Below are 55285 nucleotides of genomic sequence, written 5' to 3'. Positions count from 1 at the left end.
TTACCACCAAACTCGACGATATTCTGTGGCTGCTTATCGCCCGACACCCGTGTACTGGTTCGATTGACAAAGCGCACAAATAGCCTTGTATAAGGGTGCAGATCTGCAATTTTTAGGCAGGGGATTGTGAGCATTTTAGCGTTGTCATTCCATCCACCGGCGGTGTAAACAGTCGTGCCCAGACGCTCCAATTCTGCATTGATCTGCTCGCTGGATGCATTCTCATTGGTCAGTACAAACTGCATAACTGAGTGACTCCAGTCAGAAGCATACTGTGTAGGACTTTCAGAATAGCCTGGTTCATAACTATAACCGTGCTTCAGGTGTGCCTTGGTAAGCGCACCTATAACCGGATATTGGTGATAGCCAACACCCGTAACAGGAACAAGTTTCCATTTAGACATATGCGGCTGATCCGGGTCAGCCTCAATCTCCAGAGATGCTTTGGAGTGTGCAACCCCATCATAATAATTGATCCGCATGTCTGAATGGCTTGCTGCCAGGTTAGCGATGGCCTGATCCATACGTGCTTCAGCGCTGGCGACTGTGGCGTTTATCGCAGACATTTTTCCGGTGACGGTTTGAGTCAGCGTATTGTTTGAGGCCACCAGCTCTCCATTGGTTTGCTGCAACGCTGCGATACGCTGATCCAGCGACATTGTTTGTGAATTACTCATAGTTACACTCCTAGTTCGAGTAAACGGTCGTTAAATTGAATTTGTCTGTGGTTTGACTGCAACTGGGCAATGGCCATACTGGTTTGCGCTTCTGCCATGGCCACAAATTCGGGGGTGTGAAACAGCTTCAGATCCCCGCTGGTATTCACGGTCAAATGCTCATACGGCACGGCCGTTAATGTCAGGTCAAAGCCTTGCACGACGCGGGCAACCGGAGTCTGATAAAACAGTACATGCTCCGGGTGCGACCAGATGGCAAACAGGGTTTTCTGGGCATCATCGGAATGATCATTCAGATAAAAGCCCACTTCGCGGACGGCATATTGTGTGTCGTCGGTAAATATACCGGACAAATGAAACTGGCCATCGCCCACCACCCGGCCATCACTAACCGGGACATTGTTGCGTTCATTTTGCAGCCGCGTCTGGGTGCGATTGGGCACATAGCCTTTGTCACCGACGCCGATGCGCCCGATCTCTAATTGAATGCCATGGGTCTGTGCATTCACGGCGGCGTTGATCCCCGCCTGGGTAATAATTGGTGTATAGATACTCATAACTTGCCTAAACGGTTGTCATCGCGACCTGTTGCAGCTGCGTAATTACCATGCCGCCAGCCGCCCACACCCCACTATTCAGTTGCATGTGTGCGGACTGACGTAAACAGGGCGTAGACACCGACAAAGATTGTGCAGCCCCTGACAGGTATGTTGATGAAGGTGAAAAAGTAAAATCGTAGTGTTGGTGCCATCGACCAGTCTGAGCACTGATAGCATCCGAGCCCGCGGCCATAGCCAGATTGCTCTGCAGCATCACCCCGACACTAAATTGGATCTGGCTGCGGCATGGCTTAGTTGCTGCCACGCTTTGCCACAGCTGTGCCTGAAGTTTTGGGGTCAGTAATGTGCTGCCTTGTGGATCCAGGTTTTCATGGGCCAGTGCCAGTAACTCAGCGCTATGAGGTACACCACCGGTTTGCCACCACTCGGTCAGTTCCACACTGGCATTCAGACTGTGCAGAGACTGCTTGATTGCCCCGACGGTGCCTTTAATTCTGTGATTCGGCACACTGTCGGCAATCACCTGACGCTGAACCTGCTCGGGCCAGAGACTGTCCCAGCTGTCCACGCTTAATCCATCAGCCAGCCAGGGGAGAAAATGTGCCGGACAGCGCTACGGATCCCACAATTGCGAAAGTGATACAGGCAGCTGTGCGATGCGACTGGATGCGTTATCCAGCGCACGCTCAAACTGACTAGCCTGACAGGGCAACAGTGACTCAGACATGCTCGCCTCCAATGTCGACAGCTATCGAAGTACAGTATGCGGCTTCATCCTGCCCCACCGTAATGTCCCACTGTGGTTCGAGTAGCTCAACCCGCTGAACGCCTTCACGATGCAATACCGCATACAGGGCTGACAGAGAAATGTCATGGCCGAGCTTACGGTGTTCACTGAGCCAGTCTGAGGTGGTGTCAATCGCCAGCTGTTTTATCGCATTGCTGTCCATCCCTGGATACACATACAAGCGCGCGTTGATGGTAAAACTGCGGATCAAAGCGGGTTTCACCCTGACTCTGTCCGTCAGCGGACGGATCTCATCCTGGTTGAGGTACGTCTGGACTGTATTCAGTAAAGCGTCTGATGCCAGGCCCGAGCCCTCATCACTGAGGATGGTCACTGCCACATCACCCGGCATCGGCTCGCTCAATCCCGCATCTGATGTACAGTTAAGTACAAACGCGCTTGTCGCAGTGCCATCAGCCACAGTTGCACGCTCGAATTCAGGTGCGGATACATACACATCCCGCACCTTCGGTGAGGCTTTCATAGCATGAAACACATAGGCGCCCGCGGGTCCCGCGGTACTGAATCCTTCCAGTGCCAGGCGAATGCGTTCACGATAGCGCTCATCACTTTCATACTGCGCTGGCACAGGGGGGATCACTGTGTCACTACCCGGTGCGATCACGGCACGTTCAACACCAAAACGTGCCCCCAGATAATCCAGCTCACTGCTGCTGGCTTTGGCCAGTAATACAGCTTCAGCCGACTCATTAATGCGTTGCCGCAACAGCATTTCACGATAGGCAAAGGCCTCGTCAGTAATGTGCTGCCTTGTGGATCCAGGTTTTCATGGGCCAGTGCCAGTAACTCAGCGCTATGAGGTACACCACCGGTTTGCCACCACTCGGTCAGTTCCACACTGGCATTCAGACTGTGCAGAGACTGCTTGATTGCCCCGACGGTGCCTTTAATTCTGTGATTCGGCACACTGTCGGCAATCACCTGACGCTGAACCTGCTCGGGCCAGAGACTGTCCCAGCTGTCCACGCTTAATCCATCAGCCAGCCAGGGGAGAAAATGTGCCGGACAGCGCTACGGATCCCACAATTGCGAAAGTGATACAGGCAGCTGTGCGATGCGACTGGATGCGTTATCCAGCGCACGCTCAAACTGACTAGCCTGACAGGGCAACAGTGACTCAGACATGCTCGCCTCCAATGTCGACAGCTATCGAAGTACAGTATGCGGCTTCATCCTGCCCCACCGTAATGTCCCACTGTGGTTCGAGTAGCTCAACCCGCTGAACGCCTTCACGATGCAATACCGCATACAGGGCTGACAGAGAAATGTCATGGCCGAGCTTACGGTGTTCACTGAGCCAGTCTGAGGTGGTGTCAATCGCCAGCTGTTTTATCGCATTGCTGTCCATCCCTGGATACACATACAAGCGCGCGTTGATGGTAAAACTGCGGATCAAAGCGGGTTTCACCCTGACTCTGTCCGTCAGCGGACGGATCTCATCCTGGTTGAGGTACGTCTGGACTGTATTCAGTAAAGCGTCTGATGCCAGGCCCGAGCCCTCATCACTGAGGATGGTCACTGCCACATCACCCGGCATCGGCTCGCTCAATCCCGCATCTGATGTACAGTTAAGTACAAACGCGCTTGTCGCAGTGCCATCAGCCACAGTTGCACGCTCGAATTCAGGTGCGGATACATACACATCCCGCACCTTCGGTGAGGCTTTCATAGCATGAAACACATAGGCGCCCGCGGGTCCCGCGGTACTGAATCCTTCCAGTGCCAGGCGAATGCGTTCACGATAGCGCTCATCACTTTCATACTGCGCTGGCACAGGGGGGATCACTGTGTCACTACCCGGTGCGATCACGGCACGTTCAACACCAAAACGTGCCCCCAGATAATCCAGCTCACTGCTGCTGGCTTTGGCCAGTAATACAGCTTCAGCCGACTCATTAATGCGTTGCCGCAACAGCATTTCACGATAGGCAAAGGCCTCTATGAGCTTAATGGCGGGATCACTGGCATAATCCAGCCCTTCCCCGTCATAGCGCTGCGAAAACTCCGCCACAATCGCGGTTTTTATCTCATCAAAGCTCAGCGGCTCTATCAGCTTCGGCGTAGGTAAGCGTGCCATATCTATGGCACTAAAATTGGTCAGAGACATAGCAGCTCCTGATATTACAAGTTTGGAAATTAAAGTAGAGGGCAGCGCAAGAATGCCGCGGGCGGGCGAGAATTACAGCAGATTGTTAACGCCATTGGCGCGTTCAATGATCTCCTGTTTTACGGTATCCAGCCCTTTGCTCTGATATGGGAAAGTCAGCTCACCCGTTGCCACCAGGCCTTCGATATCACCAATGGTGGCTTTCAGTGAAATCACTGACGCTTTCACGTCTTCCAGGTTGTCTGCTTCTGACAGTTTGTTGACAAAGCCACTGAGCTCATTGAGTAATAAGTGTGTCGTGTCCGACGTTGTACCAAGCAAGGACTGGCTGTCTGCCACTTGCTTTTCTACGTCACTGCGAACCTGAATACGGTTTATCATCTGTTGTTCTGTATCACTCAGCTCAATAGAGAATTCACAGTCACTCCCATAAAACTCAGCAACATATTGCTCAACAATACTGAGCGGTTTAGTCGGGTCTATGTACTGCTCTACAACTTGATTGTTTACTTTTAATTTGGCCATTTTACTCTCCTATGGAAACATGGGTGTCGGATGATAATCGTATGCAGACTGTTCTTTATGTCCAACATGAGGGAACTGCCCCCAGCCGGAGTCAAGTGGTACTTTACCTGTGACAACTGCGGGAAGTGCAACCTGGACCACGACAGTTTCTGAAATATCCAGTGCCATGCCATGCGCCGTGGGTACACAATGTGAGTATTCGTTACGCCCGTTAACCGCAACCTCGCCCCCACAAATTTTTGCCGGTTCATTGGCTCTTAGCCCTTCACACCAGTAACCTCTAGGCACTATCCCGCGAATATGTTTAACCACTGCGGCTACCGTCATGTGCGTGGGATCACGAAAATACTGATACATTAAGTGGGCATAAGTCTTAGACGTTTGGCCATCAATTGTAACCTCGCGATAGGGGTAGTATTCCAGCTCCCAAATATTGAAATTGCCCGCAAAGTACTTTTTGTCAGAATCTATAGCACGCAAAAACTCACGTGCTAGCTTACTGCGAGAATCCACTTCCTGATTTGTTTCTACCGTTTCAATGAGTGTCGCTTTTTTCAAATTCCCGGTGTCCCAAAACTTCGGAACCTCTCCCTTTTCATCTGGCACCAGCGCTTGGTTTCTTGTTACGCGAAAATGTGACTGTGTATTCAAATACTGGTTTAAGGCAGTGTCTACCTTTGCCAGATGCTGATCCGTTTTGCTCTGTGAAGCACTAATTGCCGCACTCAACACACTATCAATACTCTGAATTTTGTTGTCTACCGTGCTGGTCAGGGCTTCTGAGGCTTCAACCAGGCCGGCAATATCGTGTTCTAATGCCATATATTTCTCCGTTTAAATTTGAGTTAAAAAGTGTCTAAATTGAAGTTCTTGGGAACTGCGCTTTAATGGCGTTACGTGCGCCTAGCCAGCGCTCACGGGCCTTGCCAGCCTGCGGGCTGTGTTCACCATACTCAGCGCACGCCGCCAGAAACTGAAATGCCAGGCCGTCACTGTGCTGTTGATAAGCCTGCACCCGGGCAGCATCAACGTGCGCCTGATGTTGCAGTGCTTTGGCTTGTTTGAGTAATTTAATGGCCTCTTCGGCCAGTTGTTGTGCCCGCTCAGGAGCCGTGCTGTATTGCTTCATCGTGGTGCCTCCTTGATTATTCTGTTCTGGTGCCTAAAGCACGCCGTTGTCCATCAGTGCAAACTTGAGTTTCAAATGTCGATGCATATTGCCAATTTGTGCCTTGCCCATTTTGGCCAGCTCAGGCGCCACCAAAATATTGAACTCAACCCCCTGATCGATCACTGTGATTGAGTCCGAAGGCACACCCGTCAGGGCCAGGTCAAACGCCAGCAACAACTCAACGTCATTGGATTTATATGCAATTGATTCAGTCGGGGAGGAATACACAGCGAATAACACATGCTGTATTTGTCCATCAACCTCTTCTTCGGTGTAAAAACCGATTTCGTTAACGAAAAAACCCTCTCCCGCGATTGGCTCAGCATCACGCACGGTCAGATGCAGTTGTTTGCCATCGGCAAGGGTTTTGGCACTGGCCAGGTCGAGTTTGTACTTTTCATCCTGTAGACGAGTGATCCCCTCATGGGGCTGATAGCTGCCGCTGCCCAGGCCCACTTTACTGATTTTGGCTTTAAAGCCACCCTGTTGCGCTCTGAACAGCGCGGACAAACCCGCCGAAGTGATCACGGGCTGTAGTAAAATACTCATTGTTAGAAACTCCTTTATGCAGGTACGCCAAGCGTGCCGTAGCAACGCACGGCACTCACCCGGCGGCGACTGATATGCATCACCGGGGCGGCGCAACTGACACTGTTAATAAATTCATCGGGAATACGCTGGTCCGACAGACCTCTGAAACGAACAACCTGCACAGGTCGACGTGTCATGCAAAACGCCTGACGTAAACCGCACTGCGAAATCCGGTGGCGCAGTTTATCCACTCCAGCGCGATGTCTGAGTACCTGATAACGCTTGTCAGATAGAGAGGCAGCCACAGACAGACTCACCCGGCTGTCACGCTGTTTGGCTTTGTCGCCAATACAGGGTTCAACCGCACCATATAAGCGCTTATGCGTGATCGGATGGACAATTGCCCCCGCCGCCGCCGCACTCGCCATTTTCATCCCCAACAGGAAATCAAAGTGCGCCTTTTGTGGCTTAGTCTGGTTTGTCACCCGATGGATAGCATCGTAAAGGCTTTGATCCAGCTTGACGGCCCGACTGGTGTAAGGCAGCGCATTAGCCCAGGCGATAAAAACGAAGGTATGTGGCTCCTTGCTTAAGTAAGGTGCCAGATAAACATCATCGGTATCTTCGAACCACTCAAAAAACTCCAGCTCCAGACCCAGTGAAGACAGTGCGCGTTTCACTGAGCCAACGGTTCCCTTGTGTTTGTGGATCGGAACTGAGCGAGCGATCAACGCCCGTTTGGCCTCGCTCGGCCAGTTTTCATCCCATTCGTCCACCGACAGGGCCCAGGCCAGCCAGGGCAACAGAGACTCCGGGCAAGTTTGCGGATCCCAGAGTTTGGCCACATGCTCAGGTGCAATGCCCCGCTCCGCATAATGTGTAATGGTGCTCAGGTTACGTTCTAACTCAGAGGCACCCGGCGGCAGTAAATCAGTACTGACAGTCACGGTGATCTCCTAGAAAAAACTCAGTTGCAGCGACAAACTCACGGCCTGCGTGTCTTCGGGCGCAATGTCATCCGCAGGTGACAACAATTTGATTTTGCGCACCCCGCCCTGATGTAACAGATCGATAATTGCAGAGTGCGGGATCTCTTTACCCAACCGGGTATGCGCCTGGTTAAAAGCATCCAGTGCAGTATCAATCGCCAGTCTGACCTGCAACTCACTCACACCCGGGTTCAGATAAACATGCGCTTCGACGGGCACACGGGTTGGCCTGGTGGCCGATACCTGCACCTGATCCGTCAATGGCCGAACATCCTCATGATTCAGATGGTCTGACACTGCACTTTGTACCGCTGCCAGATCTGCGCCCATGTCGGTGAGTACGGTTACTTCAACCACACCGGGTGTGCTGGATGCAACATGAACATCCCGTACCCGAGCGTCTGCAAGCAGAGACTGAAACTGATAAGCGCCTGTCGTGCCAGCCATACTGTGGCTCTCCAAAGAAAGCGGAATACGCGCCCGATAACGCTCATCGTCCTCTGCCTCCGCCCGGGCAACACCAAACAAGCCACCCAGATGATCAAGGTTACTGCCTGAGGCGAAAGCCAGCATCACCGCCTGTGCAGCGTCGTTCACCCTTTGTCTCAGGAGCAGCTCCCGATAAGCAGCAACCTCCAGCACTTTGATAGCAGGATCGGACGCTAAGAGGCTGTGTTCGGGCAAACGGTCCGATAGCGCCGCTATCAGCTCAGCGCGTATCTCTTCGTAGTTCAGTGTTTCTATCACCGCTGGTGGCGCCAGACGTGACAGATCTATCGCGGTATTCATAGGTCAATTCCTCAGGCAAAAACTGTCCGGCCCGAACAGCGCAGTTCAGGAAAATTCAGTTTCAGTAAGTATTTAGAGATGCGGTGACGGTACTTCACGATACCCGTGTTGGTATCGACCGTCCTGTTGGCTAACCGTTGTTGCGCTTAGCACTCAACAATGCGTCGAGCTTTTTATCGATAGAGTCAAGGCGCTTTTCAATGCGCTTCTGGTCCTCTTTGCGGATCTGCTTAAGATGTGCCAGCTCCTGCGAATTCGTGGTGATCCGCTTGTCCAGATCATTGAGATATAAAATACCTGACACCAACAGTGCAATGGTGGTCAGGATATGAGCCAGATTCAGCTCTTTTTTCATTTGCCATTGGTCGGCTTGCATGGTTTGGCCACCTCCTCATTCATAGTTTCCCCCAATTTAAGATTGCCACTGTCCACTGAGCATTTGTTGCGCCAGCTCCTCTGCGCGCTCAGGAACTTGTCTGGCCCAGCGACTATCCAGCATTTCCAGTGCAGCACGCTCAAAATCACCGTGCTGCACTGCATCAAGCATGTTATTGAACCCCAGCAACCCTCGTACACCGAGATTAAAGGCCATATTCGTCAAAACTGCCTGACGAGCCTCATTGCAGTGAGAGATATCAACACGACGCCTTACACCAGCCTGCGCATTGGCCACATCCTGTGCCAACAACTGCTCGGCTTCTTCTTCAGCTATGCCATTTTGTTCCAAATTTCTGCCATACCCTATGGTGAGTTTGCCTGCTGTGCAGTAATAAGGAAAACGCCGGAATCCCTCATGTTTTTTAATCTGCTCAACGGTATTCATAATTGTCATTGTGCTTCTCCTTATGGCTGACACAAGCTCTGAAGCAGACTGCGCTCAGCTTTAACCAGCCAAAACTCTAACGAGCGTTTTGAGTCGAAACCCAGTGTTTTTGCAACTTGTGCTATGTCTCCCTCAACCAGATATTTGCCGCGCAGTGCACGGATACATTCAGGTCTTAGCTGTGCAATCTGTTGTGTCAGTGCCTCTATTTCTTCCGGCACGCTCATCATATCACTGCTCACATAGCGGGCACTGGAATCACCTATTCGCTCGGTCACTGCCTGGCGGCTGAACCCTTTACCCAGTTCTTTTGCACGCCAGAAGCGACCCCAGCGCTTTAAAGCGGTGCGTAGCTGCTTAATGGTTGGTTGTGTCATCATCATTGATCTTTCCTATTACTTCTAAAATATCGAGTGAATAAACATCCTCGACCAGACCGACAACGTCGTTCCACCTAGGGCTGTATTCTTTATTTTCCCAGCGTCTCAGCGTGCGCTCTTCAACGCCATAGTGTGCTGCTGACTCAGCCTGCGTATAACCTCTTAAGAGACGGGCAAACCTCAGGATATCTGCCCCCATCGGGGTCCTTTTTTGCTGCGTTAACCGCGGCTTTGCGTACATATATTGCTTCATCGTTTTCCTTATACTGTGAAGTCATTCATCAAACAAAACAGCGTCCCTTAAATGGCTAATACTATGCAGCACTCGGTTGTGCCGGACCGCTAAGATCAGCGGGTACAGACAACGGTGGTCACTGTTTATTTCTCTGGTCATTGAATTAAACTGGTGCGTCTGTGAACCTGGTTTACGGGTCACTAGCCCCATGTAACATCCGCTGTTATGAATGTGCTGGCGCAGGGAATGAAGGAAAAGTGCGCTGATGCTAAAACTGCATCACATGTTTACAACTCCATGTCATAGCTTTATCAAGCTTAGGGCTATAATACCTTTTTCATTGGCCTGAAACAGGTCAAAAATGCCCTAACAATTATAAAGTTAAAATTCTCACCTGATTCTTACAAAAGCTAACTTGCGATTCGTGTCAAAAGTAAACTCAATTAACAATTGTAAATTATGAAAGGTTCTCCTAGACAAAATTGCCTGTGTGTCAGACAAACATTGCCCCCGTGCACGGCATTCACTAAAATAACCACATCTAAATAAAGAGAAGCAAAATTCATGGCTCAATATATCTATACAATGTCGCGGGTGAGCAAAGTCGTACCACCCAAACGCACAATCTTAAAAGATATTTCTCTGTGCTTTTTTCCAGGTGCCAAAATTGGTGTGCTTGGTCTAAATGGTGCAGGTAAATCAACCCTGCTACGTATCATGGCTGGGGTAGATACCGAGTTTGAAGGGGAAGCACGTCCGCAACCCGGCACAAAAATTGGTTACCTGCCTCAGGAGCCGGTGCTGGATGAAAGCAAAACGGTGCGCGAAACCATTGAAGAAGCCGTGGGCGAAGTAAAACGCGCACTGAGCCGTCTGGATGAAGTATACGCTGAGTATGCAATGGAAGACGCCGACTTCGACGCCCTTGCTAAAGAGCAAGGCGAGCTGGAAGCCATTATTCAGGCACACGACGGTCATAACCTGGATAACGCGCTGGAGCGTGCTGCTGATGCGCTGCGCTTACCTGAGTGGGATGCTAAAATTGAGCACCTGTCGGGGGGTGAACGTCGCCGGGTTGCAATCTGTCGCCTGTTACTTGAAAAACCAGACATGCTGTTACTGGACGAACCAACCAACCACCTGGATGCCGAATCAGTGGCCTGGTTAGAGCGTTTCTTACATGACTACGAAGGTACTGTCGTGGCCATTACCCACGACCGTTACTTCCTTGATAATGTGGCGGGCTGGATCCTGGAACTAGACCGTGGCCATGGTATTCCGTGGGAAGGTAACTACTCTTCATGGCTGGAGCAAAAAGATGCCCGTCTGAAACAGGAAGAGAAATCTGAAAAAGCACGCCAGAAGTCTATCGAGAAAGAGCTTGAGTGGGTACGTTCAAACCCGAAAGGTCGTCAGGCTAAATCAAAAGCACGTATGGCGCAGTTCAGCGAACTTCAGCAGTCTGATTACCAAAAGCGTAACGAGACCAATGAACTGTTCATCCCACCTGGGCCTCGCCTGGGCGATCAGGTGATTGAAGTCAATAACCTGACCAAGAGCTTTGGTGATCGCGTCTTGATTGACAACTTAAGCTTCTCAGTACCTAAAGGTGCTATCGTCGGTATTATCGGCGCCAACGGCGCAGGTAAATCAACCCTGTTCAGAATGCTCAGTGGCCAACATCAACCGGACAGCGGCGACATTGTACTGGGTGAAACCGTAGAGCTGGCAACCGTTGAGCAGTTCCGCGACGACATGGACGGTAACAACACCGTATTCCAGGAAGTTTCTGATGGCCAGGACATCCTGAAAATTGGCAACTTTGAAGTGCCCAGCCGTGCTTATGTTGGCCGCTTTAACTTCAAAGGCAACGATCAGCAGAAATTTGTAAAAGAACTCTCTGGTGGTGAGCGCAACCGTTTGCACCTGGCCAAGCTGCTTAAGGCCGGTGGTAACGTGATCCTGCTGGACGAACCAACCAATGATCTGGACGTGGAAACTCTTCGTGCACTGGAAAACGCGATTCTGGAATTCCCGGGCTGCGTTATGTGTATCTCGCACGACCGTTGGTTCCTTGACCGTATCGCAACTCATATTCTGGATTACCGTGACGAAGGTCAGGTGAACTTCTTCGATGGCAACTACACAGAATATGAAGAATGGCTGAAAAAGACCTATGGTGCTGAGGCCGCAGAACCTAAGCGCATCAAATATAAGAAAATTGGTTAATCGCCAATCATGCCAGATATGAGCCCTGATTTTCAGGGCTTTTTTATGCCCAGTCAAAGCTGGAATGGGTACCAATCTGCTTAACCAAGTGTGCTATTTTAAGGCGAGAAAAGAGTGTCGTTAGCCTGGCAAAAGTGCTGCGGTTTAGGTACCTAAATAAGAAATTTTTAACGCCATTAGTGCCAAATTTGCATCTACAAATTAAACAAGTAGCAAGTGACATTGGTATTAGTGGAGACTGTGGCAAAAACTAGCTAAGCTATAGATAAACAAGCTAAGAGAATACTAATGAAAGAACGTAGACGATTTTCACGCGTACTGTTTTCTAACCCGGCAGTATTGATGACGGCCAGCGGCGATTACAAGTGCGAAGTCATCGACCTGTCACTCAATGGCGCTTTAGTGACTTTACCTGTAGGGTATGTGCCCCTGAGAGATGAGCCTGCCAGCCTGCGCTTTTCCCTGCCGCAAAGTGACATACAGATAGCAATGGAAGTACAGGTCCGTCATATTGAGGAATGCCACCTCGGTGTACACTGTAATCAGATCGATCTGGACAGCGTGACGCATCTCAAGCGCCTGATTGAACTTAATCTGGGAGATGATGACGTACTTCACCGTGATCTTGAGCAACTGCTGTTACACGACTGAGTAACACCTCAGCTGAATTTTATCCATATAGCGTGTCGTATCCAGAAACAATGCGCTCCCACTGTTAACACTTTACCATTCAGACACGCATTAAAGTGTGCCAATTATCTGCTATATCCACAGCCCCTTGTCAGGTTGAAGACAGAAAAGGGTGACTAACGGCCCTTTTCTGTGACCTTTCGTTTGAACCTTTGCCCGCCTTATACCAATTTGCTTAATTAAGTGTTCTATTTTGAGGCGAGAAAACATGGTCGATAACCAGGCAAAAATTTTGCTATTTAGTTGTTCTAAATAAGAAATTTTTAACGCCGTTAGCGTCATATTTGCTCCTTCAAATAGAACAGGTATTAAGTGAAATTGGTATTAGTTTGGCCAGGTGTTACAACGGCGCTCGGTAATACAGTCTGCATCCCAGGTCATACAGTAGTATGGTTGATCTGACCAGCAGGCATAGTAAGACCCGGCGCCACCAGCGACTTTGGGCGTCTGACCTTCAAGTGTTTTTTGTTCAAAAGTTAAGCGCTTCAACTTTTTTTTATTGAGGTTAAGTTTCATAACCGTTTCCTTGTAGTTAGTTTAGGTAATCGCAATTCAGACTAGCACAAGTTCATCATGGAAATGTTTTACTTTTATTTCACCAGGAAACTATGTTAGTTTTATTTCTGTAACAAACCAAAGGAGATAACTATGTTACTAAAACTAAAAAAGAAACCAATGAAAGCTTTATCCAATGACAAAGCAGGCGTACCTGCAAACATGACGCCGCAGGTTGCAGGCGGTGTAGAAAAAACCTACTACTGCTGGTCAGATCATCGCTGTCCGGGCACACAAACTTCATGGCTGTGCTAATCACACAGTAATGCAGCAAGCCCGCTAAATTGAGCTCTTCAAGCGGGCTTATCAGAACAAGCTACTTTATACATTCATACCCACATTATACCAATTTCACTTAATACCTGTTCTATTTGAAGGAGCAAATATGACGCTAACGGCGTTACCACATTGCCTTCACTTTGCACAAAGCTTACTTAACACATTGATTATTAATAATAAGTAGAACATAAACTACAAATTGCGGATTCATGGGTATTGCACTTTGGCAATTGAAGATCATGCTTTCAGACAAAAACGTCACCGTATTGTGATGGTTTTGTGATAATTGCGGGAGCGATTCTCAATAATTTACCTGCATGCTTGATAGGGTCAAATCCAAACAACAAGAGTAAATTATGAAAACACGCATCATCCCCCTCATCACAGGTATTTTATTAGCATCCGGTACAGCCAGCGCTGCATCACTCGACGTCAAGATCACCAACCTGACACAGGGGATCTATTTCACCCCGTTATTGGTGAGCGCACACGCCAGCGATGCCATGTTGTTCAATGCTGGCGAAGCCGCATCTGAAGCACTCACAGCCATGGCAGAAGGTGGATCACTGACCGGTTTAAGCGAAATATTGACAGGCATCAACGCCAACACAATGGAAAACCCAGCCGCAGGACTACTCGCGCCAGTCACTTCAACCATGACCAGCCTGGAAACCGATGAAGGCAATGACCGCTTGTCAATTGTGGCAATGATGCTGCCAACCAATGATGGATTTGTTGGCCTGAACAGCTGGGCTATCCCTACTACACCGGGTACTTATCATATCTATCTGAATGCCTATGATGCAGGCACAGAAGCAAACAATGAACTGATTGTAGATGGCTCTGGTGCACCAGGTACGCCAGGTATTCCTGCCTCTCCGGGCGTTGATCCTGGTACCCAGGGCAGTGGTGTTACAGAAATGGAAGAAAATGCGTTTGTGCATATTCACCGCGGCAACCTGGGCGATGATGACGCAACCGGTGGGAAAAGTGATCTACACAACACAGTCCACCGCTGGTTGAACCCCGTTGCCAAAGTTACCGTAACCGTTAAGTAAGGGGCCCACCATGAAATTATTCAGACTCACCCTGCCTGCGGCTTGCTTAGTACTGGCCGCCTGTGGCAGCGATAACGACGATAACATGCCCGTCACTATGCCCGATGATGATATGAACATGGTCGATGACCCGGCCCCTGCTGATCCAGATCCTGCAGACCCGGATCCGACTGACCCAACTGATCCAACAGACCCCACACCGACCACTGTGGAGTTAATGATCACAGCCACTAACCTGACTTACGCTCAGCCGTTGTCTCCCATTTCTGTCGCGCTACATCAGGAAGGACAATTCTGGCAACTAGGCGAGCCGGCCATTGATGCACTGGAAGTGTTAGCAGAGGGCGGAGACAGCAGCGGCCTGCTTGCACTCGACGTAGTGCAAAGCCAGGCTTCTGCAACAGCGCCCCTGCCACCAGGACAAAAAACCGAGCTGACTCTGACCCATGATTCCCTGGATGGACAAAAGTTATCTTTGATTTCCATGATGGTGAATACAAATGATGGCTTTACCGGTCTTAATGCTTTGGATGTGTCTGCAATGACAGTAGGTCAGGTGATGACTTACACGACACATGCCTATGACGCAGGCACAGAAGCCAATACGGAAGCCCAGGGCACCATACCTGGCCCGGCCGATGGTGGCACAGGGTTTAGTGCCGAAAGAGAAGCGTTAAACAAGGTGGCCATGCACCCAGGTGTGGTTGGTATGGATGACGGGCTGACAACCTCGGTATTAACGAGCAGCCATAAATTCGACAACCCGCTAATGACGGTTACCATTACCAGAACCAAGTAGTCTCCCAGCCGCTCCGTGACCGTTGCGGTCACGGAGCACTGACAGCCGGTCGCAAATACCGGTGTGGAGACTTGCTATGCAGCAAAACGTGCTTATCGTTGAAGACGATGCTGATATTGCCGACCTGTTACGCGTTCATCTGAACGAGTTGGATCTCGGCGTTGATCACCTTGCCAGTGGAGATCTGGTTATGCCACAACTGACCAATCAACATTATGCCATCGTGATACTCGATATCATGCTGCCTGAAGTAGACGGTCTGACGCTGTGCCGGGAAATCAAAACTCGCTACCCTAAAATTAGCGTGATCATGATGACCTCCAAAAGCAGTGAAATGGATCGGATCATTGGTCTTGAAATGGGCGCAGATGACTACATTTGCAAGCCATTTAGCTACCGGGAATTTCAGGCCCGAGTTAAGGCCCAGCTCAGGCACATCAAGCTGCTACAAGAACCACAACAGCAACCTACCTCAAGCACAACTAACCCGGTAGTCATTGGCCAGCTGCATATTGATCCCCATTATCACGAGCTGACACTTAAACAAACCCCCGTCGACCTCACCGCGACTGAATTTGATTTAGTGCTGTTTTTTGCCCGACACCCCAATCAGGTGTTTTCCCGGGCACAACTACTGGAATCAGTCTGGGGCTATGACCATTTGGGATATGAGCACACCGTTAATTCTCATATCAATCGTATTCGCAACAAATTTGAGCAAATAACTGAACACGCCATCATAGAAACGGTGTGGGGTGTAGGCTATAAACTCAATGCCAAACCGCTACAGCAGGAAATGCAATGACCCTTTCACTTTATCATCGTCTGGCGTTGACGATTTCGGCCGTCTTTATGCTGATCGTGTCTGTCTTTGTATGGTGGACACAGAACCTGTCATCCGTTTCCCGTGCGCAGGCAGAGCAACAGCTGCACATTGGACTGGCAGAGCATCTGGCGCAGGATAACCCCTTGTTGCAACAAGGTGTATACGACTATAAAGCACTGGAAAACCTGTTTCATACCTTAATGATATTGGGCCCGGCGTTTGAATTTTATTTTATCGACCCCAGCGGAAAGTTGCTGACCTATTCGGCAAAACCTGGTGAGGTGAAACGTGAGTCAATTAACCTGAGTCCGCTGGTGCAGCTGATCAAATCACCTGCTAAGCTCCCGGTTTATGGGGATGACCCCCGTTCGCTTGACGGCAACAAAATTTTCTCCGTGGCACCTGTGTATAACGAGCAAAAGTTGCAGGGGTATCTGTATGTCATTATAGGCTCATCAATTTATGACTCGATTGTGGCGCAACTCAATAGTTCAGATCAACTGGTGAAACAGGCTGTGTGGTTAGGGGTTTTTCTGCTGCTATTGTTTCTCACGCTGCTACTGCTGTTCCGTTTTATGACCAAACCGCTGAAACGGCTGAATCAATATATTCATACCGTTGAACACCATAAATTTGATATCAAACAAGCCCCCCTGCTCAGTTGGCAGCAGCAGGATAACGAGATACATCAGCTCGGCAATGGCATTAACACTATGCTGCAAACCATCAATCAGCAGATGTCACAACTTACAGCGGTGGATGAACAACGTCGCCAGTTGCTTGCCCACCTGTCACACGACCTGCGCACACCGCTGGCCTCTTTGCAGGGGTACCTGGAGCTGGTGGAGCGAGGTGCCGCCTCATCAGGTGAAATGCAACGCTATATGAGTATTGCATTAAAGAACTGTACGCAGCTTAAAAACCTGATTGATCAAATATTTGAACTGGCACATCTGGAATCCGGCCACACCCAGGTACACTTTGAAGTCTTCAATATGGGTGAACTGATATATGATGTGCTTGCCAAATTTGCCCTCAAGGCACAACAGGCGGACATCACGCTGCGCGTCACCCCCACTGAATGTGACTTTGTGGTCTACTCAGACATCGCAAAACTGGAACGGATAATGAGTAACCTGATTGAAAACGCGCTGCGCCATACACCGGCTGGCGGCACCATCTCCATAGTGGTGACCACCAAAGAGGGTGGCTATGACATCGCTATTCAGGACACCGGCGTGGGGATCAGTCCTAAAGAACTCCCTTATATCTTTGAGGCTCGCTACCAGGCCAGTAACAGCAAAGGCTGTAAAAAGACCCATGCAGGCCTGGGACTGGCTATCACGGCCAGGTTGTTACGGCTTTTGAAATCGGAGATCAAGGTCAACAGCCAGCTTGGTGAAGGCAGCGAGTTTGTGTTTCAAGTGCGTGGCACTGAGTGATTACTCACTCAGTGCTTTTAGTACCTGGTCCGCTTGGCGTTTTTTAAACCTAAACACACCGACCCCCATAAGCAATGCTATCAGCCCAATCCCCCACTTTACCATCTGCACGCTTCCTCCAACGTGCAGAATCAGAGCATAGACTAGTAAAACCAGAACAAACAGTAGCGTCGCTTTAATGCTGAGATCCCAACGAAAAACCTCCTCCCTGAGCAGCTGTTGATGCACTTTGAGTCCCACTGATAGCTGCTGAGTTTTTATTATACCTAAGCTGGTTACACGGCTTTTATTAATCAGAATGTACATGCTCCCACCCCAGAAGCAGCCAAAGCCAAGCCAAAGTTGTGTCACCAGGGGCGCCGGTTCGAGTATTGCACGCACAAACCAGACACTCACCACCAACAATATCAATGTCTCAATGGTAATACTAAACCAAAGCCTGAAGTGCTGTTTTTTGTGACGCTGAATACACCTTTCCAGTGCCGGTGATGACGTTGGCGTCGACTGCCATAACTGTGCTAAATCCGAAAAGTCATGATTGTCCATCAGCTGTTCTCCTCTAATTGCTCAGCGAGTTGTGCTTTGGCACGATGCAGTCGGATCCCGACATTGGCCTCACTGATCCCCAACACATCGCTGATTTGAACCGTATCCACCCCTTCAAGTTTGAGCAGCATCACCTGCCTGAGACTCAAAGGAAGCCGATGAATGGCTCTGGTCAGCCGCTGTTGTTGTTGATATTTTTGTATGTTTGACTCGGGTGAATCCGTACTGAGCGTGTGCTCTTCGATCAGTGCATCTTCTTTTTGTCTGCTGTGCTTACGAATGTGGTCGACCGCAACATTGTGGATCACCCGGTACACGTAGGTGTTTAACTGACACATGCCGTCAAAGTGTCCAAGTGCGCGCCATAACGCAAAAGCCATATCCTGCGTAAGTTCTTCACACAGAGAGGGCCGGTTTTCGTAGCCCCTTGCTGCGCGACTGATCTGCGGCCAGTAAGTTTCGACGGTGGCCGACCTATCCAGCTCCCTGCCCTGCTCATTCAATCTCAGTTACTCCACTTTTATGATTGTGCCCGTATTAGTCGGCCGGGATCCTTATCTATTACAACATTTTGTTATTTATTTTTAATTCTCACAATGCACTTAACTCTCCGCTACAGAAGCAAGCGATTCACTATCGACACTTAAAAATTAATAAAAATTTTGTAAGACCAGAGCCAGTACATCGACTAAGGCTTGTAGATCTTCATCCAACACAACTGTGGAGCACCCAATGCAACCAATGACTACAAACCACCTTCAGCTCACTGCCATTGTTTGGCTGGTGGCCTTACTCTGCTTGATCAATATGGGGCTGATCCTGGCCTTTACGCCGTTTGTGATTTTCAAAATCAGTGCAACTTTTTTAGCTGTTGGCGTCACAGAGCTAGCCATGGTGATGACCAGACGTTCAATAAAATCAAAACGCCTGGCGGCCTATTTTTCGGTTTGAGTTAGGTTAATTTGACCCAGGCGTCCGAAGTATTACTGTCTGTTGAGCAAGGCCGAAAACTGATAACGCTAGGCCTATGCTTTTCGGCAGCAAACACAGCTACTAAGAAACGTATGCACTGGCCGTGGTGATGAGACATAGCAATACAAAACGCATTGCACACAAGCTCATCGCCCAGCTTCGCATCAATTACGATACAAAGCGGTTAGCACTTCATCCATTGAATGCGCCACCACCGGAATATGGTCCTGTTTATATTCAAGATATGTCAGGTCAAGCTGTGTAAAGTTGGCATGTTCCAGTAACGCATCAAACTCTCTGACATGCAGCACATTACCGGTCCTGCCATTGGCACCGACCAGAACCGTTCGGCTTTTTAAGGCCTGGCTCTGCGCCCTGCGATCATCAACGAGCTGCGAGGTAGTTTCCGGATGTGCCCAAAAACTCCCATCAAACGACACATGGCGGTGGAAAAAAGGCTGTTGAGGATCATCCATCAACAAGACAAGACCAACAAACAAACCTGTATTGGAGTGTCCCATGATTGTCCGGTCGGATTGATTCACCGGATACCGGGCTTCAATACTCGGTGCCAGCTCTTTATTAATGAAATCAAAGTAATCTCTGGCCAATGGCCATTGTGAATAATCTTGCCGATGTTGGTAATTATCATCAGCGTAGTTTTCCACCCCGACTAAAACCACTTCCATCTTGTTGTCATCCAGGCTATCAGCAATGGTGTCAAAACGCCATTCAGCGTCCAGCGCATAGATCACCGGGTACGTTTTATTGGCAACCCGATTTTGTGGCAGATAAATCTTCAAAGGATACGACACACCCGTGTAGCCAGAAGCAATCGCATCCAACTGTAACCGTTCACCAGGCATAAAAGGCTGAGTAGCCTGATTAGACGTATTCTGCTGCATCACCCCTGTGTCCGAGCTGCCACTGCCCCCACAGGCACTCAGGCTCATTACCAGCGTGCAGATTACAATACGGGTAAGCACTTTAAATTGTGTGTTCATCAAAACCAAAATATCCTGTCTGGGTTAAGCATTTAATCGGGTTAGCCAATAGCGCCTTCGTGATCTCAGGGTTGTTATTTATGTTGTATTCTGGCTGTTGCGTTACAGAATATAGATACAAGTTGGCATTATTGATCCCAAAAAAAGGAAGTCTATTTCAGACGGCCATTGAATTGGGAAAAAATAGTCTCCAAACCGCGCTTTCTTTAATTTTTATGCGCTCACAATAACCGCAAACCTTGAAAAAGTCACATTTTACCGACATGATAACTGGCCTGGACAATTACCTAAAAAAGAGCCATGACAACCTCTACTTCCTTTATGTCGAAACTGACGTCGCTCGTCGAAGCGCAGTGGTTTCAGAACTTCCTGGTCGCCGTCATTTTATTTAATGCGGTCACCCTGGGGCTGGAAACCACACAGTTTGGTAAAGACAATGCAGCCATTTTGCATAAAATTGATTTTGTGATCCTGCTGATATTTACCATTGAACTGATACTCAAGCTGGTGGTTTATCGCCTTAAATTCTTCAAGTCGGGCTGGAACTGGTTTGACTTAATTATTGTTGCTGTTTCCTGGGTTCCCTCCAGTGGGCCGCTTTCCGTACTGCGTGCGTTTCGGATCCTGCGGGTGTTACGGCTGTTCTCCATTGTACCGCAGATGCGCCGGGTTATTGGGGCACTGGGCCACTCTCTGCCGGGTATGGCCTCGGTCATTGGCGTGCTGGGTATAGTGTTCTACGTCTCAGCGGTTCTGACAACCAAACTCTTTGGTCAGCATCCGGATCCTAATATGCAAGAGTGGTTTGGTAGTATCGGTGCTTCTGCTTATACCCTGTTCCAGGTAATGACATTAGAAAGCTGGTCCATGGGCATCGTACGCCCGACCATGGAACTGTTCCCACAATCCTGGTTGTTCTTCGTACCTTTTATCATTATTACCAGCTTCGCGGTCCTGAACCTCTTTATTGGTATCATAGTCGATGCCATGCAGGTAATGCATGAAGAAGAAGGCAAACCCGATCAGGTCATGGCCACACGTGAGGATATCGCTCGCGTTGAAGCCAAACTAGATGCGCTGCTAAAACAACAAAAAGACTAGCCCTGCCAGAAGCTTGCCGCCTACCCTTAAGCGGCAAGTCCTTGCCCCCAAAGCCCTTATCATAACAGCTGTGCTGTTACTTTCTCCAAGTCATAACGCGCAACACATGCCCTCTCGGTCTGTTTTTGAGTCTGGTACGTTGCTTGCTTACAAAAGCTCTGTAGATAAGCCCACGAATACAGGAATATTCGTTGCCAATTAATCCATTGACCAAAGGAGCTGAACATGCAAGTGACATCGATCCCTTATCACACGCACAACACCTATCAGAAAACTTCAAATAACACACAAGAAACGGGCTATACACCGGTGTCTCAGCCACAAACAAATCAAATAGACGTGCCCCAAACTGGCTTTGACTTAACGGGTAAAGTTAACCTGATATACCTCTTAAAACCCGAAGACATTAGCGAGTTTAAGGGTGAGATGCCCGACCTCACCAATTTTTTCAGCGGCTTTAAAAATCAAGACGACCTGGCGCAGCAATATCACCACAAAGGTCAGCAACAAGACATTGAGCGCATCGTATTTATTGATGGCAAAGCCGTTGTGTCCGAAGGCTATGACGGCACAGTATACGGCCATGGCCCGGTGGCTGAGATATTCAAAGAAACGAGTAACGACCCACAAAAACGACAGCAACGCATTGCAGAACAATTTCCTGATGCCCAAATTGAGGTCTACCCCAAAGGTGAAGGCCCAACCAATGCCGAAGTGTTTGAATTACGCTACGGCGAGTCCTATCAGGACTATGTAGACGAACAGGTACGCAATTACAGCGATCAGTATCTGACCAACCAGATTGCTGCCGAAGAAAACTACCGCAGAAAACTGATGTTTGAACAAACGCCGCAAACCAGTGTGTTCAGTGTTGATGGCCAGGTTGTAGCAAGCAGAGACGACAAAGGCTTTGTCGACGTTGGCCTGCCCCTGCTAGACGTAGCAGATGCGCGAGGCATAGAAAGAGAAGCGCTTAAAGAGCTGTTCAGGTATTCTCCTGAGCGTTCACCTGAAGACTATCAAGCGCTATTAAATCAAGTATTTGGTGACGGTGTTGAGTTGACAAGTTACAGCACCGCAGACGCCCCCACCAGAGCAGAAGTGCGTAAACTGGCTGAGGCAGGTTAAGCACCTCAAACATTAACCGGTGATTAATCACACAAATATCGGACATTTATCGCACAACACTCATACTGATTGTTGTGCTTCTTTAGATAAGAATACTCAGTCCATCATCAATACCATGCTGAGCTGTGCTCAATCCCGGATAGCAGATGTCCTGGAACTATCAGCCTGACATACTTCCCACTTCCTTTACCAATGGCCTGTTAGGTATAATTCGGGGTTATCGCCATACAGGCTTTAAATTTGGAAACCTCATGAAAAAGCTCTCAAAAGTTCAGCAAAAACAACAAGCACTGGTGCTCACGGTGGCTGATGCAATCGAAGAACAAGCGCGCGCAGAAATCCCAGGCATGGTGCAATGCTGGTTTGATGTGGAATACCACCTCTTTCCTGGCTCCCTGCTCCTGTGTTTTCAATTCGAAGATCAAGCCACACTGGATGCAGCCAAGCCCGACTTACTCAAATGGCAAAAACGCCTGAGCGCGGCGATGTTGAAAAAAGGGGTGATCCTGAAAGATATGCGTAAACACCTCACTTTTACCCTGGAAGGCCCGGAAGATTGAGGTATGAAAGGCGCAGTTTACTTTCTATAGGTTACCGCTTAGAACTCGGTGTACGTTATTGAGCGGTGAGTGAGACGTTCAGCAGATCCGCCTTGGCTTAAGTAAAACCGCCAAATATCAAGAACTGCATTTAAAAGGCAAGCCGAGCTTGCCTTTTAAATATCACTTAACAAATTGTTGAATTACAACAACCTGTTTGATTAGTTGGGTTGTAAGTTCTGCAAAACGGCGTTTCTGTCAGGCAGTCAAACGTACAGCGATAAGTTTTAAACCCACCACCAGCAACAGCTGGTGTTGCCTGCGTTGGCAATTTTTGGCTGTCTGCACTTAGCATTTTAATGTTTTTCTTACTTAGACTTAGCTTCATCTTCATTTTTTAATTTCCTTTTGTTAAATAAAAACCCAGAATACAAACAAATTATTGCAATTTCAATACACAATGCAATGTATTAAAAAATGACCTAAACTTGCTAGACAGTGGATTTTGGATTCTGTTGATGCGTCTTCCAATCATCTTATTTTGTGCACTAAGCGCATTTTTAAATATTGCGCATACCAAACCACTGCTGATTAACAGCCCTGACTGGCGCCCCTACTTCACCTATGATGACACTGCCACAGGCTATGCCAAAGAGCTCCTCAAGTATCTGTTGGAAGACAATGGCTACACCTATCGTTTTGTCCCCTTACCCATTAAACGCGGCAACCAATATATTAAATCGGGTAAGCTGGATGTCTCGGTACTCTCTTACCGGCCTGAACGCGCCCAATTCGTCAGCTATGCTGACTTTCCTTTGTTTACTGTCTCCTTGCGATTTATCTCGAGGCCTGAACACGCCAATATCAGCCATGTAGACGATATTTCACCACTCAGATTTGAGTTTGTACGGGGTGTGTCATACACCCAAGAGATCAGAGAAAAAGCCAATGCACTTGAAAGAGATGTGTACACCTCAGTGACGCTGGAACATGCCCTTAAAAAAATCATGGCCAGCAGAAGTGATATTACCGCGGCCTCAACCCATACGCTGATCTCAGAGCTAAAAGCATTGGGCCATCCGAAGGAGCTCGCAATAGGGACGTATGTGGTTCAGGAAAAAGCGTATTATATTACTGTATCCAAACGCTCAGAAGCCATCGCTGACCCCACTGCCTTTTTCAACAAAATGCAGAGCTCACTCAACAAAGCCAGACAAACAGGTGTGATTGACCAGCTATCCGCTGAGTATCAGCTTATGCTGGACGATGTAACCCACTGAACCTAGCATCTTTGCCTTTAGACAAACTTGCTGAACCCGAACCAACTACACGCCACACGGTGCACAAAACAACGGCTCCATTTAACTGGGTACCACATGCTGACTGACACAAAAATACCTGCATGGTACAATCTGCCGTCAATTTTTTTGGCAGCCCCGCTGCCGTCTGTTAGAAGTTTTGGTAGCCCGGCTGCCAGTTATGTTGAGAGTGAAAGAGTATGAGTGAGTCGTTTGCCGCGATTGGATTAGTTAATCCGAAATCGCCGACTAACGTAGGTGGCGTATTAAGAGCTGCGGGTTGCTATCAAGCACAAGCCGTTTATTTTAATGGTAATCGCTACGCAAAGGCTGCCAAGTACCATACCGACACAAAAAACATCGCCGATAATATCCCCATTCAACAGGTTGATGATCTTACCAGCCTGAAAGTACCTGGCCGCTCGCTCGTGTGTATTGAGCTGGTGGAAGGTGCAACACCATTGCCACAATTTACGCATCCCGATAATGCAATTTACGTTTTTGGCCCCGAAGATGGCAGCCTGCCACAAGAGATTGTGGATGCCGCTGACGCCGTGGTGTATGTACCAACGACCGGTTGCATGAACCTGGCTGCCACAGTCAACGTGCTGCTGTATGACCGTATGGCAAAACGCACCACAGGGTTTGATGCTGGCCAAATCCTGACTAGCCGGGATACCAATAATCGTTTGGTGGTTGGATAAGCGCACGGTTGGAAAATACTGGCGAACACCAGACTGGTTACCCCGGCTTTGGGCACTTAAATGGATAATCAGGGCGCGCAGTCTGCTAACAGCGTTTCGCTTTAAGTAAGCATTATCTAAGACAAGCCCTCACCCCTCGCCAGTTCGCTGAATATAGCGTAAAATGGTCTATTACATGTCTGTATTTATCCACTCGTCTTTGACGCTAAATGAATACACTTTATCTACTCAGGCAAGCTTTTTGCTGATTGAGTATCTCTTGCTTGAAGGCAACTATGAAAAAAACATTTGAACTAACTCACCCGAAAATCAAACTTGCACGACGCGTTGACGCCGTCAAACATGAGCTTAAAAAATACCTTAAGCGTGAACGCAACAAAACGTTACCAGCAGGCGCTGACTACTGGGACTTTGACTGTCAATTTGGTAACACAGAAGCAGAAGCCGAGCCAGTACACGTATCACAGCTCAATAAGCTGATCGACAAAACTCAAGAAGAAAACCTCACCTCTTTCTATGTTGAAATCCTGGCAAAGCCAGCCGTCAGACAAGCACGTAATGTGTCTGACGATGAGTCAGCAGAGTATTAATCCAAAGCACCTGCTTGGGTCTCAATGCCTTGCTGAACCAGATTCAGCAAGGCATTTCAGAATTAAGCCCTTGCACAGTCAAAGACAACGATTCTGACTACGCTACATAACAAGCCTTTCACTGACATCGACGATGCATCGCAAATAAAAGTCGGATCCAGCCCAAAAGCACGCAAATTGCTTAGTACCATTCAAAGAGTTTCTTGTGATTACCGCCATTCAAAACGCCTTGACAATGCTTTGAGCGATACGCCTTATTATAAAAAATAACATTACGGATCCCCTGGGCAATGCAATCTGTCTCATACCCCGTTTTGTTATAATTACTAAATACCATCACCGCTTGATTGCGATCCAGCAATCTTGAAAAGCTCGTCACCCAGGAATAAGGGTAATTACCAGAGTAACTTACAAACCTTTCATATCCTTGCAATTTTTCCATCTCATCAGGTGAAATAGGCGTATCTGGACAGTCCAGTTCCTCTGTATAAGTTTTAGGGATGTAATTAACAAACCAGCCGTAGCCAAAATACTCGCACTGAGACACACTATCAGGTTGTGTATCCTGAGGCTCATTGCCATCCTGAGCGGCCTCACATTCCTTATCCTCCTGTGTGCAATTGTCCGCCTTTTGGTAAGGAGTAAACGCCCTTTTTTTCTGTTCATCATCAAGAATCGAATCGCCATACAAACCCTTATCCCAAAGATGCATATCCTCGACAGTGGAATACATGTTGCCCGCAGAATACAGCACCATTGGGTTGCTATAAGGGCTTTCTAAGATATCTGCGCAATCAGGCAAACCAGTGATATCTTGGCAATCAGCCAGGCCCGTATCCGGTAAACGACCCGTAGTGTAAGGCAAGAGCGGATTATCTTTATCAACATAGCCAGTCGTCATGTTTTCGTAGACACCAATCGCATTAAATGTACCGCTGTCATGCATTTTCAGCTCATTTAGTATCTTCTGCTCCAAGATGTTGCCAAAGTAAAACTCAGAGGGAATCTTACCTTGCAGTGAATTAAAGTCACCTTGCTCTTCAGCTTCGAGCTGCTCAATAATATTACCAAGGAGGTAATAATTGCAGTTGCTATACTCAAACTTCTCACCGGGTTTAAAGCTGGGGACACCCCCTTGTTTTTGACAGGTACAAATACGATTGCTGAACGCCTCAGGTCCATTCAAATTTAGGCCAGGTTCATATAGATATGGCCGCCACCCCCAGTTCAAATATACTTCCGGATTATCGCTATAGTTAGCTATGCCTGACGACATCGTCAATAAATTGTGAAGCGTTATATCCTTGCATTCATTGTTTGGAAACCAAGATAAATAATCACCAATGGTCTTTGTTTCAATCTCTTCCTGTAGAAGCGCTTTTTGTAACAGCGCCGCCGTAAATTCTTTGGTGTTTGAGCCAATGCGGTATTTAGAGTCAGACGTATTTAAGCCAACTTGATACTTTACTCCCGGGGTATTTGTATCAATATTATGCTGCGTCGCAATCCTCATAAAATGCGTATAGCTTGAGAGGTTTCTTGGCCCACAATTCGCCTCGTACACAACATCATCACCTGAGGTGACATAGACAGTGCCAAAAAACGACTTACCACAGTAATCTGCCAGTATTTGTTTAAACAAATACACTTTTTTCGGTCCAATTGTGTCGTTCTGGGCAACGCTTTCTCTAAAACATGCACTCAAAAACACACAGGAGCAACACAATAGTATGACCCTTAATCGAAGTTGATAGCGCTGATACATTTTATTTCCTTAAAGAGGTTTAGAAAATTTGCCAACCGCTCAACTACTAACAAAGCTTATTCTGTTACTTAAAATTGCATACATGCCATTCAACATGCAGCCGCTTTTACAAACGATTTATGACGACCCGTTTGGGTAGACATGTATGCAGAAGCCACTGTGAACACCCACTCCAATTGCTGTAAGCTATGCCCCAAAAAGAAACTATGGCGCAGGACCTCTGTTGAATGCTTTCTGCCGGGTGCTTCTCCCCCTCGATACTGTGCTGCAAAATAGTCAATACACAGTGCGGACTGAGCAAACTAACGTGTTAATCGCGAAGTCAGACCCGACATAGCCGCGGCTACGGCTTTTTGAACTACCGCTTTTGCACAAATTTCTAATGAGATAAGTTCAGCTTCCAAAATTTTCTGCTCTCTTAGCAAGTCAACTTCCATTTCTTCACTACCGATCTCATTGTTCAAATGCGCTTGTACAATAGCTTGAATTGATTCCCTTTGAGCTTCTAATGCCTTTTCCAATGGCGCCAAAAGTGGCTTTGCTTCTTCACCAACCACTTTCAATGTTGTTTCTAACATGTGTTTATAAAGTTCACTTGTGTTCATCTGATTTCCCGTTAATTACGCTTTTTTATTTGTTCACAGCCCTAGCCTAATCAGAATCAAAAGTACGGGCTATTACACACGGATTACAGATGCAACCTGCCCCTGAACCAGAACAACTTTGCAGCCAGTTTATTCAATTCATCCAAATCCTCAGCGTTTAGAATGACTCTGAGAGCAGGTAATTTATCAACCATAACCAACAAGGTACTTAGCCATGAAATCAGAACTGAAATTAGCGTTTCAAAAGGAAATAGCCGCGGCTAAAGAGCTGTATGAAAACGCGCAATACAGTAGGAGCTTTTATCACTTAGAAAGAGCACACATATTGGGACAATCCTTTATTATTCCTCACACGCAGTCGCACTGGTGGATGCTCAAATTAGGCTTCAAAAAATGTAGCGCCAGGGAGGTACTTGGGCAAATAGCCCGGATCTTGGCTTCTTTTATCTTTTCCAGGATCTGGGTGCCAAAAGGAAATACTGGCGGAACCAATGTGAGCCCCATCAAACCCATGCCAATACCAGCCGATCTGGCAGAATACTTGAAATAGCCCTACCTGGGCACCTAACGCGATTAGTACAAAATGCAAAGTCGATAAAACCCAACACGATTCAGTTTGGGAAGGTGCTGGACTGGCCAAGCGCGTACAATACTGTGTCAGGCATGAGGCCAGCCATTTGCCTGAAAATTACGATACACTTACTGCGGAATGCAGGGACATTGCCAGCCCTTCCAGCGCGCAAGAAACGCAAAAACAAACCCGGAGACGATTGGTGTGATAACCTCCAATGTATGGATTGACACAGGCCTTGTGCTCATTTACGGCTCACAGTTAGATGCCAATTACCACCAGCACGATGCTATACAGCTAGTGTGGCCGTGTTATGACTCACCCTCTGAATTAAATGGAGAGACGCTCCATAGCCTGGTCGTTATCGCCTCTAAACAAAGTCATTGCCTTAAGCTGTCCAAAGGGTGGATCTTGTTAGTGGAACCACACAGCCTGTTAGGAGAACAGTTAGAAGCAAAGTTACAAGGTCAGTCTATGGTTTCCTTTGAGCTTGACGCTGACGGCATGGCGCATCCCCCATTTGATAAGGACAGCGCTTTTCAACTTGTTGCGTCAATATTCCGAGTGATGTCAATTGAGCAAACTTTACTGAACTGTAATCAGAGCTCAGTCACTGATGAACGTATTCAGAGTTTACTTGAAAACCTGGATACCTGTTTTGTGGCCGACTGTATTAAGCCAGAACGCTGGCGTGCAGCCGACGTCGCACAAACCCTTAATTTGTCAGAAAGTCGATTTCTGCACATCTTCAAAAATCAGGTTGGTATTGCGTGGCGCCCTTTTCTGTTGTGGCGAAGATTGATTTGTGCACTACAAGCACTCATAAAAGGCAAGTCCGCAACAGATGCGGCCTACATGGCTGGGTTTTCTGACAGTGCACATCTTAGTCGCACGTTTCGCTCTACATTTGGCATGAGTATCACGCAAGCAAAAAACCAGATTAAGTAACTCAGGCACGCTTATGCCCTTTTACGTTGGCAGTTCAGGTTAAGAAACACTCCCTTGATTGAGGGAGTATGCTTGCTTCAACTTTAAGCCATTATTTGGAGAATACGTTTTCAGCCAACCACTTCGCCGGAGCTAAAGCAGATGCTGATAACGTCAAGTGCTTTGTATTTGTTCCCAGCAGTACTAACAGAAAATTGACACTTATCGTGTCATCATCCACAGATGCCATCAGGCAGTGGTTTTTTATCCTCTATTTTCAAGGCGTAGAAAAGCGACATCAGCATACTGAAAAGCCTGGTTCGAAAAATGCATATGTGGGTCAATGTCAAACCAGAGAATGTCACCAACATGAATAAAAGCACCAATACAGTTTATGTGTTAAGCGGATATGCGAAATGTTCAACCTCCCACAAAGGGAAGTATAAACTCGGCAATAAACACTCCATTGGACTGTTAACAACCGATGAAAACTATCAGGACAATATGCATCAGCTTAAGACCTTTATTAAGGACTTAGGGTGGGAATCCATCATGTTTTGTATGGTGGAAGAAGTTGAAGACATTAACACCTTATCGAATGATGTTTTGATTTCCAGTTTTCATCGTGCTCAGAAAAATGGTCAATCATTAGTGGTGAATGATCTCCCTATTACCGTACATTAAGGTAAACACTGCTGGTTGCGAGTGACAAGTACGCAGCGTCTCAAAGCGTCGCCTTGCTCAGGAGTTTGCCAAAACAAACTCCTGAGATGCTAAGTACTGAGGTAAATGTGTGCATACCGTCCTGGCGGTCTTATACCTGGCACGCTATAAACGCTATATTCTTGGCACACCATCTAAAAATGAAATTAGCATTTATTCAAATAAGACAAAGATTCTTCTATTTGAATGTGGTAGATAGGCATATTTGAGTGCTAATAAGTGACCCGCTAAATCCATCGCATTCACACGCACCGTATGCCATGAATGTTCATCTGACCATTCACTGGCAACACTTTTTAATTGCTCATCATCCATGACAGCAATGCGCTCAGAAAAGCTCGCTGATAGCAACCACAGGTTGTCGTTCAAAACTAAAGCTGAACATTTAAAGCAGCCCAGTAAATCGCTGATTTGCTCTTTGGTAAAATGCCCACCACCCAAAATTGAATTTTCGGGCACTGCGTTAAAACTGTTCAGGAAACACCCTTCACGTTCAGCAAAAAATGTTACGTCCACACTCAACTCCGTTGGGTTTATTATGCTCACTTAATTAATGCGCTGTGCATCTCTGTCATTAAAGTGTACTTGGGAGCAACACGAACACCAAGTAGAACAAAAACAGGCTCTGCAAACAACAACCCGCTCCTGTTACTCACCGTTCATCTCGTATTGCTTAAGTATCGATAACATTTTCTCTGGTATTGGAGATTTTTGCCCTGTTTTCATATTAAACATCACCACATTCGCATACCCCGTTGTACATATTGCCTGCTGTGACTCACTAAACGCTTCATAGCGCATGGTGAAACGATCTTCTTTGATGTCGGTAATATACGAACCAATATAGAGGGTATCCGGAAAAGTAACTGGTCGTTTGTATTGGGCATACGTATCGCGCAGTACAGGACTATGGGTGGGTTCTGATAAGATAGAAAGTAGTCCTGTTTGCTTTAAAAAGTCGATCCGTGCGGTTTCAAAATAACGAAAGTACGACACGTTGTTCACATGGCCCAGCGCATCCATTTCACCCCATACAACGTTGATCTTGGTCTTAATTGCAAACTTGTCGAAAAATTCCTGCATGATGTTGCCTGTCATTATGATTAGTGACTCTGAGAGTATCAACTCATCGTACCAGCAACAAGCACTATGGGACACATCTAACGACTAACAGGCCAGAGTGACAATGTCAGAGCTTCTCCACTGGAATTAAGCTCTGACTGCAACAGAGTTGAAAGCTCATACTACCAGGGGCCTGTACAACTCATCATGCATAACTTGTTTTATGCTCACTTTATGATCCACATATTATCTACGACCGGTACATCTTGTGTTCCTCCCCAAAAAGAGGTAGTACGGCAGCCTGAACCATGGAAACCAACTTTTTTGCCGGATGCAAACGCTGCTAATGCGCTGGAAACCATTATATCTTTCCCGGGAAGATCGTGAGGAATATACACTCTGAATGTCGACGTACACTTGTCTAGATTGTCTACAGCACCCGATATATACAGGCTGACAGCACCGTTTTCATGAGTAAAAAACCTAGTAATTTCAACACCATTAGAGTTTAAATGAGTGATATATTTACCAAATGCACTGGTACTGACCAGCATACAGGTAAAAAGTACGAGTATTTTCTTTTTCATATTTCCTTAATCCAGCTGAACAATGTATTCCGACGCATAAGACTGAACGCCGCTGCCGAAGCCCGAAGGCTGTATTTGCAAGTGTAAACTTACTGGCAGCAAACATCGCTCGGTATTATGCATCTTGTTATTTTTATAAAATAAAACGGAACTGTATCACGACATGAGTAGGCAGGTACATTTAATCCTATTAAACTGGGCTGCTGTAGCTCTTGCTAAGTTACTTATGACGACACCAGCCATTCAACATTTTTGAAACCCAGAAGATTTGTAGGGACGCCTGATTTTGAAAAAGGAAGTGAACACAATCAGCTGACCAATCTCACGAATTAGTGGCATACATAAGTGAACTGGTGCTGTCGCTTCACAACGGTTCGATTGGCTATCGCTGATTTACCTCAAATACAACTCAAAACCAGACAGGAGCGGAAGCTATTTTAGTTTTAGCTATGTGGAGACCATGCAATTTAAGCAGACACAGCTCCTCCATACAATTCAGACATCACCACACACCTGGTACAGCGACACTAATGATCTTAGGGTGCCTTCCCAGGCACCCACTATAATTGAGCGTCACAGTTTGCTGGCTAGCATATGCAGTTAATACAGTAGAATACAACACATTGAAGTTTGGCGATTTATTATCCAAAACCAAATAGCTGCCATCAGCGCAGTTATCGGGGTTTTCTTTTGTTTCTACATTAATGAAAGCTTCTCCATCAGCATATACGTAATAACCCGTTATTTTTGTCTTTGCTCCCCACTTGAAAGCCATTGCGTTACCCGAAGTTAAAAGTAACAGCACAACTAACACTTTAATCATCATATTTCCTCCCAACTCAAAGAGCTGTATTTTAGACTGGCGTAATATGAATGAGTGGCCCTAAACGTCTCAACTTCTGGCAAACACTTCTTTTGTGACATCATAATTTGGATAGAGTCATAGTGTAATTTTGAAGTAAGCACTACCTAGCGCCAGTAAGAGCCCTCATGACTCTGTCTTTGGAGATCTCACCTTTGAGCGCCCCTCCTGGTGCATAGTCAAAACAAGCTCACCTCACCTGTATTAGTTGACAGTCGCTCGACCAAAGATTGCAAATCAACCGATGCTTTATTCACTGCTACAGAGACCTCATCGCTTTGTGCCATTTTCTCCAGCGTTTCAGAAATCACCAGCATTTGCGCAACGTCTTCAACAATACTTTGCGAAATGTCTTGTTGGCGCACCGCATTGTCATCCACTGAATGGGTCACCGTGATCAGGCTATCAAATGACGTCGAGGTTTGGCTCAGCACACTGCTCACTTGAGCCACCGATTGGGCCGTTTGCGTTGTTTTGGATAAACCGGATTGTATCGCGCTCACTGCTTGTTGAGAGCTTTGCAAAGTGCCATCGATAATGTCTTTTATTTCGAGTGTTGAATTTTGAGTGCGTGTAGCAAGGCTTCTGACCTCGTCGGCTACCACCGCAAAGCCTCGCCCTTGCTCACCCGCCCTGGCAGCCTCTATTGCAGCATTCAGTGCCAGTAAGTTGGTTTGTTCCGCTATATTTTGAATGACTTGTAACACATTAACAATTTCAGAAGAGCGGCTTTCTAGCTGCTCAATATTACCTGCAATTGCTTGCATCTCGCCAACCAGCTCCCCCATCCCTTTGTCTGCTAAGTCCAGAGAGGCTGCACATTGTGCCGTCGCTTCGCTGGTTGATTTAAACGAGTCGAACGCCTGTTTTGAATCCATTTTATTTTGCTCAGCGATAGTGGATAAACGTGCTGTGGCTTGATTTAAACTATCGACGATTTTGCTTTGCGATACTGAGCTGTTACCAATTTCGTCGGAGATTTCCGATAACTGAGCAAATGCGGTACTCACTTCATGGTTAACTAAATTAATGAGCCCGACACTGTCAGATAACTTTTCCTGCATGTATCGCGCACTCTTGACCAGCTCTCCTATCTCATCATTTGAATTGTGCGAAATATTTTTCGTGTAATCCCCTTCCGCAATCGCTTTTAATACTTCATTGAGATCGCCAATTGGCCTGACGATTACTTTTTGAATGTATAATAAAACAAAAGCAACCCCAACAACCGCAGTCAACATACTGATCAAACTCACTGTATAACTAGTACGAGATGAAAACGTCTGTAAATTTGCAAAGTCTGCATCCACGCCTTCATCTATCTTTTGAACAAGATCCACCAGTGAATCACTGAGGGCTCTGTCTATACCTTTAACATGTTGATCAGCCGTTTCTATGTTTAAGCCGGAAGACAGAAAAATATCATAGCCTGCTTTGTATTTTTGTGTTGCATCACCATAGTCTTTTAATATTTTGGCGATCAGTGTTTTAACCGTTTTCGAATGCTGTTCTGATTGTGCAATATTTTCGAGTACACCTTTCACTTCATTTTCTGAATTTAAAAAACGCTGCCAATATTTATTTCGCTCTGCAACTGATTTAGAACGTATCAGCACATTTTTCCACTCCTGAACCTGAGTTTTAAACAGCGACAACGCCAAGCGCCCTTGATTGGCCGCATGTATATTTTTATCTTTGAGTTCAACAAATTGAGATTCAAGCGTATGCAAAGTAAATAACATTGCAAGTACAACAATAGCAAACATAGCTAACATTGCAGACATTGGACCTAACAGCTTAACCTTTAAGGAGCTTTTCATAGCCTACCCCACACTACACCGATCTTCAGTTACTAAGGATAGAACAATTTTCAAACTCTTTATTTCCCTGTCAAAAAATAGCTTTGTCGTGGCAAGGCCGTGAATCTGAACTGCCAATGCGAAACTGCTCACAATTACTTCCAGGATTACGATGTCTTTGATGTATTGAATTCTGGGTAAGAAAAGGTTCTATTGGATTGTTTCATGATTTGCAGTGGTGAGACCTGCTGACTACTTTTCCGTACCTTCAACCAAACAAGATGCGCATTGAATGTAGGTACTAACACACATCCTTAACCAGCAGAGCCTGCGTTTGGGATCAGTCCAACTACGTGGGCAGAATGAAAACTCAGATTGATAACGCAATAATCTCATTGCTTTACAATTAGGCTCTGTCTTGCACTATCAGTGATAAGCTAGCCCCAACACTCCGACGCAGTTACTGTTTTGAAACAGGCAGTTTGATCCCCTTAAGCATCTTTAATTGCTCACTCACTTTTGTTACCTGGGACTATTTAACGCCGACTAAACACTCAAAAAACGCTTTACTATCTTGATAAGTTGGAGGATGAAGCTCTGCTTGCTCCATTACACTATTCATAACACCGATAATCGCCCACTCGATATTTTTTAGCTCGCTTGATTTGACTTGATAATAGCCAACAGGACCACATTCTTTGAACGCTCTTTTTAAAATCGGTTTACCTTGATTGGGAAGCGTAAACTCATGAAGGGCTTTTCCCTGAAAGCGAATATTGTCTTGATAACATGTCATATATGTATCAACACCGCACCGCTCTTTTGCCACTTCCAAGTCAAAATACTCTCTGACAATACAGGTATTTGGCATTGGAACCATCCTAGGGCAGCGCCTTTTTATTATTTCGCAATCTGGGCCTGACTTTTCACAGACCTTGGCAGCCAAGCCTTTCAAGATTACATCCGCAGACTCTCGTTTGGTCGCAAAAGAAGCAGCACTAAAAATTATCAAGGAAAAAATAAAGATATAATGGGTCATTAAGTTATCTCAAAACTCTGAAAGAAAGCCAACACCTAAATATAAGGCACAAATTAACAGATTGATATATAGGAAATTCGGAATGGGGAACTTATACCAATTTGTTTAATTAAGTGATCTATTTTTAGGCGAGAAAATAGGGTCGATAACAAGGCAAAAATTTTGCTATTTAGTTGTTCTAAATTAGAAACATTTAACGCTGTTAGCGTCCTATTTGCTCCTTCAAATAGACCAGGTATTAAGTGAAATTTGTATTAGTATACCCTGCTTAAATCTGTGCGGCGGCAGTCTATATTGTTTTAGCCCTAGTGTCTCTTCAATTTTCTGCCACTTGTGCAATCGAGTATAATCAAACCTAACCCGGTCAGAGTTTGTCTTTAAGTTGGTATTGAAACAAGGTGTGTTTGATTGGAAGCCTGCGATTTGCTAATTCTTTATCACATGCCACTGTCCAAAAAGATGCTCCACACATTGGGTGTTTGGCAAGCACATATCTTTGGGGTTTACTGTGCCAAAAGCATAAATGCCTTCACCTGTTCCGTTTTCATCTTGGTATGAAAATGCTTTCCTAATTAACCAGGCCCCCTGATAGTGTTGAAGCCAGAGTGATTGTAAACCGGTTTCTTTATATGGCCCAATAATTTTGCTTAAGTCAGGCTTAACCACTTTTTTATATTTGGGTTCTCCCGCTTCCCAGGCCACTGAGCTTTCATCGTGCTGTTGGGATCGTTCATGCCATTGGATAGAAACATACCCTGCGTCCTCTGTGGCCCGCATAGCTTCAATAAATTGATCAGAATAACTAAAAACAAAAGCCAAATGCTTAATCTTACTTTCAGGCCAATAATACATTGACTTTAATAATAATATAAAAACTACTGAGAGCAGGCTTAAATATAAAAACAATTTTTTCATAAATAAAGTATCTAAAAAACAAGGGTGTTTAAGAACGTACCTCATCAACATTGCTAAACTTTGTATACCACACTTGTAAAAAACTAAGCAGGTTTTTCTAATTTCTTTGGCAGCCTTGCTAAGTACTTTTTCTTTTCAGAGCATAAATGTAGCCCGAATATGAGACAAAGGTTTTTGAATCAGCATGGATTACAAAAGCGCCAAACTTGGGCCATGTGGTACCGTTGCAAGTGATCTCGACATTCAAGACCGTTGACCCGTTTTTGATATCTAAATCTGAGAAAAACGCCTTGTGATAATTATGGAGTTCACGTTCGTTGAATAACGTTTCATTGAAGAAAACGTTTTTACAGGCTACGCTGCCAAATGACACTTCTGACTTATTATACGACAGATCCTGACCCAAAAACCTCTTTGCTTCATCTAATGATAAATTACTAATGTGTGAGTGAACTATCGTTCCTACGATCCACTCTCCGAAATAGTCTTTTGCGTAAGCTATTGAAGAAGAGAGTAATGTCACAAATACAAAGAGCACTATTTTCATTTTTACCCCAAACGCGTAGCTCTGAACAATCAACCAGTCCGAATTTATATCAGAGCCGCATGCCTACAAAACTTATAGCAAATCGAGGCTATGTATTTGACATCCTTCTTGCCCCTTATCGATATACAACTTTACTTCAGTGCCAACTGTTTTTGCTGTTAAAAGCATACTTACAAAAATATCGTACGTATCAGGTGCCTCACTCTTATTGATATAGGCAGTATCGTTATTGCTAGTCAAACTACACATAGATTCGACTCCCTCCAGCTTAACCATTACGTTTCTTTTCGAGCTGGCAGGGCTATTTACCGAGATACGAAGAACCTTTCCCGAAACAATCTTATCCCAGGAATACGAATTAAAAGACAAAAACAAACTTAAAAAGAGCGTAACTAGATTTAACTTGTTATACATACGATCACCTTCTGCTTTTTGACTACATTTTAAATTCACGCTTCCTTCCATAAACATGACCGCCTGATTAAAGGTTAATAGTGCCTGCTTAAGCTGTGTTATGAAAAGAAACTGAGCACAGCTTTAGTATTCCCATCTCTTTACTGATTTGTTATATGCCTAAAACCCTCAACAACCAAGCTTGAACCCAAGTCTTCGGATACTTTAAAGCCCATGAAAGCATCACAATGTATTGTATACACACCTGACTTCAATTTAGTGACTTAACTCTGTAGAAACGCCTAAGCTTATCACCCTAGAGCAGAGGCCTACACAGATCCCCAAGGCATCTATGGACGCTCCAAAACCAGCCCCAAGAATGAGCCTGTCCTCACCGGGTATCTTTGCAATTTATATTCGTATTATTTTTTATAAACAATTGTGTAGATTTTACAAAAATGAGTCGTTGAACCAGCCCATTTTGCAGAAGGTTCTTCATGCCCAAATACGATTACCTTTGTGTTAGCATGATATGCTGCCAAAGCCATACTTGATGCAACATCGTACGCAGGACTGTTTTTGCTAATCCAATAGCCTTTGCACTTCGGAGCTGGCGTATCAACTGTAAAAATAAAATCTCCACCTCCATAGTCTGGATATACTTGCATTAAATTAATGTAAGAAAGCGAGCTTTCCTCTAATGCAAGAGTGCTAAAGGGATACCATGCTAAAATAATAAAAATTAGTTTTTTCACTGAAACCTCGCCTAACAAATATAAAGCTAATAATTGAGTCTCGTCGACAATGTTGGAATGTAAACCGACAAAACGGCGCGCAATAATGCTATCGGACAATACCCAAAGCACCATCTACGCATCCAGTATAGACCTTACCATTAGGAATGCTTATGAAGTCTCCTTAGTGCTTCTGCTACTAGTGAATAAGGATGTTCAAAAGCCAGCGCAACATCTTGCCCCAAATATCGGCAAACTCCGCTGTATATATTTGCCATTGTTACGCTGGGTACCTCTGTCTTTCAGGTTGCATCTCTAAACAACAAAACTATTTCTTCCAGGCCATCCACTCTTTTTCTACCTGCTCATTTGCGACACTTTCATCGTTGGCATGTTTATGCATATAAGCTTCCTGGAATTCACGGGCCTGGCCAAACAGTTCAGCATCAGCCAGGTTATGATTATCAACTTTTGCAATAACATCCCATATCTGTGAACTCAGCTTTAAATCTGCCTCTTCTTGCATCGCAGCAAAGTCGAGTAGATGAGAAACCGAAACATCACCATTTCCTTTTGCCAGTGACAGGTAGTCTATGACTGCCACGGGGTGCATAACATAGTAACCATCAGCACCCTCCGGGTTTTTCAAAGAATGTACTTTGTCCCATGTGCATAAGAGTTTAACGATGCCTGACTCAATGTATCCACCCGCCAGGTACTCAATGACTTTGGCATCATGACGGATCAGTACATCTGGCCGAGAGATGCCCTGATCCTCGACAAAAAGTTTAAGCTCATCAATTTTACTTTCAAGGTACTCAACTTTGAATCTTTCTGTTTTAAAAGAATATTTCGATGCGAGCTTTGTCAGCTCCCGAACGGCCCGGTCTCTGATTGAGTAAAAAGCGGAATCAGACATATCGGAGCTAATCGTGTTCAGACGAACACCAAATAGCTTCACATATTCACTAAAGGAGATGTCTGGTCTGCTTCGTCTATATCTGGAATAATGACTAATGAAAGCATTACCTGAATGAGACAAATCAATGCCCTTTTCAACGATATGCTTATAATCTCTGCATGCTTCAATCAAGTGACTGGCTACTTCTTCCATATAGTCATAGGGAATAATGGCATTGAATTCATGCTTCGTAATTAGCTTATGTAGCGAGGCGCCAGATAGCGAATAGCGATCCCCAACATTATCAAACAGTAGTCCACAAATAATTGGAATAAATACTGAAGAATCGATGTAAATATTGAGTGCCTCAACACCTCCCAATGCATTGATAAGGTGCGATGAGTTTGTATTCAAAAATGCGTCGTAAAGCTTGGCACAAGCGATATGTTTGGCAAAATCTGTTCCGGCAAAGAAGCTCGACAGCTCTTTAAATATCTCATGGGTGTTTTGTTGACCGAATTTTGACGAGATAATATCTCTGATGGACTTGTAAGACGAGTCAGCCTCTACCACTGCATCATAAATGTTGTAGCTCTGCCCCGATAAGTAGATAGTTAGCTCAATAAAGTTATCGAGCAATAATGCCTGAGTTTTAACATCTAACGCCACCTTCAGGTTCGAGAGCTTATCTTTAAAATCACTTTTTAACATCTCCAGTTCAAGCTCAGTGGTTTTTTGCAATCCCGCAAATCTATCCTGCTCACTCTTTGATAGTATGAGCACCTTTTGATGGCTCTCAATTTCCGAGTTCTGAAGTAAGCGGTCAATATTTGCGTTCAACTGAATTTGTTGCGTTTCTTCCAGGTTAAAACTTGATGCCACGCTTTCAATCAACTGCTCCCGTGAACACCCGTCTGGTTTGCGCGATAATGTCGACATAATGATGGATTGAAAGAAACGTTGACGAAGATCCTTCGTTTTTTGATCAAACAACAACAACGAAGATACGGCTTCATTTTTTGGTGTCAGGTATTTCTGTTCAGGTTTTGTAATATTGATACCAAGCAAATCAAGCACCTCAGATACTTTATCGTACTTGACTAGCCTGCTGGCAATTGCCTGACAATCGTATTTTTTGACTACTATAGCGTGGTCAGTGAAGATATCCTCCTCCACTTCTTTGTATGACCCTTCTGGGATCCGACGAGACGAAAAAAAGTACATAATATCAACGTCAGAGGTATGCTTAAGTTTCTTTGCATCGCTGCGCAGCTTCGACTCCCATTTTTTCTCAACCGAAATCTGTATGCCAACTTCAGCACCGTTGGGCATATTTACAATTTTAAAGTCATGCCCACCATCGTAGGGGCCATCACAGTAATCGGCATTGGGTAACTTGAATAGGGGCATTATTATTGTTGCGATGGAGCGAAACACAGACACGTCCGCCCCTGCAATTAATCTAGATAAGGATTCAATGTTCATTATTTTCTATTTACCTGTAATATCCTGTCCATCTGGGTTCATTTAATGTAATGCAACCTACAGCAAAAGTGTCTATTCAAAGGCTGATTAGCCATCCCAGCTAACAATGCAACGTGACATTCTTAGTTTTTATTATCAAGCAATTATGTGGGTTTGTAAATTTGACGCTTAGCTAAGTGTCACATACTGGCATGGCAAAAGTGCCATCAAAATAGAGTGCCTACCAGACGTGTAGGGAAACCTACAAACCACCCTCGTTGTGCCGAATCATATAATGGGCATTAAAAAACCGCCTCAATCTTTTAGGGCGGTTTTCAAATCAAAATCTGTGTCGGGAGCCAAAGAGAAAGGGCTAAAAATCAAAGGCAACCATTCCAGGTGGGGCCTACCAAAAAAGATACAGCCACCGATGAGTGTCTCTCAAAATTTCCGATGTATGCTTAGAACCTACTAGCACATTGAATTACATCGACTTGTTTTGCTGCAAAGCTAACCAGCCCCATAGAGCACAAGATCAATAAACATTGCTCTTCGCTGTAATCCCAGTTTTTGTAGCCTTCAATTAGTTCAGAGTCACAATCTTCTATTAGACAATCTAACGCCCCTAATAGTTGGTTGTATTGTCCTGATAAGTCGAGGTTTTTCTCTATTGGAAAGGCCGTATGTATGAGTTTTTCTTTCTCGTTTCTTAGTCGCTTTCTTGATTCGATTAATTTAGGCTTAATTTTCGCGAATTCAGACTTGTATTGATTCAAATAGCCATTTTCAAACCATGCTTCTTTCCATACACGGCTCCAATCCTGGCTCTCAACTCTTCTTAATAATTGGTAATAGACCCACCTAAATGCCGGCGCAGAAATAATGCCCTTTGACTTTGAAGGTGAACCTAAAATAGCTTCAAAGCTGTAGCTTGTGCCATCCACTCTCTGCAACAGCTTATTGTATTCATTATCATTTATTGAACCCATTCCGTTTATAATGGGGGAGAATATCTCACGACTGGCCATCCCTACTTGGTTTTTATACTCCAAGGCAAAGACAGCCAATAGTTCATAGCCATTGTGCAAAACATGCCTAAGAGGCCGAGGATCGATACCACCAAGCTCTCGTTTATCAAACCCTTGAATCTGCCTGGACCATGTTGAGGTAATTTCAAATATCAATTTTTCTAATTCTGACACAAGCGCACTTAGTTGTTTTACTTCATGAACATAAGCATGAGTTGCGGCGCTGTGGTGTGTAGCCAATGCTGTCGACTCCGCAATTGAAGTTGCTCTGCGACTTACACGCCAAGACGCGATAGCAGCGACAGCAGCAGCTACTGAAGCAACAGCCGACATTGATGAAGGAATAATCTGGAACCAATCCATAAATTTCTCTTTATCGCATGAGTAAAAATCAAAGACACCATTTCAAAGTTGAACCTACCCATAAAAGAAACAATTATAGATGAGTGTCCGTGATTTTGATGTGAACATTGCTTAAAAAAATACATTCTTGATAAAAAGAAAAGCAATGATGGCACTTAAAGCTGTCAGGTAAATTTTGAGCTTGGCTTTTAATTTACTCGCAACAGTTGGTTTTAGTGAGTTATTTTTCCTATCTAATGCGATTTTCAAAAAGGGAGCCAACTTTTTTCTGACCATTTTTTCATACGCTTTTGCCTCTCTTAGCATCTCTTTTTCTGACTTCGAACCTTCATCAAAGCTTAACTTGGGTGCGAACTTAGAAACCTCTGATTGTGCTTTATAATATTCCAACTTCTCTTCATGAGTTAAAAAAGAAATCGTTTCTTCATCTAGTAAATCCATTTAACATCCCCAGTTCACATAATATCTTAATAAAAGACGGAAAATAGCAGGCTAAACTAAGCGAAGAATGAGCGCAAACCTGCTGTTTTGCGCCCATTGGTTTAGACACTTGTTATACATCAATTTGATTGTAATAGTGAGTTAAAATAAATGAGCAGTCATACAAGCAAATACCTAGCTTAGCTTCATTTTTTGACCCTTTACGCTCCCTTAAGTTTAAATATGCCTCCGTGATCGCAGGTAGCCAAAATGCTTCTTCGTCCAAAGAAAGTGAATTCTTTCGTTCTCTCAACTCAGCTTCACACTTCTGAAATTCTAAATGACCTTTTAGCATTGAATATTGCCTAGAGATTAACTCAAGGTTTTCAGATTTTGTAAAACCCGGGTAAGGCTTATCAAACAACTCTTGAGTGGCATTTGTTTTATTTATTAAATCTTTAAGTGCTACTTTTATTGCTGAGGCTTTCACTAAACTTTCCTTAATGTATAACGTCCGCATATGCGGAACGAAATGCTTGGCTATAATTGATGAGGTACGAACCAAGCCAAGCTTTTTGATTCCGCTCATAATGCGCTTGTTAGAGTTTTTTGGCAGAGCTTACACTAAACAATACTTTTGTATGATGGTGTGCTGTATGCCAATGAAACGCATCGCCAACTAAAGAATACCTTTGTCCCAAACTTAAGCTAATAGTATTTGGAGTAACAAGTTGCAATGTACCTAGACATTGTTCTTTATCAGAGATAACACCATCAGCTTTAAAACACTGTTTTTGTTCAAGCTTAATGGCTTTAAACTTTATAAGCTTACCTTCAACATGAACTTCCGAAAGCACTATTATTCCTGAAATAATAACCTTTGTTCCATTAGTTGGCATACTTGAAAAAGTATCAAAAGAAACTAATGCCATGACTAATGCTAAATATTTCATGAAAACTCTAACTTTAAGCTAAGGGGGCGAAACACATGACAAAATAGCCGAAGGCGCCTGTTGTTTTGCTCCCAGCGAGTGCCTTGAGCGCCTTGTTAGGTGTGTTGCTCATCAAAAACTCCTTTTATTTCTAACTTTATCTCTTCTGAAGCGTTAACCCACTTAGTGTCTTTTGTAATTTGCAAATCTGCACCTGATTTATTCACAACGTGCAATATGTGGATAAACCATTGGGCAAACGACCAGCTTCTTTTCGGACCGCCTAGTAAGCATTTTTTTGAGTTGTCCCTGCTAATTTCTGCTGCTTCCCGATAAATCATTGGATATGAAGATTCGGAAGGTTTTATATATAACCTTCGGCATGCCTGAATTCCAATTTCTAGTATTGGTTCCATTACCGATAGCACCTAACGCCGCAAATAAGCGGCAAAAAATAGTGAGGTACGAACAAAGCCAACTGTTTTTTGTCCGCACTTTTAATTTGCTTTGTTATGGCGCGCTATCCTGTGAATAGATCTATGGCCTTTTCTCTGCTACTTAAGTCACGTTTATAGAACTCGCTGTAACCACAAGACTTGCAGCTAATATGGTAAAAGCGTTTATTATTGAATTGGAAAATTGAAGAAAACAACCCTCCTTTACCTCGGAGTTCACCCACCTCAAACTCCGTATGTTGGCACTTAACACATTCAAACTTAAACTTAATTTTACTTCCCATCTTATTCAATACACCTGCAGCTTTGCGCTCAGAAGACAGTTTTTCATTAGCTACACCACAGTTACTACATACCTGCTCTGAACCATTATTTTTAGAGCCACATGCAATGCACTCCCATTCGTTCTGCACTGTAAACTCCTAAGCGCTATAACGCCTTACTAATGGACGCATAAATGCTTGGCTAAAATTAGCGACGAAGGAGCACAAGCCAAGCGTTTTGCGTCCTTTTAAGTAACTTGTTATACAGCAGCTAACTCCGAGATTTAGTTTTTTGAAAGAAAAAACACGCTGTTACTACAACAACACCTGAAACAACAGAATATAGTGGCATTTCAAAAAAGAAAAGCGTTTGAAGCGACACCCACCCAAAAATCCAGACGGAATGTCTAGACAATTTCAAAGTCGAAATGCAAGACTACTGAATGCTACGCTTCCTAGAAACTTCCAATAGTGAAACCTGTAAGTTTAAGTATGAAATGCTGGTAAATAATCAGATTTGGACAATACGAGAACATACCCAAGCCTGAGCTTGGATGAATTGAAAAGGTACTAAAATAAAAGTGTTAACCCAGTAACCGCTCGCACTGAGTCAAATTGGCTCGTCGCCTTTTGTGAAGATGCTCACAGTAATCTGTCATCGCTTGCTTTCGCCCTACCGCGCCATGAAAGACCTTCGTAAACTGCGTAGTCAGTTTGAGCCAGCTATCCGGCTCTATTTGCAATCGTGTCAGCAGTGGCTGACTATCGCTGATGTAACCCCGCTTATCTGCACGCATGCATCGGCCTGTTAACTCAACCAGTTGAATATAATAAGTCAGCTCAAACGGCAGCCCTTTAGGCATGTGCTTTCTTGGGTTACCTGCAAAGCGCAGTAGGCTTTTTGGTTGCTTACCTTCCTGTACATGCTCAATACGCTTTTTAATGCTGGTGTAGTCTGACGTTTCCGGTGTCTCTGCCATTTTGGCTCTGACTGGGTTCAGGTCAACATAAGCCAGGCACGCTGCCAGCGCCGCTTCATCCAGCAAGGCTTGTGACTTAAATCGCCCTTCCCAAAACCGACCTTTGCAACCATCTTCTTTATTGGCCCTGCGGGCAATGTCTTCATTGAGCACCCGCATAAACCAGCTGATACTCGCTAGGCGGTGTCTGAATTCAGCAATATCATCCGCCAGCATACTGTACTCGGATGCACTCAGCTCATCACCACTAATGAATTTGTGCGTCAGCCAGTTGCCTTTAAACAGTTTATGCCAGCGAAGAACGATTGCTCTATCTGATATCCTTTGTGCTTTCTTATCATCTACATACAGTACAATATGTGTATGATTGCTCATAACTGCGTAGCCACACACATCAATGCAAAACACCTTAACTAGGGTTAGCAATTTCTCCTCAACCCAGTCTCGCCGATGTTCATAAGACATGCCCGTGACGCGGTCTTTGCCGCACAGAAATGCCCGGCGAACACACCGGGATATACAGTGGTAGTATTTGGTATCCGATAGGCTAACCTGCCGCTTCCTTGCTGTTGGCATATTCCATTACCCTCAATCCATTGAGCATTACCTAAAGGTAGACGGCGTGCATTCCGCACGCCAGTTTAGGGTGGATGTCCATTCACCCTCCTTTTCACTTCCCAGCAGAGAGTATGTTTATTATTTTGAAACAACTACATGATTGTGTTGAGTTAACACAGGACAATCCCACAAGTGTGTTCTTGTGAAGTTATGTGGCTGTGGAGAATCGACACAACGAGATGGTTGCAATACAGTTTTTAATTGGCCATTAATATATTCAAACTGTTGTGTCGGGCTGGTGTTACAATCCCAAATCATCAGTTTTTCGCCATTGCTCGTCGCTGAGTTTCTATAATCAAGGCACTTGTTATAGTTCATTTTACTTCTCACTTTACCATCGGTAGTGAATAGCCATTTCTGGTTTGCACCAGTGTGACAATCGTACAGTATGATGTCTTGACCATTGCTTGGATGGTACCCATTAATATCTAAACACTTATCGAATATTTTCAACTCTACGTATTTTTCAATGCCCAGGTAGTTGTCATTCCAAGTATGTGGATCTGCGGCTTCAAGCCATCTTACCGTATTTTTCATATTACCTTTACCAGCACTATTCCAAGAGAATAAATAGTCTGAGTCATTAGGTAAACATAGATAGTTGTCTTGCCATGTATGCGGGTCTGCCAACTCAATGATCTGCGTACAGCGCATGCCATCGATTGGGCCAGCAAAAGACCATTTCATGCCAATGTCTTCTGATGAGCAGAAGTAATTGTCTTGCCAGGTATGTGGATCTGCGGGTTCGACTGTTTGTACACAGTACATACCATCCACTATACCAGATGACTTAAATGTAAATGACACACCACCAAGCGCTGTGTGTTGGTCCATGGCGTAGACACCGGTCAGTTCACTAATAGACAAACCTTGTTGATTACAATCTACTCCGTTCGCTTGTAATCTACCGTTTTGACATTCTTTGAATACAACTTGTCTTGATGTGCTCCCTGCTTGCAAGCTAACAGGATTTGCACTGACGCCGACAGCGGTCATTTTATGTTGGTTTCGCAAAGCTTGTACATCAACCAAAGCAAGGAAGTCACTGCTATTCAACGATGCAAATGCAAGGCTGACTTTCATCTTCTTAACCGTACTTGATAGGCTTACACTATTTCCTGATACCTGCAAAGGAGGATTCTTATGGTAACCAACAGAAAATTTTAGTTGGTTATTCGGCGTTGCTGGGTTCACAGCCTGAACAAAAAAGCTCATGATTGGTTCGTGGCGGTTAGAATGATGGCCATACTTAATACGCTCCAGTTCATGAACGTCAACAGCCACCCCTACTCCTAAATTACCTTTATTCACCATAAACATCAAAGACTGTGCACCGTCATATGTTTTAACCTGATCTACGACGAGTTTTAACATATCGTAGTCAATGTCTTTTATTAGGCTGTACACGATGTTTTTTGCAAGCTCTACGTTGTTTTCATTGACGCCATCGACCAATGCTTCTAATTGACCATGGTAGTGTGCGTTGGTCACAGCAACAGTCGCAAAGTGTTCAAGTGCAGCAAGCTTTTGTTGTTGGTCAGCGACAAATGTTCCCATGTTGTCTAAAGTGGCCATTTGCTGAGCGAGTGATATAGCTTTATCAGTAATAGCTGTGGAGTCAACACCAACCAAGTTAGTTGCATCATTCACAACGTTTGCACCATGTCTAAGTGTATCAATTGCAACATTTGTCACCGGGCTAGTAACATGCCTAACCACTTGTGCTACCTGTGTAACGGCACCGCCAACAGTTCCAATCGGGTCTGTAAAGAAGTCACCTATACTACCCCAGCCAAAAGCATTTACTTGGCTAGTCATGGCCATAGAGCCGGCCACCACGGAAGCGACTATTGCTGAATTTACGATCCCTTTTCGTGAACCCATAATTTACTCCAAATTTCTATTGTTTAATTACACGACGCTAAAAAGCATGAATACTGACCTTCAATTCGTTTCGTAAATTACATCAATAAACTAAGCTCATCTATTACACTGCATTACAAGTGTGAATTATGTGTCATTTTTGTGACTCAGTTTTTTTAGGAAGGACAATAGAAAAGTGCTCGATTATCACCCTACTTTTTGGGTGAGATTGCTGCTCTTGGGTGCTGGATACTTTTATCTTGCTGGTAAATTTCTAAATGCTATGTAAAGAAATGATTTCTGATGTGATTTCCGCTAGAAAAGGTACGAACAATGGTGGGTGTCTTCCAAAATTTGCTTTTACAAGTGTGAATTATGTTTCATTTTTGTGACTCGGTTTTTTAGGAAGGACAATAGAAAAGTGCTCGATTATCACCCTACTTTTTGGGTGAGATCGCTGCTCTTGGGTGCTGGATACTGTTATCTTGCTGGTAAATTTCTAAATGCTATGTAGAGAAATGATTTCTGATGTGATCTCCGCTAAAAAAGTTACGGACAATGGTGGATGTCTTCCAAAATTGTCGTTAACAAATTAAAATGGATGTCTTTCAAAAACCCCAGAAAGTCAAAGACACCCATCCAAAAAGTTGCCACTTTCCTCCACAAAAGGAGACAGATATCGGTGGGTGTCTCCCAAAACTAAAACCGTTGAAGGGAACATTACTAAAATAAGTTCGAAGAGTAAAAGTGTTCTCATAGGTTCATAAAGTAAGCTAACGCCGCCAACACCTGAAAATTAGGAGCGCAGCGAGTAATTTTTCAGAGTGCTTGGCCTTGTTAAGCCTAATAAACCCACAGATGTGCATAGCCCCAAATTAGTGTGCCAATAATTGCTGTAGCGATAATACTATAAGAAAATTTCTTTTCGACACGCCGAACAACTTTTGAGTAATGCCACATAGGCCATGGCTTATTTTGTTTAGTTGTAATTTCATCACTTTTGGATAATGAAAGCAAAGCTCCAACTTCACCATTCCATGCCGGCATTATTTCATCACTTGCAATATATGGCTTTTTAGAATCATTATCTTCTTTTATGGGAAAGCAGCCTTGATGGTCGGTACATGGCAGTTTACGCCATAGAAACTGATCATAAAGTACATCAGCTATTAAGGCACCACATACCATTACGGCTCCTGAAGCAGGAACCTCCCATTTTATAAAAGCAGAAATAAAAAAAACAACCCATGTAATTAATAAAGTAAGCCAGAATAAAACACCTAACTTTACATAAGCTACAACGGGATTAAGTGTTGGTTTTTGTAGTTTATTATTCAATCTTCCAGTCCCTAGACTTCTCTTGAGGCTTAACGCTTGCCTAACAGGCGCAAAAAGCTTGGCTAAAAAGTGAAAATTAAAGACACCCATTCAAAGTTGTTACTTCCCTCCACAGAAAAGGTACAGATATCGGTGGGTGTCTCCCAAAATTCCCGACAGCGTACCTTACGTACGCCAGTTTAGGGTGGATGTCCATTCACCCCCCCTTTCACTGCCCCAGAACCTTCTTGATAACTTCTTCTGCTAGGTCTTCATTCTCGAACAAGTGACGGTAATCAGAATAGCTTAGATTGCCATCGTTGTACTGTTTTTCAAAAAGGATTCTGAGCCTCCATGGGTCTGGATCAGCTTTATCGAAGTCGAAATCGATGCCGCCAACCTCGTTTGTTTTGTAGACGTCGACGCCTATACCGTGAGTTACATACATCCAGTTTGTGCCTGGAATTGGTTTTCGCCCACGTGGTAAGTCTTCGATGTTTTTTAGATCGAAAGCTCTAAGCAACAATTCTTCTGCCCATTTTCGTTGGGCATACCAAATCGGAATAAGTCGATTTATCAGTTCTTCGTTATCCATGCTCATACTGAAATATAACACTTTGCTAAGGGACAATTAACGGTTGACTAAACTTGCGCGAAGCGCCAAGCCAACTGTTAATTTTCCTAGTGAGTTTACGAACGAATTTGAGCAACTTGTTATGTGGGATATACATCATTGCTTAACTCGCCTTGAATTTCTTCTACTGCCTCCAACTTACCACCGCTTCCGTGATATGTTTCAGCGTGTAGGTTAAATACTTGGTAGCAGGATGAACATGAGAAGTAGTTATTTACGAAATCACTCCAACCTTGACCTGAAGCGATACGTTTAAAAGGATCACCGTAAGCACCAGCCCCTAAATATTTTAGAGTTCCGTCTTCAATTTTAAGCTTAGCCAGTAAGATTGCCTCTTTAAGATCTCTTGGAACTTTAATAACCTTTTTTATACTCTGGCACTTATCGCAACTCATACCCTTCCTGACCACATAACGCCGCAATAATGGGCGGCCAATACGTAGGCTGCTTTGTGTTATTTTGGAGAGAAGCGACAACACAAAGCAACCGGAGTGTTGGCCGTCCAGCCGGCATTTTTTTGCCGGCGATCTTTAATTGCCTTGTTAGTTACTACTACTTATACCAAATATTTGGTCGAGTAGCTCTTCACCCAGATCGGTTGGTGCTAGTTCATAGCTCTTTTTCCCATCTCGGGATGTAGATACAGACCAATTATATGGATCATTAAGGAAGCTCGAAAGCTCTGACAAGGGAATGCTATTAGTAGTATTGGCTGAATATGGCTTAGTCGATGAGCAATCTAGCTCACACAGCAAGACCAAATCTTTTGAGATTAAGGAAGTTACTGTGTTTATTGCAAGCGTATACTTCTCAACCAGACTTAATGCGGGTGAGTCGGAGTGAATGTCTGATATAAGCTCAGGCAGTGACTTGCCAAAATCAGTCAACTCAACAAGTAGCGATTTTTCATCTTTAGATAGGTTGATGCTCAAATCTTCCATTTGCAACTAACGCTTGCCTAACCGTCGCGAAATAGCAGGCTAAAATTAGCCACGAAGGAGCAAAAGCCTGCTATTTCGCGTCCTTTTAACGGCCTCATTAGGTACCGATGCGCACTTTATCGTACAGATAGTTTATTGAATGATGAAGTTCATTTTGGTTACAAAAATAATCATTGATGATACCAAAAGTTTTAAACTCACTAATATTGTAACCTTCTTCAATATCGTTGAAATATAGTACTTGGTTTCCAAATATAGCTACGACATAAAAACCACCGCCTAAGTCGCCAATGGGTGTTAATTGCCATTTCTGAGGCATAACCTTAATAAGGTTCCAAAAGCGTTGTTGAGGTTCATCAAGGAGCCAGAATTGATTTTCAAGATCGTTATCAATCCATGACTTTTCTACCGGATTCCAGTTATTCACAATATTTCCTAGGTACCTAACGCCTTACTAATGAGCGCATAAATGCTTAGCTAAAATTGGCGACGAATGAGCACAAGCCAAGCGTTTTGCGTCCTTTTGAGTAACTTGTTAGGGTTACTGTGACACTTGATAACCCATTGATTTTATATTTTGTACTGTATCATAGACCACTTTGTTTTTAGCTGATTTGTCAGCTTGAATAGTAACAGTAACAGTAACAGTAACAGTAACAGTAACAGTAACAGTAACAGAGTCACAAGCTAAGTGTTGACCCAGAAACAAAACAACTCAGACGACACCACATTGATGAGAAGCAAGTTCAAAGAACAGTAAGAAAAGCTGCGTATTTAGCTGGGATCAGTAAGCTGGTAACACCGCATACATTACGGCACTCTTTTGCGACACACCAGCTGCAAAATGGCGCTGATATAAGAACAATACAAACTCAACTTGGCCACAGTGACGTCCACACAACACAAATTTACACGCATATTATCCAGCAAGGAGGCCAAGGAGTGTTAAGTCCAATTTCTCACCTCCCACAGCGAATCAAATAGCAGACAATAAAAAACCGCCTTAATCTCTCAAGACGGTTTTCAAAAATCTAAGTCGGGGATTAGCCCGACCTACAATTCGTTACTCAGCATAAGTCTCGACAGCCGGGCAAGAACAAATAAGGTTACGGTCGCCGTATACGTCGTCGATACGGGTTACCGTTGGCCAGAACTTGTCTTTAGCTACTGATGCAACCGGGAATGCTGCGTAGAAGCGGTCGTAGGCGCGATCCCACTCGTTGCTTAGTACATCGGCCTGAGTATGCGGTGCAAATACTAATGGGTTGTCTTCAATTGACCACTCGCCCGATGCAATCTTGTCGATCTCGCCTTTGATAGACACCATAGCTTCGATAAAGCGGTCGATTTCTACCTTAGACTCAGATTCCGTCGGCTCAACCATCAGAGTACCGGCAACCGGGAATGACATAGTTGGTGAGTGGAAGCCATAGTCTTGCAGGCGCTTGGCCACATCCATTTCAGTGATACCGGTTGCTTCTTTCAGCGGACGCAAGTCAACAATACATTCGTGAGCAACACGGTCGTTGCGGCCACGGTATAAAATTGGGTAGTGCTTGCTTAGCTTCTCTGTCAGGTAGTTGGCGTTTACGATGGCCATTTCAGTTGCCTGCTTCAGGCCTTCGCTACCCATCATGGCAATGTACGCCCATGAAATTGGCAGGATAGCAGCTGAGCCATAAGGTGCCGCAGATACTGCACCGTTACCTTCGTTGGTGCCAGCGACTTTAATCACGCTGTGGTTAGGCATGAATGGTGCAAGGTGCGATTTAACACCGATAGGACCAACACCCGGACCACCACCACCGTGCGGGATACAGAATGTTTTGTGCAGGTTCAGGTGCGATACGTCAGAGCCGATTGAGCCCGGGCTGGTTACGCCAACCTGTGCGTTCATGTTCGCGCCGTCCATATAAACCTGACCGCCGTGCTGGTGAACGATCTCACATACTTCACGGATAGCTTCTTCGTATACACCGTGGGTAGACGGGTAAGTAACCATGATACAAGACAGGTTCTCTGATACGTCTTGGGCTTTCGCACGCAAGTCGTCCAGATCAATGTTACCGTCGCTGTCACAACCAACCACAACCACTTTCATGCTGGCCATTTGCGCCGACGCCGGGTTAGTACCGTGCGCAGAGCTTGGGATCAGACACACGTTACGGTGACCTTCGCCACGTGACTCGTGGTATTTACGAATCGCGATAAGACCCGCGTATTCACCCTGAGCACCTGAGTTAGGTTGTAGTGATACTGCGTCGTAGCCTGTGATGTTAACCAGCCAGTCGTGCAGCTCAGTCATCATTACCTGATAACCCTGTGCCTGCTCTAACGGGCAGAACGGGTGTAGTTCAGCGAACTCAGGCCAGGTAACCGGGATCATCTCAGCGGTCGCGTTCAGCTTCATGGTACAAGAACCCAGAGAGATCATAGAGTGGTTCAGTGCCAAATCTTTGTTCTCAAGACGCTTGATGTAACGCAGCATCTCAGTTTCGCTGTGGTAGCTGTTGAAGTTGTCGTGCGTCAGTACTTCGTCATCACGTACCAGGTTCGCCGGAATACCTGTGATGCCATTTGCAGCAACTTCGCTGTCCAGTGCTGCTACATCTAAACCATGGCCTTCGCCCAGGATGATGTCGAACAGTTCTGCGATGTCCCCGCGGGTGGTGGTTTCGTTCAGTGCAATTGAGTACTCGCCAGCGTGGTTGATGGCAAAGTTCACTTCGTTTGCAACGGCGCGCGCAACTACTGCGTCTTTGTCCGCGTCGTTGGCAACCACTGTGATGGTGTCAAACCAGGTGTCGTGCTTCAGTGCTACGCCTTTGGCTTTCAGGCCGGTTGCCAGAATGCTGGCGAAGCGGTTAATGCGCTCGGCAATGGTTTTCAGGCCCTGTGGACCGTGGTACACCGCATAGAATGCAGCCATGTTGGCCAGCAGTACCTGCGCTGTACAGATGTTTGAGTTGGCTTTTTCGCGACGGATGTGCTGCTCGCGCGTTTGCATTGCCATACGCAGTGCGTCGTTGCCTAAACGGTCTTTTGATACACCAATGATACGACCCGGCAGTGAACGCTTGTATGCATCGCGTGTTGCGAAGAACGCAGCGTGTGGACCACCGTAACCCATAGGAACACCAAAGCGCTGTGCAGAACCCAGTACCACGTCTGCGCCCAGTTTACCTGGTGCTTTCAGTAGCATTAAGCTCATGATGTCGGCTGCCACACAGGCAATCGCTTTTTTGCTTTGTACTTGTGCGATGATGTCCGTGATGTCAACCACTTCACCTGACGTAGTTGGATACTGGAACAGGGCACCAAAGATCTCGTGGTTTGCCGCATCGCTTGCCGGGCCAACGATCACTTCAAAACCAAACTGCTCGGCACGGGTTGTGACTACGTCGATGGTTTGTGTGTGAACGTCTTCAGCAATGAAGAACAGGTTCGCTTTTTTCGCTTTAGAAACACGCTTAGCCAGTGCCATGGCTTCGGCTGCTGCGGTTGATTCGTCAAGCAATGACGCACTGGCCAGATCAAGGCCGGTGATGTCCATGGTCATAGTCTGGAAGTTAAGCAAAGACTCAAGGCGGCCTTGTGCAATCTCTGGCTGATACGGCGTATATGCGGTATACCAACCTGGGTTTTCCAGTACGTTACGTAAAATAACGTTTGGCACGTGTGTCGGGTGGTAACCCTGACCGATGTAAGATTTGAAGACCTTGTTTTTGCTTGCTACAGATTTCAGGTAGCTCAGCGTTTCTACTTCGGTACGGCTTTCACCAATTTGCAGGCCTTGCTCTAACAAAATTGAGCTAGGTACTGTCTGACCGATCAGCTCTTCAACACTCGATACTCCAAGCGCAGCAAGCATGTCACTCACCTGAGCCGGGCTCGGGCCAATGTGGCGACGAATAAAGTCTTGCTTTTGCTCTAGTTGTTCAAGAGATTTGGCGTTTGACATGTGTCCAGATTCCTATGATCCAAGTAAAAATGGGGGTGTCACTGTTGTTCGACCGGCCGGAGATTGGCTTAGCCTCCCGGAACGACGAAAATACCTTGGTAACAGTCACAGAGTTTAACGGTGTTGCCACACCTTATACCAATTTGCTTAATTAAGTGTTCTATTTTGAGGCGAGAAAATATGTTCGATAACCAGGCAAAAATTTGCGAACTCATACCTTAGGTAAAGGTTCTAAATGAGAAATTTTTAACACAGTTAGCGTCATATTTGCTCCGTCAAATTGAACAGGTATTAATTGAAATTGGTATTATACTGGGCGCAACTATAAAAGCCCCACACAGGGGGCTTTTATGGTATCTACAACGAATTAGTCTTCGTCGATGTTGGCTTCGTAGCCTTCTGCGTCAAGCAGGTTTTCAAGCTCGCTTTCGTCAGAGGCTTTAACACGGAACAACCAGCCGTCACCGTAAGGGTCGTTGTTTACTGATTCAGGAGAGTCTTCCAGCTCTTCGTTAACAGCAACAATCTCACCGCCGATTGGCGCGTAGATGTCAGAAGCTGCTTTTACAGACTCAGCAACCGCGCAGTCTTCACCAGCGTCAACTTCGTCACCTACGTCAGGCAGGTCTACGAATACCATGTCACCCAGAAGTTCCTGTGCATGCTCAGTGATACCTACTGTGTAAGTGCCGTCGCCTTCAGCGCGAACCCACTCGTGTGACGTTGCGTACTTTAACTCGCTAGGAATGTTGCTCATTTTTTTGTTCCTTTGGTCGATTTATGTGGGCCATCGCCCGTTATTCTTTAATGCTCTGTTCGTTACAGAACCGACTTACCATTGCGTACAAAGCAAGGTTTAACCACTTTAACGTCTACCAGCTTTTTGCGCATTTCAACCTGAGCTGTGTCACCCGTAGAGCGAGGTACACGGGCCAAAGCTACGCTAAAGCCTAACGTCGGCGAGAATGTACCAGAAGTGATAACACCTTCGCCACCTTCTACGATAACTTTAGAGCCGCCGCGCAGAACGCCTTTGCTCTCAAGTACCAGGCCAACCAGCTTATCTGTGCTCTTGTCTGCACGTTGCTGCTCGATCACTTTACGACCGATAAAGTCACGCTCTGCCGGCTCCCAGGCAATGGTCCATGCCATGTTAGCAGCCAGTGGAGAAACGCTTTCATCCATATCTGAGCCGTAAAGGTTCATGCCTGCTTCTAAACGTAGCGTATCACGTGCACCTAGGCCAGCCGGACGGACGCCC

At 45.4% G+C, this 55285-nt stretch carries 65 protein-coding genes and 3 pseudogenes (2 of these 68 cut by a window edge); 19 read left to right on the top strand and 49 right to left on the bottom strand.

The annotated features are described in order from the left end of the window. From PRUB_RS20685 to PRUB_RS20610, 16 genes and pseudogenes are all read right to left on the bottom strand, one after another. On the bottom strand, positions 1-677 hold the 5' portion of the coding sequence (locus PRUB_RS20685) for a hypothetical protein (RefSeq protein WP_010385167.1). It extends 52 nt beyond the left edge of the window; 677 of the gene's 729 nt are visible here — the first part of the coding sequence; the start codon lies at positions 675-677; its stop codon lies off the left edge, out of view. A gap of 2 nt (positions 678-679) precedes the next feature. Further along, positions 680-1234, bottom strand: a complete 555-nt coding sequence (locus PRUB_RS20680; RefSeq protein ID WP_010385168.1) for a phage tail-collar fiber domain-containing protein — start codon at positions 1232-1234, stop codon at positions 680-682. 7 nt (positions 1235-1241) lie between these two features. Then, positions 1242-1964, bottom strand: a pseudogene (locus PRUB_RS20675) (phage tail protein I). After that, positions 1957-2751, bottom strand: a complete 795-nt coding sequence (locus PRUB_RS20670) for a baseplate assembly protein (RefSeq protein ID WP_242065269.1) — start codon at positions 2749-2751, stop codon at positions 1957-1959. Before PRUB_RS20670 ends, PRUB_RS20675 begins: the two are co-directional and overlap by 8 nt. Further along, a pseudogene (locus tag PRUB_RS20665) lies at positions 2646-3170 on the bottom strand (phage tail protein I). The gene PRUB_RS20670 and the pseudogene PRUB_RS20665 overlap by 106 nt, the downstream one beginning before the upstream one ends. Further along, positions 3163-4152 carry a baseplate assembly protein gene (locus tag PRUB_RS20660; protein WP_021032771.1) on the bottom strand — a complete coding sequence of 330 codons (990 nt, stop codon included), beginning with the start codon at positions 4150-4152 and terminating at the stop codon, positions 3163-3165. The pseudogene PRUB_RS20665 and the gene PRUB_RS20660 overlap by 8 nt, the downstream one beginning before the upstream one ends. Positions 4153-4224: 72 nt before the next feature. Further along, positions 4225-4677: a hypothetical protein gene (locus tag PRUB_RS20655; protein ID WP_010385173.1), complete on the bottom strand. Its 453-nt coding sequence runs from the start codon at positions 4675-4677 to the stop codon at positions 4225-4227. Between the two features lie 9 nt (positions 4678-4686). Continuing rightward, entirely contained in the window at positions 4687-5499 is an 813-nt protein-coding gene (locus PRUB_RS20650) for a hypothetical protein (RefSeq protein WP_010385174.1), read from the bottom strand. Positions 5500-5533: 34 nt separating this feature from the next. After that, on the bottom strand, positions 5534-5806 hold the full coding sequence (locus PRUB_RS20645; RefSeq protein ID WP_010385175.1) for a hypothetical protein: 273 nt from the start codon (positions 5804-5806) through the stop codon (positions 5534-5536). A 33-nt stretch (positions 5807-5839) separates the two neighbouring features. After that, positions 5840-6397, bottom strand: a complete 558-nt coding sequence (locus tag PRUB_RS20640; protein WP_010385176.1) for a phage tail-collar fiber domain-containing protein — start codon at positions 6395-6397, stop codon at positions 5840-5842. Positions 6398-6411: 14 nt separating this feature from the next. Then, complete coding sequence (locus PRUB_RS20635; protein ID WP_010385177.1) at positions 6412-7326, bottom strand: phage tail protein I; 915 nt, start codon at positions 7324-7326, stop codon at positions 6412-6414. Positions 7327-7335: 9 nt separating this feature from the next. Continuing rightward, positions 7336-8157 (bottom strand): baseplate assembly protein, encoded by an 822-nt coding sequence (locus PRUB_RS20630; RefSeq protein WP_010385179.1) that lies wholly within the window; start codon positions 8155-8157, stop codon positions 7336-7338. 130 nt (positions 8158-8287) lie between these two features. Next, positions 8288-8533 (bottom strand): hypothetical protein, encoded by a 246-nt coding sequence (locus PRUB_RS20625; protein WP_010385180.1) that lies wholly within the window; start codon positions 8531-8533, stop codon positions 8288-8290. Positions 8534-8569: 36 nt separating this feature from the next. After that, positions 8570-8989, bottom strand: coding sequence for a glycoside hydrolase family protein (locus tag PRUB_RS20620; protein ID WP_010385181.1), 420 nt, complete (start codon positions 8987-8989; stop codon positions 8570-8572). Between the two features lie 11 nt (positions 8990-9000). Beyond that, the gene (locus PRUB_RS20615) at positions 9001-9363 is read right to left on the bottom strand and encodes a hypothetical protein (protein ID WP_010385182.1); all 363 of its coding nucleotides are present in this window, start codon (positions 9361-9363) and stop codon (positions 9001-9003) included. Then, complete coding sequence (locus PRUB_RS20610) at positions 9338-9613, bottom strand: helix-turn-helix domain-containing protein (protein ID WP_010385183.1); 276 nt, start codon at positions 9611-9613, stop codon at positions 9338-9340. Before PRUB_RS20610 ends, PRUB_RS20615 begins: the two co-directional genes overlap by 26 nt. Positions 9614-10159: 546 nt before the next feature. Between PRUB_RS20610 and ettA the strand changes: the two genes are divergently transcribed. Both ettA and PRUB_RS20600 read left to right on the top strand, forming a co-directional pair. After that, positions 10160-11824: an energy-dependent translational throttle protein EttA gene (ettA, locus tag PRUB_RS20605; protein ID WP_010385184.1), complete on the top strand. Its 1665-nt coding sequence runs from the start codon at positions 10160-10162 to the stop codon at positions 11822-11824. Between the two features lie 288 nt (positions 11825-12112). Beyond that, positions 12113-12475 carry a PilZ domain-containing protein gene (locus tag PRUB_RS20600; protein ID WP_010385186.1) on the top strand — a complete coding sequence of 121 codons (363 nt, stop codon included), beginning with the start codon at positions 12113-12115 and terminating at the stop codon, positions 12473-12475. Positions 12476-12586: 111 nt separating this feature from the next. Here the strand turns inward: PRUB_RS20600 and PRUB_RS20595 are convergent, their stop codons facing one another. Further along, complete coding sequence (locus PRUB_RS20595) at positions 12587-12796, bottom strand: hypothetical protein (RefSeq protein ID WP_010385187.1); 210 nt, start codon at positions 12794-12796, stop codon at positions 12587-12589. 42 nt (positions 12797-12838) lie between these two features. Next, the gene (locus PRUB_RS20590; protein WP_010385188.1) at positions 12839-13030 is read right to left on the bottom strand and encodes a hypothetical protein; all 192 of its coding nucleotides are present in this window, start codon (positions 13028-13030) and stop codon (positions 12839-12841) included. Positions 13031-13162: 132 nt separating this feature from the next. Between PRUB_RS20590 and PRUB_RS20585 the strand changes: the two genes are divergently transcribed. The 5 genes from PRUB_RS20585 (at position 13163) to PRUB_RS20565 (ending at position 17473) form a co-directional block, all read left to right on the top strand. Then, positions 13163-13324, top strand: a complete 162-nt coding sequence (locus PRUB_RS20585; RefSeq protein ID WP_155946259.1) for a hypothetical protein — start codon at positions 13163-13165, stop codon at positions 13322-13324. 380 nt (positions 13325-13704) lie between these two features. Further along, positions 13705-14406 carry a spondin domain-containing protein gene (locus tag PRUB_RS20580; RefSeq protein ID WP_010385189.1) on the top strand — a complete coding sequence of 234 codons (702 nt, stop codon included), beginning with the start codon at positions 13705-13707 and terminating at the stop codon, positions 14404-14406. 10 nt (positions 14407-14416) lie between these two features. Further along, positions 14417-15205 carry a spondin domain-containing protein gene (locus tag PRUB_RS20575; protein ID WP_010385191.1) on the top strand — a complete coding sequence of 263 codons (789 nt, stop codon included), beginning with the start codon at positions 14417-14419 and terminating at the stop codon, positions 15203-15205. Between the two features lie 76 nt (positions 15206-15281). After that, positions 15282-16010: a response regulator transcription factor gene (locus PRUB_RS20570; protein WP_010385192.1), complete on the top strand. Its 729-nt coding sequence runs from the start codon at positions 15282-15284 to the stop codon at positions 16008-16010. Next, on the top strand, positions 16007-17473 hold the full coding sequence (locus PRUB_RS20565) for a sensor histidine kinase (RefSeq protein WP_010385193.1): 1467 nt from the start codon (positions 16007-16009) through the stop codon (positions 17471-17473). Before PRUB_RS20570 ends, PRUB_RS20565 begins: the two co-directional genes overlap by 4 nt. Here the strand turns inward: PRUB_RS20565 and PRUB_RS20560 are convergent, their stop codons facing one another. Beyond that, positions 17474-18019, bottom strand: coding sequence for a hypothetical protein (locus PRUB_RS20560; protein WP_010385194.1), 546 nt, complete (start codon positions 18017-18019; stop codon positions 17474-17476). It abuts the gene before it with no gap. Continuing rightward, positions 18019-18522, bottom strand: coding sequence for an RNA polymerase sigma factor (locus tag PRUB_RS20555; RefSeq protein WP_010385195.1), 504 nt, complete (start codon positions 18520-18522; stop codon positions 18019-18021). The genes PRUB_RS20560 and PRUB_RS20555 overlap by 1 nt, the downstream gene beginning before the upstream one ends. A gap of 229 nt (positions 18523-18751) precedes the next feature. Between PRUB_RS20555 and PRUB_RS20550 the strand changes: the two genes are divergently transcribed. Then, on the top strand, positions 18752-18970 hold the full coding sequence (locus PRUB_RS20550) for a hypothetical protein (protein WP_010385196.1): 219 nt from the start codon (positions 18752-18754) through the stop codon (positions 18968-18970). Positions 18971-19155: 185 nt separating this feature from the next. Here PRUB_RS20550 and PRUB_RS20545 read toward each other — a convergent pair whose 3' ends face one another. Beyond that, positions 19156-19995 (bottom strand): alpha/beta hydrolase, encoded by an 840-nt coding sequence (locus tag PRUB_RS20545; protein ID WP_010385197.1) that lies wholly within the window; start codon positions 19993-19995, stop codon positions 19156-19158. Positions 19996-20295: 300 nt separating this feature from the next. Here PRUB_RS20545 and PRUB_RS20540 point away from each other — a divergent pair, with 300 nt between their 5' ends. The 3 genes from PRUB_RS20540 to PRUB_RS20530 all read left to right on the top strand — a co-directional run bounded on the left by PRUB_RS20540 (position 20296) and on the right by PRUB_RS20530 (position 22784). Continuing rightward, positions 20296-21096: an ion transporter gene (locus tag PRUB_RS20540; protein ID WP_010385198.1), complete on the top strand. Its 801-nt coding sequence runs from the start codon at positions 20296-20298 to the stop codon at positions 21094-21096. Between the two features lie 225 nt (positions 21097-21321). Beyond that, positions 21322-22224, top strand: coding sequence for a hypothetical protein (locus tag PRUB_RS20535; RefSeq protein WP_010385200.1), 903 nt, complete (start codon positions 21322-21324; stop codon positions 22222-22224). A gap of 251 nt (positions 22225-22475) precedes the next feature. Next, complete coding sequence (locus PRUB_RS20530) at positions 22476-22784, top strand: hypothetical protein (protein WP_010385201.1); 309 nt, start codon at positions 22476-22478, stop codon at positions 22782-22784. A 166-nt stretch (positions 22785-22950) separates the two neighbouring features. Here PRUB_RS20530 and PRUB_RS20525 read toward each other — a convergent pair whose 3' ends face one another. Continuing rightward, on the bottom strand, positions 22951-23157 hold the full coding sequence (locus tag PRUB_RS20525; protein WP_010385202.1) for a hypothetical protein: 207 nt from the start codon (positions 23155-23157) through the stop codon (positions 22951-22953). A gap of 124 nt (positions 23158-23281) precedes the next feature. Between PRUB_RS20525 and PRUB_RS20520 the strand changes: the two genes are divergently transcribed. The 3 genes from PRUB_RS20520 (at position 23282) to PRUB_RS20510 (ending at position 25355) form a co-directional block, all read left to right on the top strand. Beyond that, positions 23282-24043 (top strand): substrate-binding periplasmic protein, encoded by a 762-nt coding sequence (locus PRUB_RS20520; RefSeq protein ID WP_010385204.1) that lies wholly within the window; start codon positions 23282-23284, stop codon positions 24041-24043. Between the two features lie 218 nt (positions 24044-24261). Then, positions 24262-24765 carry an RNA methyltransferase gene (locus tag PRUB_RS20515; RefSeq protein WP_010385205.1) on the top strand — a complete coding sequence of 168 codons (504 nt, stop codon included), beginning with the start codon at positions 24262-24264 and terminating at the stop codon, positions 24763-24765. Between the two features lie 275 nt (positions 24766-25040). After that, on the top strand, positions 25041-25355 hold the full coding sequence (locus tag PRUB_RS20510) for a DUF6172 family protein (RefSeq protein ID WP_010385206.1): 315 nt from the start codon (positions 25041-25043) through the stop codon (positions 25353-25355). A 181-nt stretch (positions 25356-25536) separates the two neighbouring features. Here PRUB_RS20510 and PRUB_RS20505 read toward each other — a convergent pair whose 3' ends face one another. Both PRUB_RS20505 and PRUB_RS20500 read right to left on the bottom strand, forming a co-directional pair. Beyond that, a complete protein-coding gene (locus PRUB_RS20505) occupies positions 25537-27120 on the bottom strand; it encodes a serine hydrolase domain-containing protein (protein ID WP_010385207.1) in 1584 nt (527 codons plus the stop codon). Between the two features lie 302 nt (positions 27121-27422). Next, positions 27423-27725 carry a hypothetical protein gene (locus tag PRUB_RS20500; RefSeq protein ID WP_010385208.1) on the bottom strand — a complete coding sequence of 101 codons (303 nt, stop codon included), beginning with the start codon at positions 27723-27725 and terminating at the stop codon, positions 27423-27425. A gap of 214 nt (positions 27726-27939) precedes the next feature. Here PRUB_RS20500 and PRUB_RS20495 point away from each other — a divergent pair, with 214 nt between their 5' ends. The 3 genes from PRUB_RS20495 to PRUB_RS20485 all read left to right on the top strand — a co-directional run bounded on the left by PRUB_RS20495 (position 27940) and on the right by PRUB_RS20485 (position 29907). Continuing rightward, entirely contained in the window at positions 27940-28275 is a 336-nt protein-coding gene (locus tag PRUB_RS20495; RefSeq protein ID WP_010385209.1) for a DUF3703 domain-containing protein, read from the top strand. 225 nt (positions 28276-28500) lie between these two features. Beyond that, on the top strand, positions 28501-29244 hold the full coding sequence (locus tag PRUB_RS20490; RefSeq protein ID WP_010385211.1) for a helix-turn-helix transcriptional regulator: 744 nt from the start codon (positions 28501-28503) through the stop codon (positions 29242-29244). A 348-nt stretch (positions 29245-29592) separates the two neighbouring features. Next, a complete protein-coding gene (locus PRUB_RS20485) occupies positions 29593-29907 on the top strand; it encodes a hypothetical protein (protein ID WP_010385213.1) in 315 nt (104 codons plus the stop codon). 192 nt (positions 29908-30099) lie between these two features. On the opposite strand, the gene PRUB_RS20480 is transcribed toward PRUB_RS20485, so the two are convergent. The 22 genes from PRUB_RS20480 to PRUB_RS20375 all read right to left on the bottom strand — a co-directional run bounded on the left by PRUB_RS20480 (position 30100) and on the right by PRUB_RS20375 (position 50490). After that, positions 30100-30462, bottom strand: coding sequence for a hypothetical protein (locus PRUB_RS20480; protein WP_010385214.1), 363 nt, complete (start codon positions 30460-30462; stop codon positions 30100-30102). A 132-nt stretch (positions 30463-30594) separates the two neighbouring features. After that, on the bottom strand, positions 30595-31029 hold the full coding sequence (locus tag PRUB_RS20475; RefSeq protein WP_010385215.1) for an acyl-CoA thioesterase: 435 nt from the start codon (positions 31027-31029) through the stop codon (positions 30595-30597). Between the two features lie 206 nt (positions 31030-31235). Beyond that, complete coding sequence (locus tag PRUB_RS20470) at positions 31236-31595, bottom strand: hypothetical protein (RefSeq protein WP_010385216.1); 360 nt, start codon at positions 31593-31595, stop codon at positions 31236-31238. Positions 31596-32097: 502 nt separating this feature from the next. Next, positions 32098-32421 carry a hypothetical protein gene (locus tag PRUB_RS20465; RefSeq protein WP_155946260.1) on the bottom strand — a complete coding sequence of 108 codons (324 nt, stop codon included), beginning with the start codon at positions 32419-32421 and terminating at the stop codon, positions 32098-32100. 215 nt (positions 32422-32636) lie between these two features. Then, positions 32637-34277: a methyl-accepting chemotaxis protein gene (locus PRUB_RS20460; protein ID WP_010385219.1), complete on the bottom strand. Its 1641-nt coding sequence runs from the start codon at positions 34275-34277 to the stop codon at positions 32637-32639. 511 nt (positions 34278-34788) lie between these two features. Further along, the gene (locus PRUB_RS20455) at positions 34789-35295 is read right to left on the bottom strand and encodes a hypothetical protein (protein ID WP_155946261.1); all 507 of its coding nucleotides are present in this window, start codon (positions 35293-35295) and stop codon (positions 34789-34791) included. A 426-nt stretch (positions 35296-35721) separates the two neighbouring features. Beyond that, entirely contained in the window at positions 35722-36255 is a 534-nt protein-coding gene (locus PRUB_RS20450; protein WP_040644700.1) for a hypothetical protein, read from the bottom strand. A 1317-nt stretch (positions 36256-37572) separates the two neighbouring features. Continuing rightward, positions 37573-38019 (bottom strand): hypothetical protein, encoded by a 447-nt coding sequence (locus tag PRUB_RS20445; protein WP_010385225.1) that lies wholly within the window; start codon positions 38017-38019, stop codon positions 37573-37575. Between the two features lie 193 nt (positions 38020-38212). Beyond that, the gene (locus tag PRUB_RS20440) at positions 38213-40270 is read right to left on the bottom strand and encodes a hypothetical protein (RefSeq protein WP_010385226.1); all 2058 of its coding nucleotides are present in this window, start codon (positions 40268-40270) and stop codon (positions 38213-38215) included. Positions 40271-40710: 440 nt separating this feature from the next. Further along, positions 40711-41640, bottom strand: coding sequence for a hypothetical protein (locus PRUB_RS20435; protein ID WP_010385227.1), 930 nt, complete (start codon positions 41638-41640; stop codon positions 40711-40713). Between the two features lie 111 nt (positions 41641-41751). Further along, a complete protein-coding gene (locus PRUB_RS20430; RefSeq protein WP_010385228.1) occupies positions 41752-42081 on the bottom strand; it encodes a hypothetical protein in 330 nt (109 codons plus the stop codon). A gap of 112 nt (positions 42082-42193) precedes the next feature. Then, positions 42194-42550: a hypothetical protein gene (locus PRUB_RS20425; RefSeq protein WP_010385229.1), complete on the bottom strand. Its 357-nt coding sequence runs from the start codon at positions 42548-42550 to the stop codon at positions 42194-42196. A 109-nt stretch (positions 42551-42659) separates the two neighbouring features. Further along, the gene (locus tag PRUB_RS20420; RefSeq protein WP_010385230.1) at positions 42660-43013 is read right to left on the bottom strand and encodes a DUF4431 domain-containing protein; all 354 of its coding nucleotides are present in this window, start codon (positions 43011-43013) and stop codon (positions 42660-42662) included. Positions 43014-43108: 95 nt separating this feature from the next. Further along, a complete protein-coding gene (locus tag PRUB_RS20415; RefSeq protein WP_010385232.1) occupies positions 43109-43408 on the bottom strand; it encodes a hypothetical protein in 300 nt (99 codons plus the stop codon). Between the two features lie 104 nt (positions 43409-43512). Next, positions 43513-43860, bottom strand: a complete 348-nt coding sequence (locus PRUB_RS20410) for a zinc ribbon domain-containing protein (RefSeq protein ID WP_010385234.1) — start codon at positions 43858-43860, stop codon at positions 43513-43515. A 434-nt stretch (positions 43861-44294) separates the two neighbouring features. Continuing rightward, positions 44295-45266, bottom strand: coding sequence for a hypothetical protein (locus tag PRUB_RS20405; RefSeq protein ID WP_040644703.1), 972 nt, complete (start codon positions 45264-45266; stop codon positions 44295-44297). A gap of 120 nt (positions 45267-45386) precedes the next feature. Next, positions 45387-47192: an RICIN domain-containing protein gene (locus tag PRUB_RS20400; RefSeq protein WP_010385236.1), complete on the bottom strand. Its 1806-nt coding sequence runs from the start codon at positions 47190-47192 to the stop codon at positions 45387-45389. An 822-nt stretch (positions 47193-48014) separates the two neighbouring features. Next, a complete protein-coding gene (locus PRUB_RS20395; RefSeq protein WP_010385237.1) occupies positions 48015-48599 on the bottom strand; it encodes a hypothetical protein in 585 nt (194 codons plus the stop codon). Between the two features lie 118 nt (positions 48600-48717). Next, positions 48718-49083, bottom strand: coding sequence for a DUF6896 domain-containing protein (locus PRUB_RS20390; protein WP_040644723.1), 366 nt, complete (start codon positions 49081-49083; stop codon positions 48718-48720). A gap of 119 nt (positions 49084-49202) precedes the next feature. Then, the gene (locus PRUB_RS20385) at positions 49203-49517 is read right to left on the bottom strand and encodes a hypothetical protein (protein ID WP_010385240.1); all 315 of its coding nucleotides are present in this window, start codon (positions 49515-49517) and stop codon (positions 49203-49205) included. A gap of 147 nt (positions 49518-49664) precedes the next feature. Next, complete coding sequence (locus PRUB_RS20380) at positions 49665-50063, bottom strand: hypothetical protein (protein WP_010385241.1); 399 nt, start codon at positions 50061-50063, stop codon at positions 49665-49667. Between the two features lie 97 nt (positions 50064-50160). Next, the gene (locus tag PRUB_RS20375; protein ID WP_010385242.1) at positions 50161-50490 is read right to left on the bottom strand and encodes a hypothetical protein; all 330 of its coding nucleotides are present in this window, start codon (positions 50488-50490) and stop codon (positions 50161-50163) included. Between the two features lie 251 nt (positions 50491-50741). Here PRUB_RS20375 and PRUB_RS20370 point away from each other — a divergent pair. Further along, a pseudogene (locus PRUB_RS20370) lies at positions 50742-51047 on the top strand (tyrosine-type recombinase/integrase); the annotation flags it as partial. Positions 51048-51126: 79 nt separating this feature from the next. On the opposite strand, the gene gcvP reads toward PRUB_RS20370, so the two are convergent. Then, positions 51127-54024, bottom strand: a complete 2898-nt coding sequence (gene gcvP / locus PRUB_RS20365; protein ID WP_010385243.1) for an aminomethyl-transferring glycine dehydrogenase — start codon at positions 54022-54024, stop codon at positions 51127-51129. 14 nt (positions 54025-54038) lie between these two features. Here gcvP and PRUB_RS20360 point away from each other — a divergent pair, with 14 nt between their 5' ends. Beyond that, entirely contained in the window at positions 54039-54179 is a 141-nt protein-coding gene (locus PRUB_RS20360) for a hypothetical protein (protein WP_155946263.1), read from the top strand. A gap of 212 nt (positions 54180-54391) precedes the next feature. On the opposite strand, the gene gcvH is transcribed toward PRUB_RS20360, so the two are convergent. Further along, positions 54392-54781 carry a glycine cleavage system protein GcvH gene (gcvH, locus tag PRUB_RS20355; RefSeq protein WP_010385245.1) on the bottom strand — a complete coding sequence of 130 codons (390 nt, stop codon included), beginning with the start codon at positions 54779-54781 and terminating at the stop codon, positions 54392-54394. Positions 54782-54843: 62 nt separating this feature from the next. After that, positions 54844-55285, bottom strand: the 3' portion of a protein-coding gene (gcvT, locus tag PRUB_RS20350) for a glycine cleavage system aminomethyltransferase GcvT (protein ID WP_010385247.1). Its footprint extends 641 nt past the window's final position; only the last 442 of its 1083 coding nucleotides appear in the window; its start codon lies off the right edge, out of view — the gene reads right to left on this strand; the stop codon is at positions 54844-54846.

The organism is Pseudoalteromonas rubra (assembly GCF_000238295.3).
Taxonomy (GTDB): domain Bacteria; phylum Pseudomonadota; class Gammaproteobacteria; order Enterobacterales; family Alteromonadaceae; genus Pseudoalteromonas; species Pseudoalteromonas rubra.
This window is presented reverse-complemented; position numbering and strand designations above follow the sequence as displayed.

What these genes read in the sequence shown, in the direction of transcription:
- PRUB_RS20680 (WP_010385168.1), bottom strand. Translation starts at nt 1,234, where the DNA reads ATGAGTATCTATACACCAATTATTACCCAGGCGGGGATCAACGCCGCC.
- PRUB_RS20660 (WP_021032771.1), bottom strand. Translation starts at nt 4,152, where the DNA reads ATGTCTCTGACCAATTTTAGTGCCATAGATATGGCACGCTTACCTACG.
- PRUB_RS20655 (WP_010385173.1), bottom strand. Translation starts at nt 4,677, where the DNA reads ATGGCCAAATTAAAAGTAAACAATCAAGTTGTAGAGCAGTACATAGAC.
- PRUB_RS20650 (WP_010385174.1), bottom strand. Translation starts at nt 5,499, where the DNA reads ATGGCATTAGAACACGATATTGCCGGCCTGGTTGAAGCCTCAGAAGCC.
- PRUB_RS20645 (WP_010385175.1), bottom strand. Translation starts at nt 5,806, where the DNA reads ATGAAGCAATACAGCACGGCTCCTGAGCGGGCACAACAACTGGCCGAA.
- PRUB_RS20640 (WP_010385176.1), bottom strand. Translation starts at nt 6,397, where the DNA reads ATGAGTATTTTACTACAGCCCGTGATCACTTCGGCGGGTTTGTCCGCG.
- PRUB_RS20630 (WP_010385179.1), bottom strand. Translation starts at nt 8,157, where the DNA reads ATGAATACCGCGATAGATCTGTCACGTCTGGCGCCACCAGCGGTGATA.
- PRUB_RS20625 (WP_010385180.1), bottom strand. Translation starts at nt 8,533, where the DNA reads ATGCAAGCCGACCAATGGCAAATGAAAAAAGAGCTGAATCTGGCTCAT.
- PRUB_RS20620 (WP_010385181.1), bottom strand. Translation starts at nt 8,989, where the DNA reads ATGACAATTATGAATACCGTTGAGCAGATTAAAAAACATGAGGGATTC.
- PRUB_RS20615 (WP_010385182.1), bottom strand. Translation starts at nt 9,363, where the DNA reads ATGATGATGACACAACCAACCATTAAGCAGCTACGCACCGCTTTAAAG.
- PRUB_RS20610 (WP_010385183.1), bottom strand. Translation starts at nt 9,613, where the DNA reads ATGAAGCAATATATGTACGCAAAGCCGCGGTTAACGCAGCAAAAAAGG.
- ettA (WP_010385184.1), top strand. Translation starts at nt 10,160, where the DNA reads ATGGCTCAATATATCTATACAATGTCGCGGGTGAGCAAAGTCGTACCA.
- PRUB_RS20600 (WP_010385186.1), top strand. Translation starts at nt 12,113, where the DNA reads ATGAAAGAACGTAGACGATTTTCACGCGTACTGTTTTCTAACCCGGCA.
- PRUB_RS20595 (WP_010385187.1), bottom strand. Translation starts at nt 12,796, where the DNA reads ATGACGCTAACGGCGTTAAAAATTTCTTATTTAGAACAACTAAATAGC.
- PRUB_RS20590 (WP_010385188.1), bottom strand. Translation starts at nt 13,030, where the DNA reads ATGAAACTTAACCTCAATAAAAAAAAGTTGAAGCGCTTAACTTTTGAA.
- PRUB_RS20585 (WP_155946259.1), top strand. Translation starts at nt 13,163, where the DNA reads ATGTTACTAAAACTAAAAAAGAAACCAATGAAAGCTTTATCCAATGAC.
- PRUB_RS20580 (WP_010385189.1), top strand. Translation starts at nt 13,705, where the DNA reads ATGAAAACACGCATCATCCCCCTCATCACAGGTATTTTATTAGCATCC.
- PRUB_RS20575 (WP_010385191.1), top strand. Translation starts at nt 14,417, where the DNA reads ATGAAATTATTCAGACTCACCCTGCCTGCGGCTTGCTTAGTACTGGCC.
- PRUB_RS20570 (WP_010385192.1), top strand. Translation starts at nt 15,282, where the DNA reads ATGCAGCAAAACGTGCTTATCGTTGAAGACGATGCTGATATTGCCGAC.
- PRUB_RS20565 (WP_010385193.1), top strand. Translation starts at nt 16,007, where the DNA reads ATGACCCTTTCACTTTATCATCGTCTGGCGTTGACGATTTCGGCCGTC.
- PRUB_RS20560 (WP_010385194.1), bottom strand. Translation starts at nt 18,019, where the DNA reads ATGGACAATCATGACTTTTCGGATTTAGCACAGTTATGGCAGTCGACG.
- PRUB_RS20550 (WP_010385196.1), top strand. Translation starts at nt 18,752, where the DNA reads ATGCAACCAATGACTACAAACCACCTTCAGCTCACTGCCATTGTTTGG.
- PRUB_RS20545 (WP_010385197.1), bottom strand. Translation starts at nt 19,995, where the DNA reads ATGAACACACAATTTAAAGTGCTTACCCGTATTGTAATCTGCACGCTG.
- PRUB_RS20540 (WP_010385198.1), top strand. Translation starts at nt 20,296, where the DNA reads ATGACAACCTCTACTTCCTTTATGTCGAAACTGACGTCGCTCGTCGAA.
- PRUB_RS20535 (WP_010385200.1), top strand. Translation starts at nt 21,322, where the DNA reads ATGCAAGTGACATCGATCCCTTATCACACGCACAACACCTATCAGAAA.
- PRUB_RS20530 (WP_010385201.1), top strand. Translation starts at nt 22,476, where the DNA reads ATGAAAAAGCTCTCAAAAGTTCAGCAAAAACAACAAGCACTGGTGCTC.
- PRUB_RS20525 (WP_010385202.1), bottom strand. Translation starts at nt 23,157, where the DNA reads ATGAAGATGAAGCTAAGTCTAAGTAAGAAAAACATTAAAATGCTAAGT.
- PRUB_RS20520 (WP_010385204.1), top strand. Translation starts at nt 23,282, where the DNA reads ATGCGTCTTCCAATCATCTTATTTTGTGCACTAAGCGCATTTTTAAAT.
- PRUB_RS20515 (WP_010385205.1), top strand. Translation starts at nt 24,262, where the DNA reads ATGAGTGAGTCGTTTGCCGCGATTGGATTAGTTAATCCGAAATCGCCG.
- PRUB_RS20510 (WP_010385206.1), top strand. Translation starts at nt 25,041, where the DNA reads ATGAAAAAAACATTTGAACTAACTCACCCGAAAATCAAACTTGCACGA.
- PRUB_RS20505 (WP_010385207.1), bottom strand. Translation starts at nt 27,120, where the DNA reads ATGTATCAGCGCTATCAACTTCGATTAAGGGTCATACTATTGTGTTGC.
- PRUB_RS20500 (WP_010385208.1), bottom strand. Translation starts at nt 27,725, where the DNA reads ATGAACACAAGTGAACTTTATAAACACATGTTAGAAACAACATTGAAA.
- PRUB_RS20495 (WP_010385209.1), top strand. Translation starts at nt 27,940, where the DNA reads ATGAAATCAGAACTGAAATTAGCGTTTCAAAAGGAAATAGCCGCGGCT.
- PRUB_RS20485 (WP_010385213.1), top strand. Translation starts at nt 29,593, where the DNA reads ATGAATAAAAGCACCAATACAGTTTATGTGTTAAGCGGATATGCGAAA.
- PRUB_RS20475 (WP_010385215.1), bottom strand. Translation starts at nt 31,029, where the DNA reads ATGCAGGAATTTTTCGACAAGTTTGCAATTAAGACCAAGATCAACGTT.
- PRUB_RS20470 (WP_010385216.1), bottom strand. Translation starts at nt 31,595, where the DNA reads ATGAAAAAGAAAATACTCGTACTTTTTACCTGTATGCTGGTCAGTACC.
- PRUB_RS20465 (WP_155946260.1), bottom strand. Translation starts at nt 32,421, where the DNA reads ATGATGATTAAAGTGTTAGTTGTGCTGTTACTTTTAACTTCGGGTAAC.
- PRUB_RS20460 (WP_010385219.1), bottom strand. Translation starts at nt 34,277, where the DNA reads ATGAAAAGCTCCTTAAAGGTTAAGCTGTTAGGTCCAATGTCTGCAATG.
- PRUB_RS20455 (WP_155946261.1), bottom strand. Translation starts at nt 35,295, where the DNA reads ATGACCCATTATATCTTTATTTTTTCCTTGATAATTTTTAGTGCTGCT.
- PRUB_RS20450 (WP_040644700.1), bottom strand. Translation starts at nt 36,255, where the DNA reads ATGAGGTACGTTCTTAAACACCCTTGTTTTTTAGATACTTTATTTATG.
- PRUB_RS20445 (WP_010385225.1), bottom strand. Translation starts at nt 38,019, where the DNA reads ATGGTGCTTTGGGTATTGTCCGATAGCATTATTGCGCGCCGTTTTGTC.
- PRUB_RS20440 (WP_010385226.1), bottom strand. Translation starts at nt 40,270, where the DNA reads ATGAACATTGAATCCTTATCTAGATTAATTGCAGGGGCGGACGTGTCT.
- PRUB_RS20435 (WP_010385227.1), bottom strand. Translation starts at nt 41,640, where the DNA reads ATGGATTGGTTCCAGATTATTCCTTCATCAATGTCGGCTGTTGCTTCA.
- PRUB_RS20430 (WP_010385228.1), bottom strand. Translation starts at nt 42,081, where the DNA reads ATGGATTTACTAGATGAAGAAACGATTTCTTTTTTAACTCATGAAGAG.
- PRUB_RS20420 (WP_010385230.1), bottom strand. Translation starts at nt 43,013, where the DNA reads ATGAAATATTTAGCATTAGTCATGGCATTAGTTTCTTTTGATACTTTT.
- PRUB_RS20415 (WP_010385232.1), bottom strand. Translation starts at nt 43,408, where the DNA reads ATGGAACCAATACTAGAAATTGGAATTCAGGCATGCCGAAGGTTATAT.
- PRUB_RS20405 (WP_040644703.1), bottom strand. Translation starts at nt 45,266, where the DNA reads ATGCCAACAGCAAGGAAGCGGCAGGTTAGCCTATCGGATACCAAATAC.
- PRUB_RS20400 (WP_010385236.1), bottom strand. Translation starts at nt 47,192, where the DNA reads ATGGGTTCACGAAAAGGGATCGTAAATTCAGCAATAGTCGCTTCCGTG.
- PRUB_RS20395 (WP_010385237.1), bottom strand. Translation starts at nt 48,599, where the DNA reads ATGGGTGTCTTTAATTTTCACTTTTTAGCCAAGCTTTTTGCGCCTGTT.
- PRUB_RS20390 (WP_040644723.1), bottom strand. Translation starts at nt 49,083, where the DNA reads ATGGATAACGAAGAACTGATAAATCGACTTATTCCGATTTGGTATGCC.
- PRUB_RS20385 (WP_010385240.1), bottom strand. Translation starts at nt 49,517, where the DNA reads ATGAGTTGCGATAAGTGCCAGAGTATAAAAAAGGTTATTAAAGTTCCA.
- PRUB_RS20380 (WP_010385241.1), bottom strand. Translation starts at nt 50,063, where the DNA reads ATGGAAGATTTGAGCATCAACCTATCTAAAGATGAAAAATCGCTACTT.
- gcvP (WP_010385243.1), bottom strand. Translation starts at nt 54,024, where the DNA reads ATGTCAAACGCCAAATCTCTTGAACAACTAGAGCAAAAGCAAGACTTT.
- PRUB_RS20360 (WP_155946263.1), top strand. Translation starts at nt 54,039, where the DNA reads ATGATCCAAGTAAAAATGGGGGTGTCACTGTTGTTCGACCGGCCGGAG.
- gcvH (WP_010385245.1), bottom strand. Translation starts at nt 54,781, where the DNA reads ATGAGCAACATTCCTAGCGAGTTAAAGTACGCAACGTCACACGAGTGG.